Below are 57,671 nucleotides of genomic sequence, written 5' to 3'. Positions count from 1 at the left end.
GCTACGGCCTGGCGTTCGGTCTGGCGGCCACCCTGCAGGGGGCGGTCGCCACCGGGGCCGCGTACTGGTTGCTCGGTCTGCAGACAACCGGGAACGCCGGCCTGGTGGTGCTCATCGCGGTCGTCAACGCCGTGCTCGGCGTGGCGCTCGGCCTGTTCTGCAGCGCCTTCGCCCGCACGGAGTTCCAGGCCGTACAGTTCCTACCGGTGGTCGTGGTGCCGCAGATCCTGCTGTGCGGTTTGTTCGTGCCGCGCGAGCAGATGGTCGGCTGGCTCGAGGTGGTCAGCAACGCGCTGCCCCTGACCTACGCGGTCGAGGCGCTCGCCCAGGTCGGGGTCGCCCCCGACCCGACCACCACGATGTGGCGTGACCTGTCGATCGTCGCCGGCGCGGCGGTCATCGCCCTGGTGCTGGCGGCGGCAACCCTGCGGCGGCGAACCGCCTGAGTCTCAGGTCGAAGGAGCTTCATTGGTCAGGCGCAGCGGGCGGCGTCCCGGCAACCAGGACACCCGTACGTCCATCCTGGAAGCCGCCCGGGCGAGCTTCGCCGAGAAGGGTTTCGACAAGGCGTCGATCCGCTCCATCGCGGCCGACGCCGGAGTCGACCCGGCCCTGGTGCACCACTACTTCGGCACCAAGGAAAAGCTCTTCCTGGCTGTGATGAACGCCCCGATCAACCCGGGCGAGCTCATCCCGCAAGCCCTCGACGGCCCCCGCGACCAGGCCGGGGAACGACTGATCCGGCTCGCCATCAGCGTGTGGGACTCCCCGGCGGGCACGGCGGCGCTGGCTGTTTTTCGCTCGGCCCTGAGCAACGAATGGACAGCGCGGCTACTGCGCGAATTCGTGGTCACCCAGATCCTGCGCCGCGCGGTCGGCGAGATCATCGACGACCAGAAGGAGGCGCCGATGCGGTCGGCACTGGTCGCGACGCAGATCGCGGGCACGATGGTGGCCCGTTATGTGTTGCGGATCGAGCCCTTGGCCAGCGCCGACCCCGACATCATCGCGGCGGCGGTCGGGCCGAACATCCAACGCTTCCTCACCGACCCGATGCCCGAGGTCTTCAAACAGCCGTGACCGACGTTTCAGAGTCTTGCGGCTGGTGATGTGGGTGTTGGGGTCTTGGCTCGGTCCGGGCCCGGCCCGTCGTGGCCCAGGTGGATGCGGCCGCTGACGGGGGCGTAATGGCTGAGCCGGTAGCCGAGCCCTCGCCGTCGTGGCCCAGCAGAGTGCCGCCGCCGACAGGCGCGTAGATGGCCGAGCGGTGCCAAGCCGTCGCCGTCGAGGCCCAGCAGAGTGGGGCCGCTGACGGAGGCGTAGATGGCCGGGCCTGGCAGCCAAGCCCGCCCCGTCGTGGCCCAGCAAAGTGCCGCCGCCGACAGGCGCGTAGATGGCCGAGCGGTGCCAAGCCCGCCCCGTCGTGGCCCGGGTGAATGCGGCCGCTCACGGGGGCGTAGATGGCCGAGTCCGGTAGCCAAGCGCGCCCCGTGGTGGCCCGGCAAAGTGCCGCCACTGACACGCGCGTAGATGGCCGGGCCAAGAGCCAGGCCGGCCTTGTCGTTGCGCCAGGTGATCGTCGCCTGTCGCGATGCGTGGCTGCGGTTTCGTTGCCGAGCTTGCGGTGTCGTTGGTGAATGGGGTGGCATTCGGTGCGGGGTCGAGTAGCTGGCAGGAGTCTGGTTGAGAAGGCTGATGTCCCGGCTGCCCCCGGTGAACTGGCGGAGGCTGCGGCCTTTGTTCCGGTCAGAGTTGAGGACGTCGGTCGTGGCTGCGGCAGTGTCGGCGACTCTTGCTGACTTGGCGACGCCTCGACCGGCTGTGTGACGGTGCTGCTGGGAGAGGGTTCGTGAGATTTCGCCGAGGGCTCGCGCGTCTCGGGCTGCTTGTGAGCCGCAGGGGCGGCCGGAACGGTCGGGGTGGGACTGGTGGCCGGCGTGGCGGAGGCGACTGCGGCGCGGCGGAGTTGGCTCAACTTGGCAGCGTGTCGTTGCTGCAGACCCCAGGCTCGGTGGCGCTCGTGTTCACGGCGGAATTCTTCGCCCGCTGGAGAATAGTTTCGCTTCCGGGTTCGGTCGCGCATTTTTGCCAGCTCTGCCGTGGTGAAGAACTGTAGCTGCCGCATACTTATATTGTCCCGCCACTGACGGCGAAAGGCTCGCCCTACAGGCACAATGGCATGCCAATGTGAGGACATTATTCTTCGGCCGAGCGAAGGGACACAGCACGCTGAGATAGACCGGAATGCCGCTCCGCCAGCAATTCCATCCGTTCGGAGCCCGACCAATGGTGCACGAACCGACTGGTAGCACCACTGTGTGATCCGCAGACAGGCCAGATCGACCAGCTCGCAGCACTTGCCCAGCGATCCCGAAATTGCTTCGAGCAGCAAGCACAATCCCGATGAGACCCGGCCAGACCTCGGCATCAAATCATTGAAAGGTTACATCGCACGCGACCGGCACATTGCCCATCAATCTAGCAATGGATCGAATTTGTAAAGGTGCGCATAGACATCGCAGAAAATCGCGGCAATTCCACTACGCGTCCCAACAGTACGCTGCTCGCACGAAAAGACTGATCCCGACTGGCGCATCGTAGCGAGCGAACCCATTCAATTGCCGGAACAGGCCCAACCTGCCGTGACCACGACGCCGCGGGCCTGGCAACCAGCCCAACCAGCAACCACCCGAACAGGCCCCACACACCGTCACCACGACGACGCGGGCCTGGCGACCAGCCCCACCCCACCCACGACGCCGCCGGCTCGGCGATCACGCCAAGCCGTCACCCACCGAAACGGGCCGCGACGACGAAGGAAGCAACGAGCCCCCTAATCAGTGCAGCGGTGACACAACACCGGGTGCAGCAGATGGGCCAGATCATGACGATCGGTCACCGGGCGCGGGAAAGCCAGCCGCGCCAGTTTGTCGTCCAGGCGGACCATGAAGCCGTACCTGTCCATCCGCACCACCTGGGGCTCGGCGACCGGCTGGAACGTCTTGCCGAGCTGGCGGCGCACGTAAGCGCTCATCTCGGCCTCGTGATGGTCGAGCAGGTCGGCGATCAGGTCGAACTCGATGCGGCAGAGCGGGTCTGGGGTCGCCTCGGCGAACTCGTCGACGTCGACGTCGTGCAGGTTCTCGTTGCGTTCGTAGCGGATCTCGGCGACGTCCATGCGGTGCAGCACCTGGCCGTCGCCGACGTCGAGCAGGTCGCCGGAGGCGTCGATCTCGGCGTAGTCCAGGGTTGCGGCTCGGGCCTCGTCGCCTTCCAGGGCGGTGGCCCAGCCGGAGATCCACACGCGGCCGAGGGCGGGTGAGCCGGCCATGGGCGGCACGTCGGAGATGTCGAGGACCATCGCGGTGTCGTCGGTGCCCTCCTGGGGGCGCAGCGCGGCGGTGAAGGCGCCGTCGCGCGGGGAGAGCAGGAGCACCCGGCCGTTCGCGTCGGTGACGTGCCGTACGGGAAGTGGCCCCGGACGGCAGGCGACGTGCGCGACGCCGGGGAGGTGGCCGGCGGCGAGCGTACGCGCGATCTCGGCGTGGGTGGGCTGCATGGTCAGGACCTCCGGGCACACGTTAGGCTTGCCTTAGTAAGGTGAGGCTAACCGAAACAGCTGCTGTTCGGAACACCGGCCTCAAGCGCAAGTGACTCGGAGACTTCATGAACAACTCCCGACCCAAGGCCAAGCTCTCGCGGGCCCTCGGCATCCCCCTGACGCCGAAGTGCGTGAAGTACTTCGAGAAGCGGCCCTTCCCGCCGGGTGTGCACGGCCGGTCCCGCCGTAAGGCCTCGGACTACCAGGTCCGCCTGCTCGAGAAGCAGCGGCTGCGGCACCAGTACAACATCAGCGAATCCCAGATGCGCAAGGCGTACGACGACGCCCACCGCGCCGAGGGCAAGACCGGCGAGACGATGGTCACCCTGCTCGAGCGGCGTCTCGACGCGACGGTGGTGCGGGCCGGCCTGGCTCGCACCATCTACCAGGCCCGCCAGCTCGTGGTGCACGGCCACTTCACGGTCGACGGCAAGAAGGTGGACCGGCCGGCCTACCGGTTGAAGCCGGGTCAGGTCGTCGAGGTGCGCGAGAGCAGCCGGCAGAAGCCGCCGTTCCAGATCGCCGCGACCGGCGCCCACCTGGACGGCCCGACCGCGCCGTACCTCTCCACCGTGCTCGAGGACCTGCGCACCACGGTCATCCGGATCCCCGAGCGCTCGGAGATCCGGGTGCAGTGTGACGAGCAGCTGGTAGTCGAGTTCTACGCGCGGTAACTCTGGCTCCGCTTCGCTCCGCGCGCGACCGCCCCTTTGAAGCTGATGAGGAGGCAGGCGGTCACCAGCACTTAGCGCGTCTGCTCGAGCCAGGAGGCGTAGAGCTTGGCGTAGATCGAGTCCTCCTGGGTGACCAGTTCGGAGTGCGGGCCGCGTTGGACGACGCGGCCCGCGTCCACCACGATCACCTCGTCGGCGGCCTGGGCGGTCGAGAGCCGGTGCGCGATCGCGACCGTCGTCCGGCCCCGGGTCACCGTGTCCAGGGCGCGCTGCAACCGCACCTCGGTGGCCGGGTCGACCGCACTCGTGGCCTCGTCCAGCACCAGCAGGTCGGGGTCGGCCACGTACGCCCGGACCAGCGCCACCAGCTGCCGCTCACCCACGCTGAGGGCTTCGCCGCGCTCACCCACCGGGGTCTCGAGCCCGTTCGGCAGCCCGGCCAGCCAGTCGTCCAGCCCCAGCTCGGCGAACGCCGTCGTCAGCTGCTCGTCGGTCAGCGACGGCTCGGCGAAGCGGATGTTCTCGGCGATGGTGGCGTCGAACAGGAACCCGTCCTGCGGCACCATCACCACCCGCGAGCGCAGAGCCGCGAACCGTACGTTCCGCAGCGGCGTCCCGGAGAGCAGGACCTCACCCTCCACCGGATCCATCAGCCGGGTGAGCAGCTTGGCGAACGTGGTCTTGCCGCTCCCGGTCTCGCCGACCACCGCCACCTTGGTCCGCGCGCGCAGCGACAGGTCGACGTCGGCCAGCACGATCGGCCCGTCCGGGTAGCGGAACGACACGTCGGCGAAGCGCACCGACAGCGGCCCGGCCGGCAGGTCGACGCCCACCTCGTCCGGGTCCTTGACGTCGGGTTCGAGGTCGAGCACGTCGAGCACCCGGCGCCAGCCGGCCACCGCGTTCTGCGCCTCGTTCAGCATGTCGGTGGCGATCTGCACCGGCTGGATGAACAGCGTCACGAGGAACAGGAACGCGGTCAGCCGGCCCACGCTCAGTCCACCGTCGACGCCGATCAGCACGCCGATCACGACCACCCCGGCCAGCGCCAGCCCGGCCCCCAGCTCGCCGCTGGAGAAGCTGGTCACACTGGTGCGCAGAGCCCGTTTCTGGGCGACCTCGAGCCGCCCGATCGACGTGTCGAGGCGCTTCTCGGTGCGCCCGGCCACGCCGTACGCGCGAATGACCGTGGCCCCGACGACGCTCTCGGCGATCGCGCCCAGCATGATGCCGGTCCGCTCGCGGACCGCGCCGTAGACGGCGGCCAGCCGTTTCTGGAAGAGCCGGATGATCGCCACGGCCGGGCCGAAGGCCAGCAACACCACGATCGTCAGCTGCCAGGAATAGATGAACATCACGATCGTCGAGACCAGCAGCTGACCGCTGGCCAGCAGCAACTGCACGCCGCCGGTCTGCAGGAAGATCGAGATCTGGTCGACGTCGCTGGTCACCCGGGAGACCATGGTGCCGCGCCGCTCGGACTGCTGGTGCAGCATCGACAGGTCGTGGATGTGCCGGAACGTGCGCGAGCGCAGCCCGCCCAGCGCGGTCTCGCTGACCGTGAACAGGCGCCGGGTCATCAGGTAGCCGGCCGCCGTCGAGATCATCAGCGCCACGAAGGTGAACGCCACCACCTTGATCACGAAGCCCAGATCGGGCCCGCCGGCGCCGCGGATGCCGTGGTCGATGCCCTGCTGGACGGCGATCGGCACGGCGACCCGGCCGGACATCTGCACCACCGCCAGCGCGATCGTGCCGCCCAGGCCGGGACGCAGCTCGGGCGAGAGCGCCAGCCCCCGCTTGATCGTGGCCAGCGTGCCCGTCCGGGCCGCCGTCACCGTTGCGGCGCTCATGCCTCGACCCTCTCGGCCTCGGCCTTTTCGGCCTCGGCTCGCTCGTACGCCGTGACGAGCTCGATGTAACCCGCGTGGGCGGCCAGCAGCTCGGTGTGGGTGCCGGTCGCGACGACCTTGCCCTGCTCGAGGTAGACGACCTCGTCGGCCAGGGCGATCGTCGCCCGCCGGTAAGCCACCACCAGGATCGACGCGCCCGCGTCGCCGCCGCGCAGCGAGGCCAGGATGGCCGCCTCCACCCGCGGGTCGACCGCACTGGTGGCGTCGTCGAGCACGAGCACCCGCGGGCGCCCGGCCAGCGCGCGGGCCAGCGTGAGCCGCTGCCGCTGCCCGCCGGAGAGCGAGGTGCCGCGTTCGCCCACCGCCGTGTCGAGCGCGTCCGGCAGCTTGGCCACGAACCCGTCGGCCTCGGCCAGCCGCAGCGCGGCCCAGACAGCCTCGTCGTCGACGCCGTCCCGTTCGAGCGTGATGTTGCCGCGGACGGTGTCGTCGAAGACGAAAGGCAGCTGCGGTACGAGGGCGGAGGCGCTGGTCAGGCCGGCCTCACTGAGTGCGGGCAGCTCCGTGCCGTCGAACGTGATCACTCCGGCGTCCGGGTCGACCAGGCGCACGGCCAGCGACGCGATCGTCGACTTGCCGGAGCCGGTCGCCCCGACCAGGGCCACGGTCTTGCCCGGGGGCACGGTGAAGGACACGTCGTTCAGCACGAGCGGTCCGTCCCCGTACGCGAAATCGACCTTGTCGAAACGCAGCGTGACCGGCTCACTGCCGGCCACTGTGGCCGAGCCGTAGGCGAGGTCGCCGTCGGCCGCCAGCACCGCCTGCACCCTCTCCCAGCCGGCGACACTGCGCGGCAGCTCGCCGAGCACCCAGCCGATCGCCCGCACCGGGAAGGCCAGCACGGTGAACAGGAACGCGACGGTGACCAGCTCGGTCACGCTGATCGCGCCGTTCTGCAACCGCCAGGCGCCGAGCAGCAGCACCGCGAGCGTGCCCACGCTGGGCAGCGCGTCCATGATCGGGTCGAACAGGCCGCGCAGCCGGCCGACCGAGATCAGCGAGTCGCGCAGCTCGTCGACGAAGACCTTGAAGCGGCGCGACTCGTCCTCCTCGCGGCCCATCGTCTTGACCACCAGCGCGCCGTCGAAGCTCTCGTGCGCGACCGCGCTGACCTTGGCCCGCATCTGCTGCGCCTTGATCTGCCGCGGTGACATCCGGCGCGCATAGAACGTGTTCAGGGCGAACAGCGCCGGGAAGAGCACGACGCCGACCATGGCCAGCACCCAGTCGGTGAGGAACAGCGCCACCACCGCGGCCAGGATCATCACGATCGTGCCGACCGCGAACGGCAGCGGTGCGATCGGCACGAAGGCCGCCTCAACGTCGGAGTTGGCGTTGGAGAGCAGGGTGCCGGTGGCGTGCTTCTGGTGCCAGGCCGGCGGCAGCGACAAGTAGCGCCGGGTCACCGCGCGGCGATAACGGGCCTGCAGGCGGAACTGCATGTAGCCGGCGCCCAGGCGGCGGCCGAAGATGGTCGCCACCCGCAGCACGCTGAGCCCGAGGAAGACGGCGGCGATCAGGACGAGGGTGCCGGTGCTGGTCGAGCCGGAGGCGAAGGCGGGCACCACGACCCGGCCGATGACGGCACCGACGACATACGAATTGGCGATGACGAGCAGGCCGAACAGACTGCTGCCGGCCACCCCGATCGTGAACAGGCGCGGCTCGGTGCGAATCGCCCGGCCCAGCACATGCAGTCCCCGTACCAGCACGTCGCGGCTGGACCTGGTGCTCAAAATTCCTACCTGACTGGTAAGTGTTCGCCGGCAGTTGCGGCCTTACATACCCATCCTGCCGAACCGGGCCGCCGTCGTTCACCTTCGTAACATGTGTCTACGATCACGTTGTGACCGCCTATGCCCAGCGCGAACGACGCCTGCTCGCCGACCTGCTGCTTCGCCTCGGCCCGGATGAGCCGACCCTGTGCGAGGGATGGACCACTCGCGATCTCGCGGCACACCTGGTCGTCCGGGACCGGCGGCCCGACGCGGCGGCCGGGGCGATGATCCCCCTGCTGCACGAGCACGGCGAACGCGTCCGATTGCGGACAGCCGCCCGACCATACGCCGAAGTCGTGCACGACGTGCGGACACCGCCGTGGTGGAGCCCGGTGAGCAACCCCCTGCTCGACGAGACGGCCAACACGCTCGAGTTCTTCGTGCACCACGAGGACGCCCGCCGCGGCCAGGGCGGTTGGCAGCCGCGCGAACTCGACCCGGGTCTGGAGGCCGCGCTCTGGCGCACCGTCAAGCTCACCGGCAAGCTCATGCTCCGCCGGTCCGGCCTGGCGGTCGAGGTCAAATCCCCGGGGTACGGGTCCTTCACCGTCGGCCAGGGCCCGGCGAACACCCTCGAGGGGCCGCCCGGCGAGCTGGCGCTGTACCTGACCGGCCGCAAGGAGAACGCCCGGGTGACGGTCGAGGGCGACGGCCTGCGCGAGGCGAAGCTGGGTCTCTGATTGGCCCAAATGATCGCCCGCTGATTGGTCCAAACGGCGAGCCATTACCGGCCTAGCGTGATCGCATGGCTCAGAACTCCGGACTGTCGCTCGCCCAGGGCGCCGCTCTCTGCGTGGGCGCCGTCCTCGGCACCGGCGTCATCTCCATGCCGGCCCTCGCGGCCGAGGTCGCCGGTCCGGCCTCGCTGGTCGCCTGGATCGCCCTCATCGTCCTGTCGGCCCCGCTGGCCTGGACCTTCGCGGCGCTCGGAGCCCGGCACCCGGACGGCGGCGGAGTCTCCACCTATGTCCGGCTGGCCTTCGGCCCGCGGGCCGGGGCGGCCATCGGCTGGTGCTTCTTCTTCGCGGTGCCGCTCGGCGCGCCCGCCGCGACCGCGTTCGCCGGTGGCTACGTGGCCGACGTGCTCGGCGGTGGCCGCACCACCGAGCTGCTGACCTTCCTGGTCATCATCGGCTCGGTCTTCACGATGAACTGGTTCGGGCTGCGGGTCTCGGGCCGGGTCCAGCTGGTGCTGACCGGCGTCCTCGCCCTGCTGCTGGTGATCACCGTGGTGACCGCGCTCCCGCACGCGCGCTGGGACAACCTCACCCCGTTCACGCCGTTCGGCTGGTCCGGGGTCGGCACCGCGGCGGCCGTGCTGGTCTGGGGCTTCGCCGGCTGGGAGGCGGTGTCCTCGCTGGCCGGCTCCTACCGCAACCCCCGCCGGGACGTGCCCCGGGCGACGGCCATCGCGGTCGTGGTCGTCGGCGCCCTCTACCTGGCGGTCGCGGCCACCAGCGTGCTCGTGCTCGGGCCCGCGCTGGCCGGCAGCTCGGCACCGCTGGCCGACCTGCTCGCCTCCGGGGTCGGCGGCCCGGTCCGGGTGTTCACCGCGATCGTGGCGGTCCTGCTCACCGTCGGGGCGGTCAACGCGTACCTCGCTGGGGCCTCCCAGCTCGGGGCGGCCCTGGCCCGGGACGGCGCGCTTCCGGTCCGGCTGGCCGGCACCCCGCGCAAGGCGCTGACCGCGGTCCTGCTCGGCAGCCTGCTCTCGGCCGTCCTGCCGATCGACCTGCACACCGCGTTGCTGCTGGTCACGGGCTGCTTCACGCTGGTCTACGTGCTCGGCACGGCGGCCGCGCTGCGCCTGCTGCCGCGCGGCCGGTCGCGGATCGTGGCCGGGGTGGGCCTCGTCTCGGTGACCGCGCTGCTCCTGCTGACCGGGCTGCCCGCGCTGCTCAGCCTGGTGATCGTCGCGGCCTCGCTCGCCTATCAGACGTGGCGGGCCAGGAGGCCGGCGAACACCGCCATCCCCTCGTCGATCGACGCCGGGTCGGTGGCCCCGAACCCGAACACGAAGCCCTGCCTGGTCGGCGAGCCCGAGTAGCCGGCCAGGTCGTCCACGGCCAGACCGGCCCGGGCGGCCGCGGTCACCACCGCGGTCGAGCCGGCGCCGGTCAGCGCCGTGACGTGGAGGCCGGCCGCCGACGGCACAACTTCCAGACCGGCCATGGTCCGCAACGCCGCCGTGATGCGGGCGTGCCTTTCCCCGTACGCCTTGGTGGCCTTTTTGACGTGCCGGGCGAGCAGACCTTCGTCGAGGAAGCGGGCCAGAGCCGCCTGCACGGCCGGTTGCCCGTAGCCGTCGCCGAGCTGGCGGGCCGCGATCAGGGCCTCCCGCAACCCGGGCGTGGCCAGCACGAACCCGGTGCGCACGGCGGGCAGCATGCTCTTGGAGAAGGTGCCCACATAGAGCACCCGCCCCGCGGTGTCCAGGCTGTGCAGCGGCTCCAGCGGGCGCGCCGAGAACCGGAACTCGCTGTCGTAGTCGTCCTCGACGATCGCCGCGGGCCGGGCGCGGGCCCAGTCGAGCAGCTCCCGGCGGCGGCTCAAGCTCATCGCGCGGCCGAGCGGGAACTGGTGCGACGGAGTGGTGTGGACCAACCGGCAGTTCGCCGGCAGCTCGGCCACGACCAGGCCCTGGTCGTCGACCGGTACCAACGTCACCCGGGCGCCGAGGGCGGCCAGGATCCGGCGGGCCGGCGGATAACCCGGCTCCTCGACGGCGACCACGTCCCCCGGCTTCACCAGCACCCGGGCGATCAGGTCGAACGCGTGCTGGGCGCCGTTGGTGACCACCACGTCGGCCGCGGTGGTCCGCACGCCGCGGGAGACGCCCAGATAACGCGCGATGGCCTCGCGCAGGGCCGGATGCCCGGCCGGTTCCCCGTACGTCCCGGGATTGTTGGCCCGCAGCCGGAGCTCAGCCGTGACCAGGCGCCGCCACGCCTCGAACGGGAACAGGCCGGCGTCGGGGATGCCGGTGCGGAAGTCATAACGAGGCTTGCGCACTGTGCCGCTGGTCTCGAGCGGCTCCCACACCCAGTCCGCGCGGGGCCGCAGCGGATCCGCGTTCACCGTGCGGGCCGACCGAACACTGGGCGTGGCCGCCACGTAAGTCCCGGCCCCGACCCGCGACGACAGATAGCCCTCGGCGGCGAGCCGCTCGTAGGCGGCGGCGACGCTGCCCCGGGCGACGCCGAGATCCGCGGCCAGGGCCCGGGTGGCCGGCAGCCGCTCCCCCGACGGCAGCCGCCCGTCGACGATCGCCGTCCGCAGCGCGCGATAGACCGCGGCGGTCTTCCCGTCCGTCCCGTCCAGCCCGATGATCAGATCCACCAGCTCATTCTCCGCACTGTCCCCTCGCACTATGGCCCAACCGGTATGGCGGCGATCGAGGACCGTCACGCCTACGCTCACCGGTAACTGAAGAGACAACCGTCTATTCAACTCCGGGAGAGGAACAGTATGGCGACTCGACGCACCTTGGCCGCCGGCCTGCTCGCCGCGGTCACCGCGGCCGTCGCGGTGGGCACCCCCGCCGTGGCCGCCCCCACGGGCGACATCCGGCTCGCCGGCACCGCCACCGCGGTTCCCGGCAGCTACATCGTGGTCCTCAAGGCCGGCGCCAAGTCGCCGGCGGCCGGCCTCAGCGGTCAGATCAAGCAGCGCCTCGAGGTCATCAACGGCTACGAGGCGAGCATGACCGAGGCCCAGGCCAAGCGGCTCGCGGCCAGCTCCGGAGTCGCCTACGTCGAGCAGAACCAGACGATCTCGCTGTCGGCCACCCAGAACAACGCGACCTGGGGCCTGGACCGGATCGACCAGCGGGCCCGGCCGCTGAGCACGACCTACACCTATCCGGTCACGGCCTCGAACGTCACCGCCTACATCATCGACACCGGAATCCGCTACACGCACAACGACTTCGGCGGGCGGGCCACCGCCGGTTACGACGCCGTCGGCACCGGGGCGGTCGACTGCAACGGCCACGGCACCCACGTGGCGGGGACCGTCGGCGGCACGACCTACGGCGTCGCGAAGCAGGCCCGGCTGGTCGGCGTCCGCGTGCTGAACTGCTCGGGCAGCGGCACCACGGCCGGCGTCATCGCCGGCGTCAACTGGGTCGGCAACCAGACCGCCCGCCCCGCGGTGGCCAACATGAGCCTCGGCGGCGGCGTCAGCAGCACGCTGGACAACGCGGTGAACACGGCGATCTCCCGCGGCATCACCTTCGCCCTGGCCGCCGGCAACTCCTCGGCCAACGCCTGCAACTCGTCGCCCTCGCGCGTGGCCGCGGCCATCACGGTCGGCGCCACCACCAGCACGGACGCCCGGGCGAGCTACTCCAACTACGGCACCTGCGTCGACATCTTCGCCCCCGGCTCGTCGATCACGTCGGCCTGGTACAACTCCGCCTCCGCGACCAACACGATCAGCGGCACATCGATGGCCAGCCCGCACGTGGCGGGTGCGGCGGCGCTGGTGCTCTCGCGCAACCCCGGCTACTCCCCGGCCCAGGTCCGCGACAACCTGGTCAGCAACGCGACGCCCAATGCGGTCACCAACCCCGGCTCGGGCTCCCCGAACCGGCTGCTCTTCGTCGTCCAGTAGCTCAGCACCGCCGGCGCCCGGTCTCGCCCCGCGAGGCCGGGCGCCCGGCATCTCGATCGTGCTCACGGAGGCGTCACGCCACCGCTCCGCCGCGCCATCCCCAGCCCCCACCCGCCGCGCCATCCCCAGCCCCCACCCGCCGCGCCATCCCCAGCCCCCACCCGCCGCGCCATCCCCAGCCCCCACCCGCCTCGGGGCGTTGTGGGGTGGAACTTACGACCTGTCAAGCGTGACGGGGCCGGTTGTCCACAGGGCATGGACGTGCCGAATTGCCGCCGGCGGCTCAGCAGGGATCGAATGCAGTACATATCCTGCACTGCGTGACCACGAAGCTGCGGAACGTGATCAGATCCGGAGTGGCGCCGTGAGCACGTTGTGGCGCAATCGCGAGTTCACTCTGCTGTGGACGAGCCAGAGCCTGTCCGATCTGGGCGGGGCGATCGCCACGCTGGCCATTCCACTGCTGGTCCTCGACGTGACCGATTCCGCCCTGCAGGCCGGCGCGGTGGGCACCGCGGCCCAGGTGGCCAAGCTGGTCTGCCGCCTCCCGTCGGGAGTCCTGGCCGACCTGCTCAACCGCCGCCGCGCAATGCTCGCCTGCGACGTCATCCGGCTGCTGGCCTTCGTCGCGCTGGCCGTGGCCGTCGCCACCGGCCACGCGGGTCTGACCGAGATCGTCGTCGTGGCCATCGTCGACGCGGCTTGCGGATCACTGTTCAACACCACGGAACACGCGGCCCTGCGCAGCATCGTGCCGGCCACCCAACTGCCGGACGCGGTCGCCCGGAACGAGGCCCGCAGCTACGGCACCTCACTGGCCGGGCCCCCGCTCGGCGGCGTCCTCTTCGGGATCACCGCCGCGCTGCCGTTCATCGGGAACGCGCTGTCCTATCTGGCCTCACTCATCGGCATCGCCCTGATCCGCAAGCCCCTGCAGGCCGAACAGCGGCCACATCACCACGGGCACGGCGCCGCGCTGCTGGAAGGTCTGCGTTTCGTCTTCGGCAACTCGTTCCTGCGGACCGTCCTGATCATCGCGGCCCCCCTCAACCTGGCCCTGTACGGCTCGATGTTCACAATCATCGTCACCCTGCAGGCCAACGGCGTGACCCCCGGCGTGATCGGCCTGACCGAGACCATCGTCGGCGCCGGCGGGCTGGCCGGGGCGCTGGCCGCACCCGCCCTGCAGCGCCGGCTCTCGTTCGCGGTCCTGATCCGGGGTCTGTGCTGGGCGGCCACCCTGTTCCTGGCGGTCAGCGCCTTACTCACCGGCAGCGTGGCCGCCGCCGCCCCGATCGCCCTGGCGATTTTTGTGGGGCCGGCCTGCAATGCTGCCCTCTTCGGCTACCAGGCCGCCATCACCCCCGACCACCTGCAGGGCCGCGTGCTCAGCGTGATCTTCCTGTTCGCCATGTCGGCCGCGACCGCGGCCCCGCTGCTGGCCGGCGTCTTCGTCACCGCCTGGAGCCCATCGGCGAGCATCCTGCTGTTCGCAGCCGCCGTCTCGGCCTCGGCCTCGGCCGCTACCCTGGCCCCGGCGATCCGCGAGATGCGCCCACTGCAGGACGCCGTCCCGACCTGACTGGACACCGAGCGCGGGACAGCCGGGGCCGGACCGAGCGTGAGCAGGGGCCGGGGCCATGCGCCGGCCGGGCCGGAGCAACGCGAAGCCAGGGAAGCAACGCGCGGGCAGGACTGAAAAAGGGCCGGCCGGGTCAGCGGTCGTCGGCCAGGCGGTGGCGATACTCGCGCATGGCCAGGGCGTACGTCTGCTCGTCGAGCCGCCAGTCGACATCCCCGGGCTCGCCGGCCTGCCGGTTGAGCTGGGTCTGCAGCGTCATGACGGCCGAGGAGAGCCCGCTGAACGGGCGACCGCGCCACAGCTGCTCCCCCGCTGGGGCGACCTCGACCAGGTCGTCCTCGACCACGATCAGGCCGGCACCGGCCAGGCGGCGCACCGACTCCTCGAGCTCGGCCCGGCTGGGCACGCTGTGGTGCAGGAAGTCGGCCGCGGCGAGCAGGTCGGCCAGGCTGGCGCCGACCATGGGCAGGGCGGCGTGCTGAGCGCGGTCACGCTCGAGGCGCTCGGCGATGACCGCGGACACGAAGATCCAAGCGTCGTTCCACTGCCAGCCGCCAGCCCCCATGCGGCAATGATGCCGTGCGACCCGGGCGCCGGGAAGCAAATGTGTCGCGTTGATCGCAAACCTGTAACCGATGATCTTGCCTGCTAAACCGAATCAGTGGCGTAAACCACTCAGTCCTTTGTAGACGACCGGAGGCCGTCAGCAGCGGAGGCGGGAGCCAGATCAGATGACGCAGCAACAGATGCGGAAGCAGGCTGAGCCGCGACCGGCACCGTGCACAGCGGCAGGAACAAGTGCACCAGCGGCCCGATGGCCAGAGCGTAGGCGACCGTGCCGACCCCGACCGTGCCCCCGAGCAGGAACCCCACTCCCAGGACCAGCACCTCGATCGACGTGCGGACCAGCCGGATCGACAACCGCGGGAAGCGCCCGACGATCCCGGTCATCAGCCCGTCGCGCGGGCCCGGCCCGAACCGGCTGCCGATGTAGAGGCCCGTCGCCAGACCGTTGAGCAGGATGCCGCCGATCAGATAACCCACCCGGGCCGGCATCGTCCCGCCCTCGGGCAGCACCCGCAGCGCGCCGTCGACCGCGAACCCGACCACGACCAGGTTGGCGATCGTGCCGAAGCCGGGGCGCTGCCGCAGCGGGATCCACAGCAGCAGGATCGGGATGCCGAGCAGGATCACCACCCAGCCGAAACTGACCCCGGTGACCTCGGACAGCCCCTGGTGGAACACGTCCCAGGGGTTGAGGCCGAGCGCCGACTCGACCATGAAGGCCATGCTCACGCCGTAGAGCACCAGCCCGGCGAAGAGCTGGACGGTGCGGCGAACGAGACGACGATCTCTGTTGTCACTGGGGTCCATGAATGCCACTCTGAAGGCCAATTGTGCGAACCTGAAGAGCCAATTCGCCGGAGGTGGCTGTGACGACGACGATACGTGGGGGCCAATTAGCCCGGCTGCTCGGTCAGTGGCATTCGCTTCCGGGTCGTCACCGCAGTCCCGACTACGCGGCTCTCGCCGCCGCGGTGCGGGGCCTGCTCTCCGACGGTCGGTTGCCCTTGGGCGTACGCCTTCCGGCCGAGCGCGAGCTGGCCGAGGCACTCGCTGTCAGCCGTACGACGGTCAGCGCCGCCTATCGCACCCTGCGCGAGACCGGCCACCTCACCAGCCGGCGCGGCGCCGGCAGCTGGACCACCCTGCCCAACGGCCACCGGGTCGCCACCTCGGGTCTGTGGACGCCGGACGACGACCGCAGCGTGATCGACCTCGGGGTGGCCGCCTCGGCCGCCCCGGCCGAGCTGGTCCCGGCCGCGCGCGCCGCCGCCGACGACCTGCCGCGCTACCTGGGCAGCGCCGGCTACCACCCGACCGGGCTGATCGAGCTGCGCGAGGTGGTCGCGGCCGGCTATCGGGAGCGCGGGGTGGCCACCTCGGCCGAGCAGATCCTGATCACCGGCGGCACCCAGCAGGCCCTCGACCTGGTGTTGCGCCTGCTCACGCCGCCCGGTTCACCGGTGCTGGTGGAGGCGCCGACCTATCCCAACGCGCTGGCCGCGCTCTCCGCCCGCCGGGCCCGGATCAGCACCCACGGGCTCGACACGGCCACCGGCTGGGACGGCGAGATGCTGCTCGGAGCACTGCGGCAGACGCGCCCCCGGCTGTCGTACGTGATCCCCGAGTTTCACAACCCGACCGGGCATCTGATGACCACCGACCTGCGGGAACGGCTGGTCGCCACGGCTCACAGCACCGGCACCGACCTGGTCGTCGACGAGTCGTGGGTCGACCTGCGGCTGGACGGCGGCGAGATGCCACCGCCGGTGGCCGTGTTCGACCGGCACTCGCGGGTGGTGTCGATCGGCGGCATGAGCAAGGGTTACTGGGGTGGCCTGCGAATCGGCTGGGTGCGCGCGTCGGCGCCGCTGGTGCAGCGTCTCGCGGCCATCCGGGTGGGCGTCGACATGGCCAGCCCGGTGCTCGAGCAGCTCGTCGCCGTGCGCCTGCTCGCCCAGTCGGCCCAGATCCTCGGCGACCGCCGGGCCGAGCTGCGCCGGCAGCGGGACGTGCTGGCCGCGGCCATCACCGAGCTGCTGCCGGAGTGGAGCTTCGTGCTGCCGCCCGGTGGCGCCACCATCTGGGCCGAGCTCGACGGCCCGATCTCCAGCGCGCTGGCCCGGGCGGCCGAGGACGTCGGCGTACGCCTGGCGCCCGGCCCCCGGTTCGGGCTGGACGGCACGCTCGAGCGTTACCTGCGGCTGCCGTTCGCGCTGCCGGCCGAGGACCTGACCGAGGCCGTACGCCGAATCGCCTCCGTGCGGCACGACCTGGACCGGGCGTCGACCCCGTCCTGGCGCACCCCCTCGGTCATCGCCTGACGCCACACCCGGACTCGGCGCGCACGAAGGCCCGGCGCTCGCGAGGGCTCGGCCCCGCACGAGGGACGGGTCTGGAGCGGGCCGGTCAGATCAGCCAGGTGCCGTCCCGCATCAGCAGCCGGTCCGGGATCTCGTTCTCCTCGCGCCAGGCCTGGACGCGCTCCGGGCGCAGCGCCAGGAAGACGTAGGAATCTCCCGCCGTCCGGGGGTCCCAGTCGTTCTGGGCGGCGTAGGCCGCGCCCTCGGCCGGCGCCTCGGTGACCGGGATCGTCCGCTCCAGCACCGCGTCGATCAGCACCACGTCGCGGGTCGGGCCCAGACCGATCCGGGCCCGGCCCCGCGCCGTGAGGTTGCGCGCGGTCGGCGACGTCTTCGAGGTGGCGAGGAGGATGCGGTCGTCGAGCCAGGCCAGGGTGAGCGGCACCAGATAGGGCTCGCCGTCGCCGGCCGTGGCCACCCACGCGTCCACCACGGCCGAGCCGAGCCGGGCCAGGACGTCCGCCTTGCGTTCCTGCTTCGACCTCGTGTCGTGAGCCATCGCCGCAGAATACGACGACCGGGGCCGGGCCGCGGCCCCGCGACGGCGAAGCGGCCGGGGCGTGAGCCCTGGCCGCTTCGGGTGAGACGGGATGGGACGGGGTCAGATCTGCGCGAGCGAACCCGCGTACATCTTGTCGATGTGCTCGGCGAAGTTGGTTTCGACCGACCGCCGCTTGATCTTCATCGACGGGGTGATCTCGCCGGCCTCGATGCTGAGGTCGCGCGGCAGGATCGCGAACTTCTTGATCGTCTCCCACCGGTTGAGCTTGGCGTTGAGCTGCTGCACGTAGCCCTCGACCATCTGCTCGGTCTCGGGCGCGGCGACGATCTCCTCGTAGCTCTTACCGGCCAGCGGACCGCTCGCCGCCCACGCCTTGATCGCGTCCTCGTCGAGCGAGATCAGCATGGTGACGAAGTTGCGGGCCTGTCCGACCACGACCGCCTGCGACGTGTAGGGGCAGACGGCCTTGAACTGGCCCTCGATCGCGCTCGGGGCGATGTATTTGCCGCCGGACGTCTTGACCAGGTCCTTCTTACGGTCGGTGATGCGCAGGAAGCCGTCGGCGTCGAGCTCGCCGATGTCACCGGTGCGCAGGAAGCCGTCCTCGGTGAACGCCTCCTCGGTCTCTTTCGGCAGGTCGTGGTAGCCCCGCATGACCGGCTTGCCGCGCAGCAGCACCTCGCCGTCCGAGTCGATCTTGCACTCGAGGTCGCCCAGCGGCAGACCGACCGAGCCGATCCGCAGCTTGTCGAGCCGGTTGACGAAGTTGGCCGCGCTGCTCTCGGTCAGGCCGTAGCCCTCCATGATCGGCAGGTTGGCCGCGGCGAAGAACTCGGCGATCTCGCGGCTGAGCGGCGCCGAACCGCTGACCAGCACGCGCAGCCGGCCGCCGAGGCGCTGCTGCAGCTTCGAGAAGACCAGCCGCTCGGCCACGGCGTACTTCAGCTTGAGACCGGCGGGCACGGGCTGGCCGGCCTGCTCGAGCTCGACCTTCTGCCGGCCGATGGCGACGGCCCAGTGGAAGATCTTGGTCTTCGCGCCGCCGCCGGCCAGCGCCGTGGTGACGGTCTTGTTGTAGACCTTCTCGAAGATGCGGGGCGCCGCGCACATCAGCGTCGGCTTGACCACCGACAGCATGTCGACGAGCTTGTCGACCCGGCCGTCCACGTAGGTCGGCACGCCGACGTGGATGATCCCGCAGAGCAACGTCTTGCCGAACGAGTGCGACAGCGGCAGCCACAGATACTGCAGGTCGGACGACTCGAACAGGCCGAGACCCTGCTGGGCCACACCCTCCCAGGTCCACCCGGCGTGCAGCAGCTGCACGCCCTTGGGGCGGCCGGTGGTGCCGGAGGTGTAGATGAGGGTGGCGAGGTTGTCGGGGCCGATCGACTCGACCACTTCCTCGATCAGGGTGGGGCGCTCGCGCAGGACGGCGGCTCCGCGCTTCTCCAGCTCGGCCAGGGTGATCTGCGGCGGGGTGGCGCCCGCGTCGGCCGGGCCGTCGATGAGCACGACGTCGGTCACGGCGGTGTCGGCGCCGGAGATCTTCAGCGCCTGCTTCGCGTCCTCGGCGATCAGCACCTTGGACCCCGAGTTGGCCACGATGAAGCTCGCGTCCTCGGGCTCGGTGGTCGGGTAGACGGTGGTGGTGGCGCCACCGGCGCAGTTGATGCCGAGGTCGGCCAGCACCCACTCGAAGCGCGTGCCGGACAGGATCGCGACGCGGTCCTCCAGGCCCACACCGAGGCCTCGAAGGCCCGCCGCGATCGCCGACGCGCGCTCACCCACCTGCGCCCACGTGAACCAGACCAGGCCCGTGTCGTCGGCATTGGGCACCGCGAACGCCTGGCCGTTGGGGGTGGCGGCCACGCGCTTGAAGAACATGTCGGGGATCGACCGGTAGGGAACCTCGAGAGCCATCGGCGCCGCCTTATGGTCAGTTGTCCGGGGGATTTAACGTTCTGGTTACCGCAGGGTATTGGCACGGCGGCGGGACGGCTAGTGCCACCCCGGGACCGTCGGCTGGCAAGGTTCTGCCCGCCAAGTGTATCGAGCGCCACATCGCGTCGTCTCACGACGTGAAACGTGCCTGGTGGGCAGCGAGGCGACCGGCTTGACGGCAATTGTCACGCTTCCGGACGGGGACGGTAGTTGCCCTCCGGCATGCATTTCTCAGCAGATTCCCAGCGGTCAGCGGACCGGGTTGCCGGCCTCGCGCAGCGACTGCTTGACCTGGCCGATCGACAGGTCGCCGAAGTGGAAGACGCTGGCCGCGAGCACGGCGTCGGCCCCGGCGGTCACCGCGGGCGGGAAGTGCTCGACCACGCCGGCGCCGCCGCTCGCGATCACCGGGATGCCGACGACCGCCCGGACGGCGGCGATCAGGTCGAGGTCGAAGCCCGCCTTGGTGCCGTCGGCGTCCATCGAGTTGAGCAGGATCTCGCCCGCGCCCAGCTCGGCCACCCGCGCGGCCCACTCGATCGCGTCGAGGCCGGCGCTGCGCCGCCCGCCGTGGGTCGTGACCTCCCAGCCACTCGGCTGCTCGGCCGACCGGCGTACGTCCAGCGACAGCACCAGCACCTGGTTGCCGAAGCGCTCGGCGATCTCGCGGATCAGCTCCGGCCGGGCGATCGCGGCCGTGTTGACCCCGACCTTGTCGGCGCCGGCGCGCAGCAGGACGTCGACGTTCTCGACCGAGCGGACGCCGCCGCCGACGGTGAGCGGGATGAAGACCGACTCGGCCGTGCGCCGGACGACGTCGAGCATGGTGCCGCGGTCGTCGGACGAGGCCGTCACGTCCAGGAAGGTCAGCTCGTCGGCCCCCTGCGCGTCATAGGCGGCGGCCAGCTCGACCGGGTCACCGGCGTCGCGCAGGTCGACGAAGTTGACCCCCTTGACCACGCGTCCCGCGTCCACGTCGAGGCAGGGGATCACGCGCACGGCAACCGTCATGCCTCAACCCTAACGAGCGGGCGGCGGCAGCTCTCCGCGTGGTTCGCTCGACCGTTAAGCATCGTCGAGGCCGTCCACCCCACGATGTAGCGTGACTGAATGATCGACCTGGGTCGTCTGCGCGCTCTGCACGCCGTGGCCAGCTATCAGACCGTGCTGGCGGCGGGCGAGGCGCTGCACTGCACGCCGTCCGCGGTGTCGCAGCAGCTTGCCAAGCTCGAGCGCGAGACCGGCGCCACCCTGGTCGAGAAGGACGGGCGGCGGCTGCGGCTCACCGAGGCCGGCCGGGTGCTCGCCCGGCACGCCGAGAGGGTGCTGGCCACGGTCGACGAGGCCGAGGCGGCGCTGGCGGCGCACCGCGACACCGTGGTCGGCCGGCTCACGGTGGCCGCGTTCGCCACCGCCTGCCGCGCCCTGTTGCCGTACGCGTTGCAGCGTCTCGCCTCGGATTACCCGCAGCTCAGCACGGGGCTGGTCGAGTTGCACCCGCACGAGGGGCTGGAGTCACTGCACCGCGGGCACGTCGACCTGGCCGTGGTGGACGACTGGCCCGAGGTGGCGCTGCGCTATCCCGGCGGCGTCACCCACCGGGAGCTGGGCTGGGACGCCGCCGACCTGATCGTGCCGAGCGGGCACCGGTTCGGCGACACCGTCGCGTTGGCCCGGGTGCGCGACGAGCGGTGGATCGCCGCCAAGACCGGCGACATCTGCCACGAATGGCTGCTCCGGGTGTTCCCGGGCGTGCGACCGGACTTCCACGTGGCCGAGTTCGAGACTCAGCTCACGCTGATCGCGGCCGGCCTGGGGGTCGCGGTCATCCCCCGGCTCGCGCGGCCGGCTTCGCTTCCCGAGGGCGTACGCGTGGTCAGCCTCAGCCCACAGCCGCGGCGCCGGGTCGTGGTGGCCTGGCGCGAGGCCTCCGCCGCCCGCCCCGCTGTCGGGGCCGCCGTGGAGGCCTTGCGCGAGTCGTGGCTCAGGGCCGGGCAAGCACGTCCAGCGCCTGCCGCACCGTGAACGCACCGGCGTAGAGCGACTTGCCGGCGATCACGCCTTCGACGCCGACCGGCTCCAGCGCGGCCAGCGCCCGCAGGTCGTCCAGCGTGGACACACCGCCGCTGGCGATGATCGGCTTGTCGGTGGCGGCACACACCTCCCGCAGCAGCTCGACGTTCGGGCCGCGCATCGTGCCGTCCTTGGTGATGTCGGTGACCACATAGCGCGACGCGCCGGCCTTGTCCAGCCGGGCCAGCACCTCGTACAGGTCGCCGCCGTCGCGGGTCCAGCCGCGGGCCGACAGCGTCCGGCCGCGGACGTCGAGGCCGATCGCCACCCGGTCGCCGTACTCGGCCACGACGCGGTCGCACCAGTCCGGGTCCTCGAGCGCGGCGGTGCCGATGTTGACCCGCTCGCAGCCGGTGGCCAGGGCCCGGGTCAGCGACTCGTCGTCCCGGATGCCGCCGGACAGCTCGACCTTGACGTCGAGCCGGCCCACCACGCCGGCCAGCAGCTCGGCGTTGGAACCCCGGCCGAAGGCGGCGTCCAGGTCGACCAGGTGGACCCACTCGGCGCCGTCGTTCTGCCAGGCCAGCGCGGCCTCGAGCGGATCGCCGTAGGCCGTCTCGGAACCGGCGGCGCCCTGCACGAGGCGGACGGCCTGGCCGTCCGCGACGTCGACGGCGGGCAGCAGCTGCAAGGTCATGTCTGTCTCTCCAGGTGATCAACCGGCCGGGCGGCCGGGGGTCGGTCGGACTGTGCGGCCGGGGTCGGGATCGGGCCTGGAACCGTGCCCGGGCGTCAGCCGGCCCGGCGGCCGAGGACGACGACCACGAGGGCTGGTGCGGCCAGCACGACGACCGCGGTGAGCACGATCCGCAGGGACATCTCGGGCACGAACAGCCAGATGGCGGCGACGGCGACCAGCGGCACGAGCAGGATGCCGATCCGTTCACCGCGGCCGCGACGATGCAGCCGCCCGGCGTTGCGGGGGCGCGGCGTCAGACGCTGGACCAGTTGCCGCCGCTGCTGCCGCCGGGCCACCTTACGGGCCCGGGCGGCCTTCTGCTTCTCGTGGACGGCGAGCCGCTCGGCCCGCCGACGGGCACGTTCCTTCGACATCTACAGGCCGGCGACCCAGTTGCGCAGCAGCGCGTAACCCGCGTCGCCCGATTTCTCGGGATGGAACTGGGCGGCGCTCAGCGGGCCGAGCTCGACCGCCGCCGCGAACGGCCGGTCGTGGGCGGCCGTGGTCACCCGCGCGCCGGCCTCGGCCAGGGCCGGGAGGTCGTTGGCCGCGTACGAGTGGACGAAGTAGAACCGCTCGCCGGCCAGCCCGTCGAGCAGCCGTGAGCCCTCCGCCGCCTCCACCGTGTTCCAGCCCATGTGCGGGATGCGCCCGGCGGTGAGCTTGTCGACCACGCCGGGCAGCAGACCCAGGCCCTTGGTCTCGACGCCGTGCTCGACACCGGCGTCGAACAGGATCTGCATGCCCACACAGATGCCGATGACCGGACGGCCCGCGGCCACCCGCTCGGCGATCATCGGACCGGCGTCGATCTCGGCGATCCCGGCCATGCAGGCCGCATAGGCCCCCACACCCGGCACGACCAGGCCGTCGGCCTCGGCCGCGGCGGTCAGGTCGCTGGTCACGGTGACGTTCACCCCGGTACGTGCGACCGCGCGCTCGGCCGAGCGCAGGTTGCCCGACCCGTAATCGAGAACCACGACGTCCGTCATCAGACCGACCACAGGATTCCGCCCGCCGTGGCCAGGGCGGCGAGCACCCCGACCAGGCCGATGCTGAACTTGGTGGCCCCCGACTTGACCAGCTGGATCACGCCGCCGGCCAGGAAGCCGGCCAGGATGAACAGCGCGATGGCCATCAGAGCACGCCCTTGGTCGACGGCAGCTGGCCGGCGTTGCGCGGGTCGATCTCGACGGCCTCGCGCAGCGCCCGGGAGAACGCCTTGAACTGGGTCTCGACGACGTGGTGGGCGTCGGGCTTGCCGCCGTCCCGGGCCGCCCGCAGCACGCTGACGTGCAGGGTGAGCTTGGCCGCGTGGCCGAACGACTCGAAGATGTGCCGGGTCATGCTGGTCGGATAGACCGGGCCGATGTAGGGGGCGAGCTCGGGCTCGTCGTGCACGATGTAGGGCCGGCCGGACAGGTCGACCGCGGCCCGCACCAGCACCTCGTCCATCGGGATGGTGGCCGAGCCGTACCGCCGGATCCCGGCCTTGTCACCCAGCGCACGCGAGAACGCGTCACCGAGCGCGATGGCCGTGTCCTCCATCGTGTGGTGGGCGTCGATCTCGAGGTCACCCTCGGTGCGCACGGTCAAGTCGAAGCCGCCGTGCCGGGCGAGCTGGTTGAGCATGTGGTCGTAGAAGCCGACGCCGGTGCTCAGGTCGCCCTGGCCGGTGCCGTCGAGGTCGATCTCGACGAGCACCTTGGTCTCGTTGGTGACGCGCTCGATGCGCGCGGTGCGGCTCACGACAGGGCCTCCAAGAATGATTCGGTCTCTGCGGGAGTGCCCGCGGTCACGCGCAACCAGCCCGGCAGGCCGACGTCGCGGACCAGGACACCGCGGTCGAGCAGGCGCTGCCAAGCGATTTTCTGATCCCCGCCCACCTCGAACAGCACAAAATTGGCGTCGCTGTCGGCCACCCGCACCCCGCGCGACCGCAGGGTGGTGACGATGTGGTCGCGCTGCTGCTTGATCACCTCGACGGTGGCCAGCAGGGCGTCCCGCTGCGACAGGGCGGCCCGGGCGGCGGCCTGGGTGATCGCCGAGAGGTGATAGGGCAACCGGACGAGCTGCACCGCGTCGACCACGGCCGGATCGGCGGCCAGATAGCCCAGCCGGCCGCCGGCGAAGCCGAACGCCTTGCTCATCGTGCGGGTGACCACCAGGCGCGGGTGCCCGGGCAGCAGGGCGAGCGCACTCGGCGTGCCCGGGCGGGCGAACTCGGCATAAGCCTCGTCGACCACCACCAGCCCCCGCGCGGCCTCGATCACCGCGGTGACCACCTCGGGATCGAGCGCCGTGCCGGTCGGGTTGTTGGGCGAGCACAGGAAGATCAGATCGGGGTCGTGCTCCTCGATCTGGGCCAGCGCGGCGGCCGGGGTGAGCCCGAAACCGGGGTCGCGCAGCGCGCCGATCCAGCGGGTGCCGGTGCCCTGGGCCAGCAACGGGTGCATCGAATAGGACGGGCCGAAGCCCAGCGCCGTGCGGCCCGGCCCGGCGAACGCCTGCAGCAGCTGCTGCTGGATCTCGTTGGACCCGTTGGCCGCCCAGATGCCGGCCCCGGTCAGGCCGTGGCCGAGATAGTCGGCCAGGTCGGCCCGGAGCGCGACGGCGTCCCGGTCGGGATACCGGTTGAGGTCGCGCAGCTCGGCCTGAACCGCCTTGGCGATCGCGTCGACGACCACGTCGGGCAGCGGATACGAGTTCTCATTGGTGTTGAGCCGCACCGCCACGTCGAGCTGCGGAGCCCCATACGGCAGCTGGCCCCGCAGGTCGTCGCGGATGGGCAGATCGTCGATGGTGGTCATGCCCCGAACCTCGCCCGCACCGCGTCGCCGTGAGCCGGCAGGTCCTCCGCGTTGGCCAGCGCGACCACGTGACCCGCGACGTCGCGCAGGGCGGCCTCGTCGTACTCGATGACGTGGACGCCGCGCAGGAACGACTGGACCGACAGCCCGGACGAGTGCCGCGCGCAGCCGCCGGTGGGCAGCACGTGGTTGGAGCCGGCCGCGTAGTCGCCGAGCGACACCGGCGACCAGGCCCCCACGAAGATCGCCCCGGCGTTGCGCACCCGCAGCGCCCACTCGCGGGCGTCGCGGGTCTGGATCTCGAGGTGCTCGGCGGCGTACGCGTCGACGACCCGCAGCCCCTGCTCGAGGTCGTCGACCAGCACGACGCCGGACTGCTCGCCGGCCAGCGCGGTCTGCACCCGGGCGGCGTGCTTGGTGACCGGGACCTGGCGCAGCAGCTCGGCCTCGACCGCGTCGATCAGTGCCTCGGAGTCGGTGACCAGCACGCTCGCGGCCAGCGGGTCGTGCTCGGCCTGGCTGATCAGGTCGGCCGCGACGTGACGCGGGTCGGCCGTGTCGTCGGCCAGGATGGCGATCTCGGTCGGGCCGGCCTCGGCGTCGATGCCGACCGTGCCGCGCAGCATGCGCTTGGCCGCGGTGACCCAGATGTTGCCCGGGCCGGTGATGACGTCGACCGGCTCGCAGCGATCACCCTCGCCGGCCCCGTCGGAGCCGTAGCCGAGCATGGCGATGGCCTGGGCGCCACCGACGGCGTAGACCTCGTCGACCCCGAGCAGCGCGCACGCGGCGAGAACGCGGGAGTCGGGCAGGCCGCCGTTCTCCTTCTGCGGCGGGCTGGCCACGACCAGGGCCTCGACGCCGGCCTCCTGGGCGGGCACGACATTCATGACCACGGTGGACGGATAGACCGCCAGGCCACCGGGGACGTAGAGACCGACGCGGCGCACCGGGATGAAGCGCTCGGTGACCGTGCCGCCGGGCACGACCTTGGTGGTGACGTCGGTGCGGCGCTGGTCGGCGTGCACCTTACGGGCACGCTCGATCACCACCTCGAGGGCGGCGCGCACGTCGGCCTCGAGGTGCTCGACGGCGGCGGCGATGGCGGCGGCGGGCACCCGGAGGCGCTCGAGGGTGACGCCGTCGAACCGCTCGGTGGCCTCGCGGATCGCGGAGAAGCCATGGTCATGAACCGCCTCGACGACCGGTCGGATCCGCTCGACGGCCACGGAGACGTCGAGCTGGGCACGGGGCAGCAGGCCTCGCGGGTCCCGGTGGGAGCCGCGCAGGTCGATCCGGTTCAGCACGCCGCCAAGTCTAAGCGCCACCTCCGACAACTCCGCGACCGCCGCAGGCCGGCTCACCTCATGAGATCCCCCACCCCGGCCTCGCCCGGGTGGCGGGGTGGGACGGGTTGACCATGGTGAGGCGACCGATAGGCTGAACCCGTGAGCACGCGGCTGCCGGTATTCCCCCTGGGTACGGTGCTGTTTCCCGGCCTGGTGCTGCCCCTGCACATCTTCGAGGAGCGCTATCGCACGCTCGTGCGCGAGCTCGTGGCCAGCCCCGAGGACGGGCCGCACGAGTTCGGCGTGGTGACCCTGCGTCGCGGGTCCGAGGCGCCCGCTCCCGACAGCGACGACAGTGACGAGCCGGAGACGCCGCCGATCGAGGTCGACGATCTCTACCCGACGGGCTGCACGGCCGAGCTGCGCCAGGTCACCGAGCTGCCCGACGGGCGCTACGACATCATGACCGTCGGCCGGCGGCGGTTCACGGTCAAGGACGTACGCCAAGGGGACGAGCCCTATCTGACCGCCGACGTCGAGTGGCTGCCCGACGAGTCGGCCGACCAGACGGCCGAGTTGCTGGCGCCGCGGGCCCTGGCCGCCTTCCGGGCCTACCTGGAGCTGCTGCGCCCCGACTCCGAGGTGCTCGACGCCGTCCCCGGCGACGCCACCGTGCTGTCCCACCTGATCGCCGCGACCGCCCAGCTGACCACCGACGAGCGGCAACTGTTGCTCTCGGCGCCCGACACCGCGACCCGCTTGCGCACCGAGCTCAAGCTGCTCAACCGCGAGGCCGGCCTGCTGGCCCGCGTGCGCGCCGTCCCCGTCCCGCTCAGCGACCTGGCCCGCCCGGCCAGCCCCAACTAGCCGCGCCGCCCAGCCCGAACCAGGCGCGCCGCCCAGCCCGAACCAGCCGCGCCGCCCGGCCTGCCCCCACCAGCCGCGCCGCCCGGTCGGCCCCGACCAGCCGCGCCGCCCGGCCAGTCCCGACTAGCCGCGCGGCTCGAGAGGCGGCTGATAGTCGCGGGAAGCGACCGGCGGCTGGTAGTCGCGCGGATCCTCCGGCGGGTAGTTCTCGAGGTCGTTGTTGGGGCCGTAGCCCGGCTTGGCGCCGGGCTGGTCGAGGTCGGGGTCGTTGGACCAGCCGGCCATCAGCGTCAGGGCGATCGCCGCGGCGAAGGCCGGGACCAGCATCGGGCCCAGGGAGTGCACCTCGGGCGGCGCCGCGTAGGTCTGACCCTGCTGCGCCGTCTCGATCCAGCTCCGGTAATCGGCGCGGCCGATCAGCTCGCCGACCCACGGGGCCACCAGCCAGCCCGCCCCGAGCGCGCCCAGCACCACGCTGAGCAGCAGGAACGGGCCGCGGTCGCGACGCAGGATCAACCACGCGCCGATCGCGACGAGCAGGCCGAAGGCCAGGCCGAGCAGCGTGAACCAGCCGTCGGCGGCGATGTATTCCTCGGGCGACGGGTCGTTGACCACGACGCCCGCCTGACCCGCGTCGATCACCGGCACCGTGGGGGCCAGCCAGCGCCAGAGCAGGCCGAGCGGCCCACCCAGGGCGAGGATGACCAGCAGGCAGCCGACCGCGACGACCAGCGTCCGTTTCCACGGCCGCGGCGAGGACCCGCGCAGGTCGAACGGGCGGCCGAAGAGCGTCCGGGTCGGGCCGCTCGGGTGGACCGGCTCGTATCCGCCCGCGGGGGCGCCGTAATCGAGCGCCGGGCGTTCGCCGGGGTGCTGAGGCGGCGCCGGTTCCTGACTCGCGTTCACCCTACGATCCTGCCAGGTGTCGCGCTGTCTCGTCCCCCGTGCCCGGTCACGACGCTCAGACCACCGCGGACGGGCCGAGGATCGTCTTGAGGTCGGCCCGCAGCGCCGGCGTCGGGGCGACCCGCACCGCGCCCAGCCGCAGGACCGTCGTCCGGCTGCCGTTCTGCAGGTGGACGTGCACCTCGGCGTCGCCGGGATGGCTTTTCAGGATCTCTTTCAGCTCGGACACCAGCGGCGGCGTGCACCGGGTGATCGGCATGGTCAGCGTGACCGGCTTGCTGTCGGGGTTGTGGCTGACGTCGGGCAGCGACATGTCCATGGCCATGATGCGCGGGGTGTCGTCACGCCGGTCGACCCGGCCCTTGACCACCACGATCGCGTCCTCGGCGATGAACTGGCCGATCACCTCGTAGGTGTTGGGGAAGAACAGCGCCTCGACGCCGCCGGCCAGGTCCTCGAGCGTGGCCGAGGCCCAGGCCCGGCCCTGCTTGGTGATGCGGCGCTGCACCCCGGTGAGGATGCCGGCCAGCGTGACGACCTGGCCGTCGGGGACCGACCCCTCCTCGTTGAGCGCGGCGATCGTCGTGTCGGCCGAATTCTGCAGCAGCTGCTCGAGACCGGCCAGGGGGTGGTCGCTGACGTAGAGGCCGAGCATCTCGCGCTCGAAGGCCAGCTTGTCGCGCTTGTCCCACTCGGAGTCGCCGATCGTCGGCATGGCGACCGTGGCCGCGCTGCCGCCCTCGGTGTCGCCGAACGCCCCGAACAGGTCGAACTGGCCGGCCGCCTCGTTGCGCTTCACATCGGCGTACGCGTCGATGGCCTCGGCGTGCACGGCGAGCAGGCCCTTGCGGCTGTGCCCCATCGAGTCGAACGCGCCCGCCTTGATCAGCGATTCAATCGTCTTCTTGTTGCAGACGACCGCGTCCACCTTGGACAAGAAGTCGTAGAAGTCCTGGTAGTCGCCCTTTTCGGTGCGGCAGCGGGCGATCGCCTCGACCACGTTGTGGCCGACGTTGCGCACCGCGGCCAGGCCGAACCGGATGTCCTTGCCGACCGGGGTGAACGGCCCGGCCGACTGGTTGACGTCGGGCGGCAGCACCTGGATGCCCATGCGCCGGCACTCGGCCAGATACATCGCCATCTTGTCTTTGTCGTCGCCGACGCTGGTGAGCAGTCCACCCATGTATTCGGCCGGGTAGTGCGCCTTCAGATACGCCGTCCAGTAGGACACCAGGCCGTAGGCGGCGGAGTGCGCCTTGTTGAACGCGTAACCGGCGAACGGGACCAGAACGTCCCACACCGCCTGGATCGCCTCGTCGGAGTAGCCGTGCGCGCGGCAGCCGTCGCGGAACGGGCCGAACTCCTTGTCGAGGATCTCCTTCTTCTTCTTACCCATGGCCCGGCGGAGCAGGTCGGCCTGGCCGAGGCTGTAGCCGGCCAGGATCTGCGCGGCGCGCTGCACCTGCTCCTGATAGACGATCAGGCCGTAGGTCGGCTCGAGGATCTCGCGCAACGGCTCCTCGAGCTCGGGGTGGATCGGGGTGATGTCCTGCAGGTTGTTCTTACGCAGGGCGTAGTTGGTGTGCGACTCGACGCCCATCGGGCCGGGGCGGTAGAGCGCCAGCACGGCCGAGATGTCCTCGAAGTTGTCGGGCTTCATCAGCCGCAACAGCGACCGCATGGGGCCGCCGTCGAGCTGGAACACGCCCAGGGTGTCGCCCCGGGCCAGCAGCTCGTAGGCCGCCGGGTCGTCCAGCGGCAGCGCCAGCAGGTCGAGGTCGAGGTCGTGGTTGAGCTTGATGTTCTTGACCGCGTCGTCGAGGATCGTGAGGTTTCGCAGCCCCAGGAAGTCCATCTTGAGCAGGCCGAGCGTCTCGCACGTCGGGTAGTCGAACTGCGTGATGATGACGCCGTCGGCGGCCCGGCGCATCAGCGGGATGTGGTCGATGATCGGCTCAGCCGACATGATCACGCCGGCCGCGTGGACACCGGTCTGCCGGATCAGGCCCTCGATGCCGCGCGCGGTGTCGATCACCTTTTTGACGTCCGGGTCGGTGTCGTAGAGCGTGCGGACCTCACCGGCCTCGCTGTAGCGCTTGTGGTCCTTGTCGAAGATGCCCGAAAGCGGGATGCCCTTGCCCATCACGTCGGGCGGCAGCGCCTTGGTGATGCGGTCACCGACGGCGAAGGGGTAACCGAGCACGCGGGCCGAATCCTTGATCGCGGCCTTGGCCTTGATCGTGCCGAAGGTGGCGATCTGGGCGACCTTGTCGTCGCCCCAGCGCTCGGTGACGTAGCGGATGACCTCGCCCCGCCGGCGCTCGTCGAAGTCGATGTCGACATCGGGCATCGAGATGCGCTCGGGGTTGAGGAACCGCTCGAAGATCAGGCCGTGCGGCAGCGGGTCGAGGTCGGTGATGCCCATCGCGTAGGCCACCAGCGAGCCCGCGGCCGAGCCGCGGCCCGGGCCCACGGCGATGCCGTTGCGCTTGGACCACTGGATGAAGTCGGCCACCACCAGGAAGTAGGCCGGGAAGCCCATCTGGATGATGACGCCGAGCTCGTACTCCGCCTGCTTGATGTGCGTGTCGGGGATGCCGGCCGGGAAGCGGCTGCGCAGGCCCTCGAACGCGACGTGGCGGAAATACTCCTCCTCGGTGTAACCGTCGGGGATGGGGAACCGGGGCATCAGGTTCTTGAAGGTGAACATGCCCTCGGTGTCGACCCGCTCGGCCACCAGCAGCGTCGTGCGGCAGCCCTCCTGCCAGGCCTCGGACGAGTCGACCGCGCGCATCTGATCGGCCGACTTCACGAAGTAGCCGTTGCCGTCGAAGCGGAACCGGTTGGGGTCGGCCACGTTGCTGCCGGTCTGCACGCAGAGCAGCACGTCGTGGGCCGCGGACTGCTCCTCGTGGACGTAGTGCGAGTCGTTGGTGACCAGCGGCTTGATGCCGAGTTTCTGCCCGATCTCGATCAGGCCGTCACGTACCCGCTTCTCGATCGACAGGCCGTGATCCATGATCTCGAGGAAGTAGTTGTCCTTCCCCAGAGCCTCCTGGTACATCGCGGCGGATTTCAGGGCCTCGTCGAAGTGGCCGAGCCGCAGCCGGGTCTGCACGATGCCGGACGGGCAGCCGGTCGTGCCCATGATGCCCTCGGCGTGCTCGGCGATGATGTCGAAGTCCATCCGCGGGTACTTGCCGAGCTGGCCCTCGATCGACGCCCGCGAGTTGAGACGGAACAGGTTTTTGAGACCGACGGCGTTGCGGGCCCACATCGTCATGTGGGTGTAAGCGCCGTTGCCGGAGACGTCGTCGCCCTTCTGCTCCGGGCGGCCCCACTTGATGCGGCTCTTGGTCAGGCGGGACTCGGGCGCCACGTAGGCCTCGACGCCGATGACCGGGGTGATGCCGGCCGCCTTGGCCTGGGTGTAGAAGTCGTACGCCCCGTGCATGTTGCCGTGGTCGGTGATGGCCGCGGCCGGCATGCCGAGGCGGGACGCCTCGGCCAGCAACTCCTTGACGCGGGCGGCTCCGTCGAGCATCGAATACTCGGTGTGCACGTGGAGATGCACGAACGAGTCAGACACCCCGGGCCCCCTTAAGTTGTTGGACCCAGCGACTCTAGCCGCACCCTCGGACCGGATTCGAGGGCTACGCGCGTGTCATTCGGCGAATGGCTCGATCATCACACTGGCCGCCTTGAGCCACGCCGTCCGCGTCTCCTGCTGGAGCTCCGCGTACTCGATGGAGGAGCCCACCTCGAGCGCCTGGTCGTAGGGCACGACGGCGACCGCGCGGGTGCGGGTGGCGAAGTGCTTGGCGAAGTCGTCGAGCAGCGGCAGCGGCCCCGGCGACGGGCACGAGATCAGCGTGACCGCGTTGGAGACCAGGTCACCCATGCCGCTGTCGTCGAGCACGTCGAGCATCCAGTCGGCGGTGAACGCGGCGTCCTCGCGGGGCACGGTGGTGATCACCAGCTGGTCGGCCTGGCGCATGACGGTCTGCCAGTTGACGCTCTCGACGTTGTTGCCGGTGTCGACGCAGATCACGTCGTGCGTGCGCCGCAGCAGATCCATCACCCGGCGCACCGTGGCCTGGTCGAGCCGGGCCGCGAAGCGCGGGTTCTCCTCGCCCGCGAGCACGTCGTAGGACCCGTCGGAGGCGTGCCGCAGGTAACCGTCGAGCTCCTGCAGCAGGGCGTCGGCGTGCAGGTTCTCGATCTGCATCAGGTCGGCCAGCAGATGCTTGATCGTGCGGGCGTGGCGGGCGCTGCCGGCCCGCAGCCCGAGGGTGCCGCGCAGCTCGTTGTCGTCCCAGGCGAGCACGCCCCGGCCCCGGACGCTGCCGATGGTGGCCGCGGCCAGCACGGTCGCGGTCGTCTTGTGCACGCCGCCCTTGGGGTTGGCGAAGGCCAGCACCCGCGGCTTGCCGAGCTTGCGGCGCATCACCGCGACGGCCCGCTCGAGCTGCTCGTCGGCGCGGCTCTGACGCCACTCGATGCGCGCGGGGGCCGGCGAGGTCGGCTGGGGCGCGACCGGCTGCGGCATCGGCTGGGGCACCGGCTGCGGCATGACCGGCATGACCGGTGCCGCGGCGGAGGCACGCACCTGCGGGTACTCCCGGCCCGGCGGCGGAGCGGCCGGCGGGCGGGCCGAGGGGCTGAAGAAGCTGTGCTGCTCCTCGGCCGGCGGCGCGAGCGAGGGCGGCGCGAGCGAGGGCGGCGCGAGCGGGGCCGGCGGCGACGCGACCGGGGGCGGGGCCATCGGCGGCGCGGCGGCGGCCCGCCGGGGCGGGGCCTCGGCCTGGCGCTGCCGGCGCGGGTCGAGCGGATTGACCGGCCGCTGCGGCATCGGGCGCGGCTCGGGCTGTGGCGGCTGCGCCTCCGGTCGCTGCTCGTAGCGGCCCGCGCCGTACTGCCCGCGGGTCTCCAGCGGGTTGATCGGGCGGCGGGTCGGCAACGGCTGACCATATTGCTGCGACTGGCCGGGCGGCGCCGGTGGCGCCTCACGCTCCGGCTCGGGCTGCTCCTCGGCCTGCCGGGAACCGTGCCGGGCGCGGTCGAGCAGCGCCCGCCATCGCGGGGCTGGTTCCGCAGGCCGGCCCCAGCCGGTCTCGGTCCCGTCCACGGCACGTCCTCCCTGCACTGCTTCGTCTGCCGGTGATCATGCCCCGGACTCCTCGCCCCTGACAGGCTACGGAGCGAACCCCGATCGGGCCACTGCCCGTTTGCTGGAGCCGGGCCCGCCGCCGCCGGCGTCGCCGGCGGACGAGAAAACTAACGCCCGGACACGGCTCAAGGTGCTGCCGAGCGGCTCGTCACATCATGAGCAGGAGTCACGTCCGAAGCAGAGGGTACGGCAGGACGCTCCTGCGGCGCCGGGATGGACGGCGGCGTCGTGCGGACGGCGCCGGTCGATGAGGCAGATGTCACAGACGCCTCGGGCGACGACATTATCGGCGCCGGAGGGCGGGAGGCAATGCCCCCGGACCCGGTTGGCACAGCGGGCGAGCGGGACGGTTCGGCGGGAACTGTGCCGTTCTGCTCGGGCAGCGGCGGCCGGAACTCCGTACGGTCGAGCTGCCGCACCTCCGGAGCCGGATCCACCGCCCGGACCCCCGGCCGGTCGGCCACGCCGCGCAGGGCGGCCGGCGCGGCCCGGACCACGGCCGCGAAGGCACAGGAACACCCCGAGCGGTACGCCGAGGCCTCCGCCGACGCCGTGCGGGCAGCCGACAGGTACGCCCGCCGGGCGCGCACCTGATTCTCGTCGTCCCCGGTGAGGCGGCGGGCCAGCTGCTCGTATTCGGCGTGCTCGCGATCGCGCTCCAGGGCCGTGTCGAGCATGCCCGAGAGCACGTCGGCCGGCAGCCGGTAGACCGGGATGCGGACCACCGGGGTGTGCCCCTCGGCCAGCGACACCCGGGTGTACACCTGGGCCACCGCCGTGTCCGCCAGCAGGTCGGGCAGCACGCCGGCAGCCACGTAGTCCTCCAGGCTGACCAGGGCCCAGGTCTCGCCGGCCGCGGGCGCCGACGGGTCGGTCAGGGCACCCAGCTCGTCGCGGGTCGCGTCGAGATAGCCGGGCACCGTCTGGCCCTGCACCACGCCGACCCGCACGACATCACCCGGATCCCCGGCCGGCACCGTCTCGGGCCTGCTCAGCCAGAGGGTGCCGAGCAGCAGCACACCGGCCGAGGCGACGGCGACCGCCGCCACCAAGCGCGTCGCGGGGGCGCCGCGCAAGGCGTGCCCCCGTACTCGATGATCCGCCGGCCCCACCGTGACCGCTGTCCGAGGATCAGCTCGCGTCCTGCAGCACGCTCAGCGCGTACTTCAGGTCGTCGGGGTAGTCGCTGACGAAGCGGACCTCGTCGAGCGTGCGGGGATGCAGGAAGGACAGCTCACGGGCGTGCAGCCATTGACGGTTGAGCTTGAGTCGCGCGGCCAGCGTCGGGTCGGACCCGTACTGCGTGTCGCCCACGCACGGGTGCCGCAGCGCCGAGAAGTGCACCCGGATCTGGTGGGTGCGGCCGGTCTCGAGCTTCACGTCGACCAGGCTGGCCGAGCGGAACGCCTCGACCGTGTCGTAGTGGGTGACGCTCGGCTTGCCCGAGTTCATCACGGCGAACTTGTAGTCGGCGGTCGGGTGCCGGTCGATCGGCGCGTCGATGGTGCCGCGCAGCGGGTCGAGGTGGCCCTGCACGACGGCGTGGTAGCGCTTGTCGACCTCGCGCTCCTTGAAGGCCCGCTTGAGTGCGCTGTAGGCGACCTCGCTCTTGGCCACCACCATGATGCCGGTGGTGCCGACGTCGAGCCGGTGCACCACGCCCTGGCGCTCGGCGGCGCCGCTGGTGGCGACGTTCTGCCCCATCGCGGCCAGGCCGCCGATGACCGTCGGGCCGGTCCAGCCCGGGCTGGGGTGCGCGGCCACGCCGACCGGCTTGTCGATCACCACGATGTCGTCGTCGCTGTAGATCACTTGCAGGCCGTGCACCGGCTCGGCCACCACGACGGGCGCGCTCGCCGGCGTGGGCAGCGTGACCTCGAGCCAGGCGCCCGCGCTGACCTTGTCGGACTTGGGGCGCGGGAAGCCGTCGACCAGCGCGCCACCCGACTCGACCAGCGTCGCCGCGGCCGTGCGGGACAGCCCGAACAGCCGCGACACGGCCTGGTCGAGGCGCATGCCGTCGAGCCCGTCGGGCACCGGCAGGGAACGCTGCGAGCTCACTTCTGATCCTTCTTCTTCCGTACGGAGATCCGGCTGCCGTCCCGCTGCCGGCCGGTGAGCTCGAGCAGCACCGCGAGCACGACGCCCACACTGAGGCAGCTGTCCGCGATGTTGAAGACGGCGAAATACTCGGCGTACGGCCCGAAGAGGCTGATCATGTCGACCACGTGACCGTGGAACGGGCCGGGGGCCCGGAACAGCCGGTCTCCCAGGTTGCCCAGGGCGCCGCCGAGCACCAGGCCCAGCGCCAGCGCCCACGGCAGCGAGCGCAGCTTGGTCGCCATGTAGCCGATCCAGCCGATCACGACCAGGGTGATCACCGGGAAGACCCAGGTGTGGTCCTCACCGAAGCTGAAGGCCGCCCCGCTGTTGCGCAGCAGCGACAGATAGATCAGGCCACCGAGGACGCGGACCGGATTGCCCTCGTCCAGGTTTTCGGTGGAGAGCCACTTGACCCACTGGTCGAGGGCCACGGCGACCACGGCGGTGGCACCCAGCACGGCCACGGCACGGCCGCTGAACCGGGGTTTGGGCCCCGGCTCCGGCTCGTCCACCGCGGTCGCGCCCGGTGCCTCGTCGGCGTTCAGCGTCGTTCCTCCAGCTGCTTGCAGTGCACACAGAGAGTCGCGGACGGGAACGCCGCCAGTCGCTCGACCGGGATGGCGTTACCGCACCGCTCGCACCAACCGTAGTTGCCCTCGCTGAGCCGGTCGATGGCGCGCTCCACCTGTGTGATCCGCTCCAGCAGATTGTTGGCCAGAGTGATCTCCTGCTCACGCTCGAGCGTCTTGGTGCCGGTGTCGGCCTGGTCGTCGCCGGCCGAGTCGGCCAGGCGGTCCCGCTGCAGCTCGGTCAGCTCGGTGATCGACACGTCGTACTCGGTCTGCAGCTCGTCGCGCCGCTCGACCAGAGCGACCCGGATCGTCTCGGTCTCGGCGGCGCTGCGGGTCCGCTTGCCGGTGCTCTTGTCGGCGCTCGCCGCGGTCGACCTGGTGCCGGTTGCCTTCGCCATCGTCGCTCCCTCAGCCGCGCCCACGCGGCGATCCCGTTCTGTCTTCCGCCGATGGTTCCCCCGGCGGCCGGCTCACGCCTCGATCGCCGGGCGCCCGGCGGCGGAAACGTCGTCCCCCGGCCGGGCAACGCCGTAGATCTTCCCCCACCTGCCACAACGGCGCGGCCGAACGAGCAGCCGCGCACTCCGGTGGGTGGCAAGGATACGGAACGTATACCGCACCGACAACAGCCCGTACCGGATCATGCCCCCGAATCCCGGCAAATCTCCCCGAATATCCCGTCGGATACCCGTCGCTACCGAGCGGCGGGTTCCTCGCCGCCCTCCTCGCCGAACCAGCGGGCCAGCCGCCCCCGGCGGCTGACCGCGCGCAGGCGTCGCTCGGCCCGGTCGCGGGCCGCGGCGGTGGCCACGATCAGCAGGGCGTCGCCGGTGCGCAGGCGGGTGTCGGGGCCGGGTACGAATCCCGCGCCGTCCCGCACGACCAGCGTGACCGAGGCGCCGGTGGGCAGCCGCAACTCGTCGATGTGCACGCCGGCCAGCCGTGACCCCTCGGCCACGTCCATCTGCAGCAGGTCGGCGTTCATGCGCTCCAGCGGGGCGGTCTCGACATGCACCTCGGCCGCCTCCCCCGGTGCCGTCACCCCCAGCAGCCGGGCGGCCGGTCCGAGCGTGCTGGCCTGGAGCAACGTGAAGATGATGACCAGCACGAACACCGCGTCGAACAGACCCTCGGCCCCGGGCGTCCCGGCCGACAGCGGGATCGTCGCCAGCACGATCGGCACGGCGCCCCGCAGACCGGCCCAGGACAGGAACGCGCTTCCCCGCCAGCCCACCCGGTTGCCGGGCCGGCGCGGACCGCGGACGGGCCGGGCCAGCACGGCCGAGATCACCACCGACAGCGGACGGGCCAGCAGCACCAGCGCAACCCCGGCCACCAGCGCGGGCACCAGCGCCTCGTCCAGGCGGGTGGGCGAGGCCAGCAGGCCGAGCAGCACGAACAACCCGATCTGGGCGACCCAGGCCAGACCGTCGGCGAACCCGAGGATGGCCCGCCGGTGTGGGATGCGGCCGTTGCCGAGCACCACACCGGCCACATAGACGGCGAGGAACCCGGACGCGTGGGCCACCGCCCCCGCGGCGTACGCCAGGACGGTGAGACCCACCGCGGCGATCGGATAGAGGCCGGCCGACGGCAGAGCGGCGTTGCGCAGCAGCCAGCGACCGGCCGCCCCGACCGCGAAGCCGATCGCCGCGCCGGCCGCCAGCTCGTAGACGACGATGGCCAGCTCGTACCACCACGGGTGCATCTCGGCCAGATCCGCGCTGAGCAGCACGACCAGCAACACCACGGGCGCGTCGTTCATACCCGACTCGGCCTCGAGCGTGGCCACCAGCCGCGGCGGCAACCGCAGCCGCCGCAGCGTGGCGAAGACCGCGGCCGCGTCGGTCGACGACAGGACCGCGCCATAGAGCAGGGCCAACTGCCAGGGCAGGTCCAGGAGCAGATGTACGGCGAGACCGACCACCGCGATGCTGACCGCGACCCCGAGCGTGGCCAGCGAGCTCGCCAGGCCCAGGATCGGCCGCAGCGTGCTCCACCGCGCGGTCAGCCCGCCCTCGGCGATGATCACGATGAGCGCGCAGAAGCCGAGCGTGCGGGTCAGCTCCGCGTCGTCGAAGCGGATGCCCAGCCCGGCCTCGCCGATGAGGATCCCGATGGCCAGATAGACCAGCAGGCTGGGCAGTCCGACCTTGGTCGACACGCGCACCGCGGCCACCGCCACCAGCAGGACCGCGGAACCGATGAGCAGCGCGTAGTCCAGCCCGCCGGTCACGCCGGTGGTCTCATGCCGGACCGTCGCGCAACGCGGTCAGCCGCGCGGCGACCCCGGACCCGGGCGCGGCGACGGTGAACACCTTGTCGCGGCTCGTCGCGCCGAGCCGCAGCTCCACATCGCCCGCCCGCACGCCGAGCGCGCCGGCGAGCGCCCGGCGCACCGCCTCGGTCGCCTTGCCGTCGACGGCGGGCGCGCCCACGGCGACGATCAGCGCCGGGCCGTGCGGTCCCTCGTACCGTCCGCCGACCCGATCCCGCCCGGCGCCCGGTCGCACTCGCACGGGCACGGACAGGACACTCTCGTCAGGCGGAGGCACGCGGCGCTTGACCATGCCTCATTGTGCCGATCGATGCCCGGCGCCGGCAGGGCCCGGTGCCCAACAGCGCGCGTCGGCCCGCCGAACGATGCCCGGCCGCGGTGTCCGGCGACAGCCTGCGGCGGTGTCCGGCCGCGGTGTCCGGCGACAGCCTGCGGCGGTGTCCGGCCGCGGTGTCCGGCGACAGCCTGCGGCGGTGTCCGGCCGCGGTGTCCGGCGACAGCCTGCGGCGGTGTCCGGCCGCGACCTGCCGATCGGATCCGGCGCCCGGGAACTCAGCGCGACCTGCCGATCGGATCCGGCGCCCGGGAACTCAGCGGCGGCCCGCGGAACGATGCCGGGGCGGCCCGATGGTCAGCGGCGGGCCGCGGCGCCCACGAGGTGGTCGACCGGGCGGCACAGGCCGCAGGGGCTGAAGCCGAGCTCGACGGCCTCCCGCACCGGGATCGGCTCGGTCAGGCGGCCGGCCAGGCTCGGGCACTCGGCCAGGTGATAGCGCGGGCGGCCGTCGACGACCAGCACCTCGGCGTCCAGATGAGCCAGCCGGACCGCGTCGGCCGGCTGCACCGCCTGCGGCAGCGGCTCGTCGTCGGGGTCGTCGGCGGCGGGCTCGTCGAAATCCTCGTCGGCGGCCGACGGGGCAGCGGGGGTCTCGCGGTCCCAGGAGTCGTCCGGCGTGTCGCTGCGGGCCGCGTTGATGGTGGCCGAGGCGCGATCGCGATCCGGATCGTCGGCTCCAGGCCGCTCATCTGCGGACAAATCGCCGGCGGAGGCGCCGGCCTGATCGGCCAGGTCGGAGACGGGCCCGGACTGCGCCGAGGCAAAACCGGGATCGGTCGGGAGCGTGGCGGTCGCGAAGTCCGAGCCGGCCGACGGCGCGGCGGTCGCGAAGTCCGAGCCGGCCGAGGGCGCGGCGGTCGCGAAGTCCGAGCCGGCCGACGGCGTGCTGGTCGCGAAGTCCGAGCCGGCCGACGGCGTGGCGGTCGCGAAGTCCGAACCGGCCGAGGACGTGGCGGTCGCGAAATCGGGGCCGGCCGAGGGCTTGGCCGCGGCGACGTCGGCCGGGTCGAACTGGACCGTCTCCCGGAGATCGTCGTCGAAATCGTCCGCGGCGCGGCGGCGGGAGACCTCGTCGGCGGCGGCCGCGAATTCGGGCTCGGCCACGAAGACCGCGTTGTCGTCGGGATGCGGCGGCGGCGCGACGGGTGACCCACGACGCGCGGCGGCGGCCTGGCGAGCACCGACGACCAGGAACACGGCGGCCAGCAGACTGGCCACGATGGAGCTGATGAGCAGGCCGCTCGACCCGCCGGTGAGGCCCAGCACGAGCAGCGTCACCGCGACGAGGATGAGCAGCAGACTAGCAACGATCATGGCTCATCCTCGTCGAGGTACCGGAGGGGCTGTGGTCCGGGGGGATCCGGACTCAGCGGCCGGATTCGATGGCGTTGCGGCCGCCGTAGGAACCGGCGAGACCGGCCGCGGCGAGACCGCCGCTGCCACCGACGGCGCGCCCGGAGTCGGCCCGTGACATCTCGGCCTCGAGCCCCTGGCCCCGGCCGTCGAGATCACGCAGCTGGCTCTCGAGGTAAGCCTTCAAGCGGGTGCGGTACTCCCGCTCGAACTGCTTGAGTTCCTCGATGTGCTTCTGCAGCGCGGAGCGCTTGGCGTCGAGACCGCCCATGGCCTCCTGGTGACGCTGACGCGCGTCCCGCTCGAGGGCGTCGGCCTTGGCGCGAGCCTCGCGGGTGACCTCCTCCGCCTTGGAACGGGCGTCGGAGAGAAGCTTGTCGGCCTCGCGGCGGGCGTCGGCGACGTGGTCGTCGGCCGTGCGCTGGGCCATCATGAGCACCCGCAGGGCCTGCTGCTCGCCGTCGGCACCGGACCCAGCGGCGCCACCGCCGACCGGGCCCTGGGCACGAACCTGCTCGAGCTCGGCCTGCATCTGACGCGCGGCCTGCTCGGCCTGCGCCTTGTCACGCTGCACACGGTCAAGCTGAGCCTTGACCTCGTTGAGCTCGGCCGCGAGGCGCGGGTCGGCGCTCGGGCCGGCTGGTGCGCCACCCCGACCGCCGCGCTCCACCTGGGCGCGCAGCTCGTTGTTCTCCTCGATCAGACGGGCGAGCTCGCGCTCTACCTCATCAAGGAAAGCGTCGACCTCCTCCTCGTCATACCCCCGCTTGCCGATCGGGGGCTTCTTGAAGGCGACGTTATGAACGTCGGCCGGGGTCAGCGGCATCGAAACTCCTCGGGTCAGTCGCGGCCGCGGTTGGGGCTGCTGTTTAGCTGAAGTTCAGGATCAGTCTTTGAAGCACGAACCTCATGAGCACGAACAGGATAACCAGCAGCACGATGGAAGCCAGGTCCAAACTCACGTTACCAATGCGCAGCGGGGGGATCACACGCCTCAACGCCTTGAGGGGCGGATCAGTGACGCTCCACACCGTTTCGAGTCCCGCCGACGCCCCACGACCGGGTTGCCACCGACGCCCGTACTGGAGTACCGCACCCAGCACGAACCTGGCAAGTAGGACCAGGAAGAAGATGTAAACGACTAAATACAATATTTGGAACACGATCGAGAGCACTCGTGCGGATCCCCCATCTGGGTGGCGGGCGCGCGGGCCCCCGCCTCAGGCCTGACCGAAGAACCCACCCTCAGCGATCTTGGCTTTGTCCTCTGCGGTGACCTGGACATTCGCCGGTGAGAGCAGGAAAACCCGGTTGGTCACGCGCTCGATCGTACCGCGAAGACCGAAAGCCAGCCCGGCGGCGAAGTCGACCAGCCGGCGAGCGTCCCCTTCATCCATCTCAGTGAGATTGATGATGACCGGAACACCGTCGCGGAAGTGCTCCCCGATCGTGCGGGCCTCACGATAGGTCGTCGGGTGCAGCGTCGTGATCTGGTAGCGCTGCTCCTCCTCGACCGGTCGCGGGCGGGGCTCGGGCTGGTGCACGGCCTGCGGCGCGAGGGCCAGATTCTCCCGCGTGGAGTAGCTCAGAGCGGACGAGTTGTCACTCGCTGTGGACGGCCGGGTGATCGATCGGACACTGGCCCGCTCCGAACGCTCGGAACGTTCCACCCGATCGTGGTCGTCCACGTCGGCGTGCGATGACAGACGGTCCGATCCGCGACTGCGCTCCGTGCGCGCGCGGGGCACCGGACGCTCGTCCTCGAGCTCTTCCTCGTCGGCGAACTCGTCGTCGGAGTACCGGCTTCCCGAGTACCGGTTCCGAGGACGGTAGGGGCCCTCTTCGTATCCGTTGTCGTATCCGCGGTCGTCGTCCTCCTCGACGAGGCCCAGCCAGACGCCCGCCTTCCGAAGAGCGCTCATGCCTTCACCCCATCACGCCACCGCGCAAAGCTCCGACGAGCATTGCCCCGACCAGCCATGTGCCCCCACCTTCGTCCGCTGCGCGGAACGCACCCCCTCGGCGTACCGCATTCCCCCCTTGCACGGTCCCAAGGTCCGATGCGGACCCTCGTCCCGTGACGTGCCGCGCCGTAGACTCGAGCTCCGTCGCGGATGATCTTGAACCATGCCCGCATACGGTTGTCGCGTAAACAACACCCATGTAGTTTGCTGCCCGCCGCAAGGCTACCGCAGCGGGTTTCGCATTCCGAGCAAAGAAGTGCCGATCCGGACGTGTGTCGCGCCGTGCCGGATGGCGGCTTCGAGATCCCCGCTCATGCCCGCCGACACGGTCGTGGCGCCCGGATGAGCCTCGACCAATCGCTGCGACAAGCCGTTGAGCAGCTCGAACGCGCGATCGGGAGCCCAGTCGACCGGCGCCACGGCCATCACCCCGCCGAGCCGCAGGGTGTCGGCGGCCGCCACCGAGTCGGAAACCCGCCAGAGATCATCGCCGGTCACGCCGCCGCGTGCCGGGTCCCCGTCGATGCTCACCTGGATCAGGATCTCGAGGGGATCGGGCCGCTCGGCGGCGGCCCGGGCGAGCGCCTCGGCCAGCCGCACCGAGTCGACCGACTCGACCACATCCGCGTACCCGGCCACCGACCGCGCCTTGTTGCGCTGCAACTGACCGATGAAGTGCCACCGCGGACGCGCCCCGGCCGCGCCGGCCTCGGCCGCCTTGGGCGCCGCCTCCTGATCACGGTTCTCGCCGACGTCGGTGACGCCGAGCCCGGCGAGCAGCACGACGTCGCTCGCCGGGTACGTCTTGGTCACCGCGACGAGGGTGACCTCGCCCGCGGGCCGGCCGGCCGCGGCACAGGCGCGCTCGATCCGGCCGTGCACCTCACGCAGGGCGGCGGCCAGATCCGACCGCCGTCCCGCGTCGGTCACAACTGCCTCAGGAACCGTTCTTCAGGAAGTCGGGCACGTCGACGTCGTCGAAGAGCACCCGGCGCGGCGTCGGCGTGGTGGCCGGCGGCGGCGTGGCGGCGGCCGGGGCCGGGGCCGTGGTCGCCGGCGCCTGCGGGGTGGCCCGCTCGGCCGGCTGCTGGATCACCTTGCGGGCCGGCTCGGACGGCTTGTACGAGGGCGTGCCCCCGTCGAAGCCCGCCGCGATCACGGTGACCCGCACCTCGTCACCCAGCGCGTCGTCGATGACCGCGCCGAAGATGATGTTCGCATCCGGGTGGGCCGCGTCGGTGACCAGCTGAGCCGCGTCGTTGATCTCGAAGAGACCCAGGTCGGAGCCGCCGGCGATGGAGAGCAGGACGCCGCGGGCGCCGTCCATGCTCTGCTCGAGCAGCGGGCTCGAGATCGCCTTCTCGGCCGCCTCGACCGCGCGGTTGTCGCCCCGGGCGCTGCCGATGCCCATGAGGGCGCTGCCGGCGCCACTCATCACGCTCTTGACGTCGGCGAAGTCGAGGTTGATCAGACCGGGCGTGGTGATCAGGTCGGTGATGCCCTGCACGCCGGAGAGCAGCACCTGGTCGGCCTGACGGAACGCGTCCATCATGCTGATCCCGCGGTCGCCCAGCGCGAGCAGCCGGTCGTTCGGGATCACGATGAGCGTGTCGCACTGGTTGCGCAGCTCGTCGATGCCCGACTCGGCCTGCACCTGGCGACGCTTGCCCTCGAACGAGAACGGCCGGGTGACCACGCCGATGGTGAGCGCGCCGAGCTTACGGGCGATGTTGGCGACCACGGGCGCGCCACCGGTGCCGGTGCCGCCGCCCTCGCCGCACGTCACGAAGACCATGTCGGCGCCCTTGAGCACCTCTTCGATCTCGTCGCGGTGGTCCTCGGCGGCGTTCTTGCCGACCTCGGGCTGTGCGCCGGCGCCGAGGCCCCGGGTCAGCTCACGGCCGACATCGAGCTTGACGTCGGCGTCGCTCATCAGCAGCGCCTGCGCATCGGTGTTGATCGCGATGAACTCGACGCCCTTGAGCCCGACCTCGATCATGCGGTTCACGGCGTTCACGCCGCCGCCACCGATACCGACGACCTTGATGACCGCCAGGTAGTTGTGGGGAGGTGTCATGGGCTCAGCCTTCCCTTCCAGGGTTGTGGATGTCTTGTGGGCCCCGTGCGGTCCGGCCAGACCGCACCTTCGACACCCGCTGCCGGACAAGGGAGGGCGAGGAAACCCTCACCCTCTACTAGAGGCTTAGGGTTATGTCAACCACTCAGCCTCTCGTGGCAACGTAAGCGGAGTTCGGACCGCAACCAAAGACCCGGCACGGCGTGTCGGCGCCCGCTTGGGTGGCGAAAATCCGACTGAGCCGTAACCTCGGCCAACTTGGAGCGTTTCGGCCCCAATGTCCGCTTAGTGACAATGTTAGCGGATTGTGACGACCGAAGGGGCGCTGACGTCGATCTCCTTGCCGGCCTTCTTCAGCAGCGCGGTCGCGACCTGACTCTTGGTGTCGCTCTGGGTGTCGTCGCCCCACACCACGGTGCGGTCCTTGCGCAGCTCGAGGCGGATCTGCGCGGGCGTGGCGACCGACACCGCCAGCACCTGCTCGCGCAGATCCTCACTCAGCGCCGCCAGCACGGTCAGCGCCGACTTGGTGTTCACATCGGACGGCCCGGGCCAGTCCACCCGCACCAGAGGCAGGCCCTGCGGTGCCTCCTTGACCACGCGGTAGGGGACTCCGGCGCGATCGATCACCGAGAACTGCCCGTTCTGCGGCACGGCGGCCACCGGCGTGCGCTCGACGATCTCGACGACCAGGGTGGACGGCCAGCTGCGGCGCACCACCACCCGGTCGACCGGGGGCAGCTCACGCACCCGCGAGCGCACCGCGCCGAGGTCGACCCGGGCCAGCGGCTCACTGGCCGGCACCGCGACGGCCTGCTCGACCTGCACCGGCGTGAGCATCTGGACGCCGACCACCTCGACCTGGCGCACCCCCAGCACCGAGGTGCCGTAGACCAGCCAGGTCAGTCCGCCCAGCACGACCAGCACGCCGGCGGCAATCGCCCAGGGCAGTGCGGCACGCATCTTGCGCTGGCGGGCGCGGGCCATGAAGCGCCGCGCGGACGACGGCACCGCATCGGTGTCGGCCCGCACCAGCCTCCAGTTGCGCCCCCCGCTCATGTCCGGCCTAACGACGATCCGCGTCGTCGAGCGCGGCCAGCAGCTCGTCGCCCATCAGCGAGATCGGCGGCGCGCCCATGGTGACCACGACATCGCCCGGCCGGCTGCGCCGCACGACCTCGCCCGGCACGTCCTCCCAGTCGGGGACGAAGATCTTGCGGTCGGCGGGCAGGTCGACGGCGGCGGTCAGCGCCACCCCGCCCTCACCCGGCTGGCGCACCTCGCCCGGCCCGAAGACCTCCATGCAGATGACCTGGTCGGCCAGGCTCAGCCCGCGGGCCAGCTCGGCCTGCAGGTCACGGGTGCGATAGACGCGGTAGGGCTGGAAGACCACCAGGAGCCGCCCGTCGCCGGCCACCTCGCGCAGCGTCCGCAGCGCGGCCTCGACCGAGGTCGGGTGGTACGCGTACTCGTCGTAGACCCGCACGCCGGCCGCGATGCCCTTGCGCTCGAAGCGGCGCCGCACCCCGGGGAACGCCGCCATCGCCTCGACGATCTTGTCGAGCGGCAGGCCCAGGCGCAGCGCGGTCAGCACGGCGGCGGCGCTGTTGAGCCCCATGTGCTTGCCCGGCAGAGCCAGGTGCATCTCGCCCAGCGGCTTGCCGTCGAGCTCGGCCTCGTAGCGGACACCGCTGACGGTCGACACGACGTCGCTGATCCGCAGGGTCGCGGTGGGCGATTCGCCGTACGTGTAGACGGTCTTGCCCTGGGCGCGCAGCGCCTCGATCAGCCCCTGGGTGCCGGGGTCGTCGGCGCAGGTGACCACGAAGCCCTCGGGGTCGGTCAGCTCGGCGAACTGCTGGAAGCCGGCCTTGAGCCCGTCGAGGTCGCCCCAGTTGTTGAGGTGGTCCCCCTCGATGTTGGTGACGATCGCGACGTGCGGCCGGTAGATCAGGAACGACTTGTCGCTCTCGTCGGCCTCGGCCACGAAATGCGGGCCCGTGCCGTGGTGGCCGTTGGAGCCGGCCTCGCTGATCTCGCCGCCGATCACGAACGACGGGTCCTGCCCGGCGTGCTGCAGGATCACCGTCATGATCGAGGTCGTGGTGGTCTTGCCGTGCGTGCCGGCCACCGCGATCGCCTGGCGGCCGGTCATCGCCGCGGCCAGCGCCTCGGAGCGGTGCAGGACGCGCAGCCCGCGCCGGCGCGCCTCGGCCAGCTCGAGGTGGTCGAAGGGGATGGCGGTGGAATAGACCACCGTGTCGACGCCGTCGAGGTTCTCGGCGACGTGGGACATGTGCACCGTGCCGCCCAGCGCGCGCAGCCCGGCCAGCGCCGGCCACTCGCGCAGCTCACTGCCCGAGACCGGGACGCCCCGGGTGAGCAGCAGACGGGCCAGTCCGGCCATGCCGACCCCGCCGATGCCGATCAGGTGCACGTTGCCCAGGTCCTCGGCGGTCAGGTCGCCGGCCGGCCGCAGCTCCGCCGTGTTCACTCGTCCACTCCCTTGATCAGCACGCTCATCGGGCCTCGGCCACCGCTTCGAGAACGAACTCGAGCAGTGCTTCGTCACCGTCGCGACGACCGTACCGGGCGGCCGCCTGACCCATCACGCCGAGGCGCTGCCTGTCCCGCGCGAGCGGGATGATGTTCTGCTCGATCCACTCGCGAGTGAGCTCGTCGTTGTCGACCAGGATGCCGCCGCCCGCGTCGACCACCGGCTGCGCGTTGCGCCGCTGCTCCTGGTTGCTGAACGGGTAGGGCACATAGATCGCGGGCACGCCGAGCGCGGTGGTCTCGGCCACGGTGATCGCGCCGCCGCGGCAGAGCATGAGGTCGGCCGCGGCATAACCGAGCTGCATGTCCGACAGATAGGGCAGCACGACGTACGGCACCGGGAGGTCGGTCGGCACCTCGAACGGGTCGTTGCGGCCACCCTGGACGTGCAGCACCTGGATGCCGGCGTGGGTCAGGCGCTTGGCCGCCGCGGCCACGGCCAGGTTGACCGTCCGGGCGCCGGACGAGCCACCCGACACGAAGAGCACCGGCAGGTCGGGGCGCAGGCCGAAGTGGTGAAGCGCCTGCGGCCGCAGCGCGGCCCGGTCGAGCCGGGTGAGCGACGTGCGCAGCGGGACGCCGACCACCCGGGCGTCCTTGAGCGACTCGGCCAGCTGCGGCTGCTGCGGGAAGCCGACGGCGACGTTCTTGGTGAACTTCATGCCCATCCGGTTGGCGACACCCGGCGGCACGTTGACCTCGTGGATGACGATGGGCGTCTCGCGCCGCCACGCCGCCAGATAGGCCGGCACCGACACGTAGCCACCGAAGCCGACCACCACGTCGGCCTGGACCTCGTCGAGGATCTTGCCGGCCGCGTGCGACGACTTCCACATCCGGTCGGGCGTGCGGATCAGGTTCAGGTTGATCGACCGCGGCAGCTGGAAGGCGGGGATCACCCGCAGGTCGTAGCCGGTCGGCGGGATCAGCTCGTTCTCCATGCCCTGGGGGCTGCCCAGCGCGGTGATCCGCACCTCGGGAAAGCGCCTTTTCACCGCGTCGGCGAAGGCCAGCAGCGGATAGATGTGACCGCCGGTGCCTCCCCCGGCGAGCACGACCGACCGCAGCATCCCCATCACCGTCTCCCCTCAGCCCCCGCACCAGTTCTGCTCCGAGCCGGAGCCGGACCCGGCCGCCGCGACGGGGGAAGCGGCGGCAGCGGGGCCCAGACTAGCCGTACCCACCGAGCGGGCGGACGCGCGTTCAGGGCGAGTGACGCCTGCGGTTCGGCCCGGGCGAACGAGGCCAGCATGCCGACCGCCGCCATGGTCACCACGAGCGCGCTGCCACCTGCGGAGATGAACGGCAGCGGGAGGCCGGTGATGGGCAGCATGCCGGTCACGCCACCGATGTTGATCACGGCCTGGGCGACCAGCCAGGTGGTGATCGCGGCGGCGGCCAGCCGGCGGAAGGGGTCCTGCGAGCGGCGGGCGATCCGGAAGCCGGTGTAGGCCAGCACCGAGAACAGCGCCAGGATCAACGCGCAGCCGACCACGCCCAGCTCCTCGGCGACCACGGCGTAGATGAAGTCGTTGTCGGCCTGGGGCAGCCAGTTCCACTTGAGGGCGCCCTTGCCCAGCCCGACCCCGAACCAGCCACCCTCGAAGATCGCCGAGCGGGCCTGGATCAGCTGATAGCAGGGCCCGTCCAGGTCGCACGACTCGATCGGCTGCAGGAAGTTGGTGAGCCGGGCGAGCCGGTAGTTCTCCTCGCCGGCCTGGCCCGAGCCGGCACCGCCGGACGCGGCCGCGATCAGCAGGCTGATGCCGGCCAGGCCGAGCACGCCGAGCGCGGCGAAGACCCGCAGCCGGACGCCGGCCGCCCACAACAGGCCGACGATGAGCGCCAGCAGCACCAGCATGCTGCCCAGGTCGTTATAGCCGACCAGCACGAACAGCAGGCCGACGACGGGGAACAGCGGGCGGGAGAGCTCACGCCAGTGGCCCAGCGCGGGACCCTTGCGGGCGATCACGGCGGCGCCCCACAGCACCATGCCCAGCTTGGCGAACTCGGCCGGCTGGAGACCGATCGGGCCGAAGTAGAGCCAGAGCAGCTCGGCGTGGACCGGGCCGATCCGCGGCTTGCTGAGCAGGCCGACCGAGTTGAGCGCGCCCAGCAGGTCGAGGATGCAGAGCATCGCGATGGCCGCACCGAGCACGAACTTGCCGAGATCGCGCAGTGTGCGCGCCGGCAGCCGCTGGCACACCCAGAAGGCGACCAAGCCGAGCAGCGCGAACACGGCCTGGTTGGCGATCGCGCTGAAGGCGTTCCCGTTCTCGGCGTACGCCTTCACGCTGGTCGCCGAGAAGACCATGGTGAGGCCGATCAGCAGCAGCAGGCCGGAGCTGGCGAGCAGCAGATAATACGAGGAGAGCGGCCGCGCCAGCATTCCGTGCACCGCCGGCAGCAGCTGCCGGCTCAGTGACGGGCGTGGTGCTGTCTGCTGAGCCCGGTCTTCCACCATTCACTCATCTTCGTCCCGTCGACACGCCAGGCCACGGCACAAACCTGGCGTGTCGCGAGAGAGATCTATCCCATGACCGCCAGGAAGTCTGAATAGAACAGTCCCAGACCGATGGCCACGCAGATGCCGGCCACGATCCAGAACCGTACGACGATGTTGACTTCGCTCCAGCCGGCCAGTTCGAAGTGGTGCTGCAGCGGGGACATGCGGAACACCCGCTTGCCGGTGGTCTTGAACGAGATGATCTGGATGACCACGGACATCGTGATGATGACGAACAGGCCGCCGATGATGACCGACAGCAGCGTGGTGCGGGTGGCCACGGCCAGGCCGCCGATCAGGCCGCCGAGCCCGAGCGCGCCGGTGTCACCCATGAAGATCCGGGCCGGCGACGTGTTCCACCACAGGAAACCCACACAGGCGGCCGCCGCGGCGGCGGCGATCATCGCGATCTCCAGCGGATCTCGCACCTGGTAGCAGTAGTCGTTGGCGCGGGCGTAGTCCGAGTCACCACACCAGTGCCGGTACTGCCAGAAGCCGATCAGCGCGTACGCCCCCAGCACCAGGATGGACGCGCCGGTGGCCAGGCCGTCGAGGCCGTCGGTCAGGTTCACGCCGTTCGACATCGCCATGATGACGAAGACGAAGACCAGCACCGAGCCGACCTTGCCGACGTCGAGCCAGCTGATGTCGCGGATGAACGAGATGCGCTCGCTGGCCACCGTCTCGCCGTTGGTGCTCTTCACGTAGAGCGCCACGATCGCGAACGCGCCGCCGACGATCAGCTGGCCGAGCAGCTTGCCCTTGGCGCTCAGGCCGTCGGAGTTGCGGCGGCGCACCTTGAGGAAGTCGTCGAGGAAGCCGACCACGCCGCAGAAGACGAACAGGCCGAGCAGGACGAGCGCCGTCATGGTCGGCGACTCCTGCGCGATCTGCCGCTCGGGCAGCGTGGTCAGGGCGACGTGCCCGGCCGCGTACGCGACGACCGTCGCGATGATGAAGGCCACCCCGCCCATCGTGGGCGTGCCCTTCTTGCCCTGGTGACTGGCCGGCCCGACCGTACGGATCGGCTGGCCGGCCTTGAGCGCCGTGAACACGCGGATGGCGATCGGCGTGCCGAACAGCGAGATGATGAACGCGACCGCGGCCGCGACGATGACTGCCCTCACGGGCGAACCTCCTCGGGGCGCAGTGAGTCCACCACGTCCCACGTGCGGTACCGGGAACCCTTGACCAGCACCACGTCGCCGCCGTGCAGGTCGCCGGCGAGGATCTGGACGGCCGAGGCCTGATCGGGCACGACCTCGGCCCGGCCCTTCCAGCCCTCGACCGTGCGCGCGCCGTCCGCGATGGGGGCGGCCTCGGTGCTGACCACGATCAACCGGTCCACGCCGAGCTCGGCCGCGAGCCGGCCGACCTCCTCGTGACCGGATCGCTCGTGCTCGCCCAGCTCGGCCATGTAGCCGAGCACGGCGGTGGTGCGGCGCCCGCCCGCCATCGAGGACAGCGCGCGCAGCGCGGCCGCCATCGAGGACGGGTTGGCGTTGTACGTGTCGTCGATGACCACGGCGCCGTCGGGCCGGGTGAAGACGTCCATCCGCCGGACCGAGACGATGCCCAGCTCGCCCAGGGCGACGGCCACGTCCTCGAACGGCATCCCGGCCGACAATGCCACCCCGGCCGCGGCCAGGGTGTTGGCCACCTGGTGGCGCCCGGCGACGGCCAGCCGGACCGGCGCCGACCGGCCCTCGAAGTGCAGCGTGTAGGACGCGCGCCCGGCCGGGTCGATGCTGACGCCGGTCGCCCGGACCCCGGCCGCGGCGGACTCACCGGTCAGCAGCACCGTGGCCGGCGTGCGCGACGCCATCGCGGCGACCAGCGGGTCGTCGGCGTTCAGAACCGCCACGCCGGAGCCGGGGAGCGCCTCGACCAGCTCGCCCTTGGCCTGGGCGGTGCCCTCGACCGAGCCGAACTCGCCGAGGTGGGCCGCGCCGATGTTCAGCACCGCGCCGATCGACGGGCGGGCGATGCCGGTGAGATAGCGGATGTGACCGATCCCCCGGGCGCCCATCTCGAGCACCAGGAAACGGGTCTCCTCGGACGACCGCAGGACCGTGTAGGGGAAACCGAGCTCGTTGTTGAGCGAGCCGGCCGGCGCCACGGTCGGGCCGAGCCGCGCGAGCAACTGCCCGATGTAGTCCTTGGTCGTGGTCTTGCCGTTCGATCCGGTCAGCCCGACCACGGTGAGCCCGTCGAGCCGCGCGACGACGGACTGGGCCAGCGCGGCCAGGGCGGCCAGCGGTTCCTCGACGACGACGCCCGGCTGCCCGGTGTCACGCGTGCTCAGCACGGCCGCGGCGCCCGCGGCGGCGGCCCGGTCCGCGTACTCGTGGCCGTCGACCTTCTCGCCCTCGAACGCGACGAACAGGCCACCCGGGCCGATCCTGCGGGAGTCGTACTCCACTCCCCCGGTGACCGCGAGCTCCGGTTCCGCGTTGACCACGCGGCCGCCGGTGATCTCCGCGATCTCCCCCAGCGTCAGACGGATCACGGAGCGCCCCCGGCCGCGACGGTCAACGCCTCGGCGAGCTCGATCCGGTCGTCGAACGGCAACATCTGCCCGTTCACCTCCTGGCCCCGCTCATGTCCCTTGCCCAGCAACGCGATCACGTCCCCGGCGCCGGCCAGCCGGACCGCCTCATCGATCGCGGCCCGTCGCCCGGGGACTTCGATGATCTTCGCAGGAGCGCCGGACTGCTCCGCACCGGCCCGCACCGCGGCCCGCACCTCGGCCGGGTCCTCGGTCCGCGGATTGTCGTCCGTGACGATCACCAGGTCGGCTCCGCGGGCGGCGGCCGCGCCCATCAGCGGGCGCTTGTCCTTGTCGCGGTCGCCGCCCGCGCCGAGCAGGGCGATCAGCCGGCCGCCGCGGCTGGTGGCCAGCTCGCGCAGCGCGGCCAGGGCGGCCACGATCGCGTCGGTCTTGTGCGCGTAGTCGACCACGCCGAGCACCTCGCCCGGTGCGGTCACCCGCTCGAGCCGGCCCGGCACGCCCGGGCAGGCGGCGATGCCGTCGGCTGCCACCTGCGCCCCGACCCCGGCCGCGACCAGGGCGGCCAGGGCGAGCAGGGCGTTGGCCACGTTGTGCCGGCCGGGCAGGGCCACGCCCGCCTCGACCTCGACACCGGGGCCGTGCGCGACGAACCGCTGGCCGAACTCGGCCGGGCGGACGTCGGAGGCCCACCAGGTCGCGGCCGGGTCACCGGTCGCCGAATAGCTGATGGTGGACGGCTTGAACAGCGGTCGCAGCGCCGGGTCGTCGAGGTTGAGCACCTCGAACCGGCAGCGCCCGTCGAACAGCTTGGCCTTGGCCGCGAAGTAGTCGTCGGCGTCCGTGTGGAAGTCGAGGTGGTCGAGGCCGAAGTTGGTGTAGCCGCCGACCGTGAAGCCGATGCCGTTGACCCGGCCGATGGACAGGGCGTGGCTGGACACCTCCATCACCACCGCGCCGACCCCGCGCTCGAGGCCGGCGGCGAGGATGGCGTGCACGTCGGTGGCCTCGGGGGTGGTGCGCACGCTGTCGACGACCAGATCGCCGATGCGGGTCTCGACCGTGCCGATCAGCCCGGTGACCACGCCGGCCGCCCGCAGGCCCGACTCGACCAGATAGGCCGTCGAGGTCTTGCCGGCCGTGCCGGTGATACCGATCATGGTCAGCCGGCCGGACGGGTCGCCGTAGACGGCCGCCGCGGCCGTCCCCAGCACCGCTCGCGGGTCCTCGGCGACCAGGACGGGCAGCCCGGCCGCGACCGCGGCGGCATGGCCGGTCGCGTCGGTCAGCACCGCGGCCGCACCGGCCGCGGCCACGTCGCTGATGAACTCGGCGCCGTGCCGGTTGGCCCCGGGCAGAGCGGCGTAGAGATCGCCGGGGCGGACCGCCCGGCTGTCGTGTGTCACGCCGCTGACCTCGGCATCGACGCCGGTCAGCGTGGCCGGCAACAGAGCGGCCAGCCGGGCCAGCCGATAGGGAGCGACGGAGTCGGGACGGGGAATGCCGGGCACGGCGTCAGACCCTACCCCGTGCCCGGCGCCGCACGGAAAACGCCACGTACCTCACGGGTGGATCTTGAACTTGGGCGCCGGCGTGCTGGACGGCGGCACCCGGTAGTGCAGCAGCGCGTACGACATCATCTCGGCGAACGCCGGGGCCGCCACGTCGCCACCGGTGCCCTTGGGCACGTCGGCCGACACCGCGATCACGTACCGCGGGTTCTCGGCCGGGGCCATGCCGATGAACGAGCCGTAGTTGGCGCTCGTGTACTGCCCGTCGATGAGCCGCTTGCCGGTGCCGGTCTTGCCGGCCACCCGATAGCCGGGAACCGCCGCCTGCCGGCCGGTGGCCCCCTTGTTGTCGACCACCGCCTCCATCCAGGTGCGCAGCTGCGCCGCCGGACCGGGATCGAGCACGCGGTGCCGCTCCGGCTCGGCCGCCTCGGTGACCTTGCCGCCCCGGCCCGAGATCATCGACTTGATCAGGTGGGGCTGGATGTACTCGCCGTCGTTGGCGATCGCCGCGTAGCCGGCCGCCATCTGCACCAGCGTGGCGTCCACACTCATGCCGATCGGCACCGAGCCCGACGCCGATCCGCTCCACTCGTCCGGCGTGAGCAGCTTGCCGTCCGCCTCGCCGGGCATGCCTTCATTGGTGGCCTTGCCCAGCCCGAACTTCTGCTGGTAGTCGTAGACCCGCTGCTTGCCGAGCATGTCGGCGATCAGGATGGTGCCCACGTTGGACGAGTACGCCAACAGCCCGGGCATCGTCATCTTGGTGCCCTTGGGCTGCATGTGCCCGTCCTGGAAGCGGTAACCGCCGCGCTCCAGGGCCGGTCCGATGGTCAGCGTCGAGTCGGGCTTGATCAGCCCCTCCTGCAGCGCCGCGCCGAAGATGAAGGCCTTGTGGATCGAGCCGGGGTCGGCCACGATGCTGCTCGGCACGTCCTCGCGCTCGGTCGGCGAGAAGTCGCCCGGCTTGGCCGCGTTGTAGGCCGGGTAGCTCGCCTGGGCCAGCACCTCGCCGGTCTTCACGTCGAGCACGACGGCGCCGGCGATCGTGGCCTTCACTTCCTTCATCTGCTCGGCCAGGATGCGCTGCACCTCATACTGCAGCTCGCTGTCCACGGTGAGCCGCAGCGAGGTGCCCGGCTGGGGCTCGGTGAGCTTCTCGTACCCGCTGGGGATCGGCTTGTTGAGGTCGCCCTTGCCGATCTCGAAGACCCGCTCGCCGTCGGCGCCCCGCAGCAGCGAGTCGTAGCGGGCCTCGAGTCCTTCCAGGCCGGAGTTGTCGGCACCGGTGAAGCCGATCAGGTTGGCCGCGAGGTCGGCGTTCGGCACGTCGCGCCGCTCGTCCTCCTTGACCACGATGCCGGGCAGCTCCATCGCCAGGATCCGGTCACCGGTCGAGATGTCCACACCCTGGGCGAGGAACTCGAACCGCGACTCGCCGCCACCGGGCCGCTTGTGCGGCGTCATCAGCGGGACCAGCTTGGACTGCGGCACACCGATGACCGGTGACAGGATCGACGCGGTGTGCACCGGATCCTTGACCAGCTCGGGGTCCGCACCGACGAAGCGGGCCTCCACACTGTGGGCCAGCACGGTGCCGTCCCGGTCGAGGATGCTGCCGCGCGGGGCCGGCAACCGCACCTCGGCCAGCCGGCTCTCGCGCAGTTCCATCAGCCGGTCGGCGTCGGCCTGCGACGAGGCCACCTGCAGGATCACCAGCCGGACGCCGATCATGGCGAACAGCGACAGCGCGAGGACGGCCCCGATCCGCAGGCGCCGGGTGCTGTTGGCCAGCCTCGGCGGCTCGGCCGCGACCGCGCGCACGGCCCGGTCGACCCGGGGTCCGGTCACGGTCCGTCGTGGTCCGGCTTTCCCGGCCGTACGCGGGGAGGCCGTGACCCGGCCCGGCCGGGCCGACTTGGTCGCGGTCGTCCGGACGCGCCCCCGGTCGGCGACGATGCGCCCGCCACGGCGGGCGGGCCGGGCCGTCTCGAAGTCGTCCTCGTCGTCGAAGTCGGGCTCGGGCCGGCGGCTGCGCGGGGGCTGCCTCTTCTCGGTCCTCTCCGGCTTCTCCGTCCTTCTGGCCGGCTCAGCCCTCCGGGCCGGGTCAGCCCTCCGGGCCGGCTCAGTCCTCCCAGCCGGCTCAGTCTTCCTGGCCGGCTCGGCCTTCCTGGCCGGCTCGGCCGGGGTGTCACGATCGACGGTCCGGCGGCCGCGCGGCGGCTGACCGCCGTCGAGCACCTGCAGCGCGGGGCGGAACGGGTCGGCGGTGCGGCCGGCCCGCGGCGAACGGGTGCGCTGGTCGCGCTCGGCCACGGTGCGCCCGCGCGGAGTGTAGGCCCGCGCGTCGCCGATGCCGCCGAACCCGCGGCCGCGGCTCTGCTTGTCCGCCGTCGTGTCGTCCTCGGCCGGGAGGTCACGAGACGTGCCGCGCCGGGGCTGAGCGCCCCGGCGCGGTGGAGTGTCGTCGGATCGAGGCGGCATCAGGCTTTACCGCCCAGCGCCGTCGGCGGGCGTCACGTTCTCCGCCCCCTTGTCGATGAGCGGAGTGTCGCCGATCGCCTCCTGCGCGGTCGGTGAACGCTTACCCGTGGCCGGCACCCCGAAGTTGATGATCTTTCCGTCCGGGAGCCGGATCTGCGCGACGTTGTTCGCCTTGACCAGGCCGAGGCGGCGGGCCGCGGCGTCCAGGTTGCCGATGCTCGAGGCCTCGACGACCTGGTTGTCCAGATCCTGCCGCTGGTTCTCCAGGGCGGTGTTCTGCTTCTTGAGGTCGTCGATGCGGAACGAGTTCTCGTTGGTCTTCGTGTTGATCAGCAGGATGCCCAGCACCCCGACGATCACCACGCCGATCACCGTGGCCACGAACGGCGCCCGCGGTCCACCGTGGATCGGCGGCGGCGGAGCGACCCGCAGCCGCGGACCGGCCGCCGGACCGGTCACCCGCAGCGGCTCGGCCGTGACCTCGATCTGCAGTGCGGTGGCCCCGTCGACCGGCGCCTCGACCTTCCGGCCGCCCCCGATCCGGCCCCGCCCCGCGAGCACACCCGCCTTGGCATCCCGCGCCTTGGCCCGCACACCCCCAGCGTCCCGCGCCGTGACCCGCACACCGTCGGTGTCCCGCGCCTTGGCCCGCACACCGTCGGTGTCCCGCGCCTTGGCCCGCACGCCTCCGGTGTCCCGGGTCTTCGCCCGTACGCCGTCGGTGTCCCGCGCCTTGACACGCCCGCTCTCGGTGTCGCGCGCCTTCGCCCGTACGCCTTCGGTGTCGCGTGCCTTGGCTCGCACGCCTGCTGTGTCCCGGGTGCCGGCGCGCGGGCTTTCCTGGTCGCGCGCCCGGCCCCGTACGCCCTCGGTGCGCGAACGCGCCGCACGCGCCTCGCTCCGGTCCGGGCCGGCGTCGCGGGCGGTCCGACGGCCGTCCTCCCCGCTCCGCATCCCTGACCGGCGCGTGTCGGAACGGCGCGGCCCGCCGTCCTCCTCGCCACCGGCGAAGCGCCGCGCCCCCCGGCCGGCACTTCCCGGAGCGTCCGCGTCGCGGCTCGTGCCCGTCGTGTCACGGCGCCCGGTAACCGGACGCTGTGGCTCCGCGGTCCGGCCCCCCGACCGCGGCGCCTGGGTGCGCTCGCTCATGCTTTTCCCTCCCCCTCTTCCCGTTCCCCCGGGCGTAACCGCCCTTGTCCCCCGTGCGTTGTAGACAGTCGGGGCCGTTCGCGGGCGGCCCCGGGTGTTGCGTCGTGCGGATCAAGGCTCTCGACCGCGCGCAGCTTCACCGAGGCCGCTCGCGGGTTGTCCGCGACCTCCTGCTCGCTGGGCGGTTCCGACCCCCTGGTCAGCAATCGCAGGGTCGGACCGGTACCGGGCAGCTCGACCGGCAGGTCGATCGGCCCGGTGCTGCGCGTCCTCGCGGTGAGGGCGCGCTTGACGATCCGGTCCTCCAACGATTGGTAGCTCATCACCACAAGGCGCCCTTTCGGCGCCAACGCGTCCAAAGCTGCCGGCAGGGCAGCCTCGAGTGCGGCGAGTTCGCCATTTACCTCAATACGTAACGCTTGAAACGTTCTTTTGGCGGGATTTCCACCCGTTCGTCGCGCGGCGGCCGGAATGGACTCCTTGACCAGGTCGGCCAGCCGCGACGTCGAGGTGATCCGCGCCTTCTGCCGCTCGCGCACGATCGACGACACGACCCGGGGCGCGAACTTCTCCTCGCCGTACACCCGCAGGATGCGCACCAGCGCGCCCGGCTCGTACTCGTTCACGACCTGCTCGGCGGTGATGCCCGACGTCTGGTCCATCCGCATGTCGAGCGGGGCGTCCTGGGCGTACGCGAAACCGCGGTCCGCCTCGTCGAGCTGCAACGAGGACACGCCGAGGTCGAACAACCCGCTGTGGAATGTGGACAGATCCAGCTCGTCGAGCACCCGCGGCAGCTCGTCGTAGACCGCGTGCACCAGGTGCGTGCGGCCGGCGAACTTGGCCAGGCGCTGCCGCGAGTGGGCCAGAGCCTCAGTGTCGCGGTCGAGTCCGACCAGGACGACCTCGGGGAACCGCTCGAGGACAGCCTCGGCGTGACCGC

General features: G+C 71.5%; 50 protein-coding genes and 1 pseudogene (2 of these 51 cut by a window edge). 10 read left to right on the top strand and 41 right to left on the bottom strand.

The window, feature by feature from the left end; translation table 11 throughout:
- Window positions 1–446: the 3' portion of an ABC transporter permease gene (locus tag NAG42_RS13150; protein ID WP_250030515.1), read on the top strand. The gene continues 292 nt to the left of window position 1, outside the view; the window shows 446 of its 738 coding nt (coding positions 293–738); its start codon lies off the left edge, out of view; the stop codon is at window positions 444–446.
- A gap of 22 nt (window positions 447–468) precedes the next feature.
- Window positions 469–1,080: a TetR/AcrR family transcriptional regulator gene (locus tag NAG42_RS13145; protein ID WP_250030514.1), complete on the top strand. Its 612-nt coding sequence runs from the start codon at window positions 469–471 to the stop codon at window positions 1,078–1,080.
- Window positions 1,081–2,833: 1,753 nt separating this feature from the next.
- Here the strand turns inward: NAG42_RS13145 and NAG42_RS13140 are convergent.
- Window positions 2,834–3,559: a DUF2470 domain-containing protein gene (locus NAG42_RS13140; protein WP_250030513.1), complete on the bottom strand. Its 726-nt coding sequence runs from the start codon at window positions 3,557–3,559 to the stop codon at window positions 2,834–2,836.
- A gap of 107 nt (window positions 3,560–3,666) precedes the next feature.
- Here NAG42_RS13140 and rpsD point away from each other — a divergent pair, with 107 nt between their 5' ends.
- Window positions 3,667–4,275, top strand: a complete 609-nt coding sequence (gene rpsD, locus NAG42_RS13135; RefSeq protein ID WP_250030512.1) for a 30S ribosomal protein S4 — start codon at window positions 3,667–3,669, stop codon at window positions 4,273–4,275.
- 71 nt (window positions 4,276–4,346) lie between these two features.
- Here the strand turns inward: rpsD and NAG42_RS13130 are convergent, their stop codons facing one another.
- Both NAG42_RS13130 and NAG42_RS13125 read right to left on the bottom strand, forming a co-directional pair.
- Window positions 4,347–6,128 carry an ABC transporter ATP-binding protein gene (locus tag NAG42_RS13130; protein ID WP_250030511.1) on the bottom strand — a complete coding sequence of 594 codons (1,782 nt, stop codon included), beginning with the start codon at window positions 6,126–6,128 and terminating at the stop codon, window positions 4,347–4,349.
- On the bottom strand, window positions 6,125–7,924 hold the full coding sequence (locus NAG42_RS13125) for an ABC transporter ATP-binding protein (protein ID WP_250030510.1): 1,800 nt from the start codon (window positions 7,922–7,924) through the stop codon (window positions 6,125–6,127). Before NAG42_RS13125 ends, NAG42_RS13130 begins: the two co-directional genes overlap by 4 nt.
- A 110-nt stretch (window positions 7,925–8,034) precedes the next feature.
- On the opposite strand from NAG42_RS13125, the gene NAG42_RS13120 reads away from it, so the two are divergent.
- Window positions 8,035–8,646, top strand: coding sequence for a TIGR03085 family metal-binding protein (locus NAG42_RS13120; protein ID WP_250030509.1), 612 nt, complete (start codon window positions 8,035–8,037; stop codon window positions 8,644–8,646).
- 65 nt (window positions 8,647–8,711) lie between these two features.
- Window positions 8,712–10,013, top strand: a complete 1,302-nt coding sequence (locus NAG42_RS13115) for an amino acid permease (protein ID WP_250030508.1) — start codon at window positions 8,712–8,714, stop codon at window positions 10,011–10,013.
- Here the strand turns inward: NAG42_RS13115 and pdxR are convergent.
- Window positions 9,899–11,305, bottom strand: coding sequence for a MocR-like pyridoxine biosynthesis transcription factor PdxR (gene pdxR / locus NAG42_RS13110; RefSeq protein WP_250030507.1), 1,407 nt, complete (start codon window positions 11,303–11,305; stop codon window positions 9,899–9,901). The two genes, NAG42_RS13115 and pdxR, sit on opposite strands and share 115 nt — an antisense overlap.
- 129 nt (window positions 11,306–11,434) lie before the next feature.
- Between pdxR and NAG42_RS13100 the strand changes: the two genes are divergently transcribed.
- Window positions 11,435–12,580: a S8 family peptidase gene (locus tag NAG42_RS13100; protein ID WP_284045269.1), complete on the top strand. Its 1,146-nt coding sequence runs from the start codon at window positions 11,435–11,437 to the stop codon at window positions 12,578–12,580.
- Between the two features lie 364 nt (window positions 12,581–12,944).
- Entirely contained in the window at window positions 12,945–14,162 is a 1,218-nt protein-coding gene (locus NAG42_RS13095) for an MFS transporter (RefSeq protein ID WP_250030506.1), read from the top strand.
- 133 nt (window positions 14,163–14,295) lie between these two features.
- Here the strand turns inward: NAG42_RS13095 and NAG42_RS13090 are convergent, their stop codons facing one another.
- Window positions 14,296–14,727 (bottom strand): hypothetical protein, encoded by a 432-nt coding sequence (locus NAG42_RS13090; protein WP_250030505.1) that lies wholly within the window; start codon window positions 14,725–14,727, stop codon window positions 14,296–14,298.
- Window positions 14,728–14,837: 110 nt separating this feature from the next.
- Window positions 14,838–15,536 (bottom strand): membrane protein YczE, encoded by a 699-nt coding sequence (gene yczE, locus NAG42_RS13085; RefSeq protein WP_250030504.1) that lies wholly within the window; start codon window positions 15,534–15,536, stop codon window positions 14,838–14,840.
- A gap of 59 nt (window positions 15,537–15,595) precedes the next feature.
- Here yczE and yczR point away from each other — a divergent pair, with 59 nt between their 5' ends.
- Window positions 15,596–17,050, top strand: coding sequence for a MocR-like transcription factor YczR (gene yczR, locus NAG42_RS13080; RefSeq protein WP_250030503.1), 1,455 nt, complete (start codon window positions 15,596–15,598; stop codon window positions 17,048–17,050).
- 85 nt (window positions 17,051–17,135) lie between these two features.
- Here the strand turns inward: yczR and NAG42_RS13075 are convergent, their stop codons facing one another.
- From NAG42_RS13075 to hisF, 3 genes are all read right to left on the bottom strand, one after another.
- Window positions 17,136–17,588, bottom strand: a complete 453-nt coding sequence (locus tag NAG42_RS13075) for a pyridoxamine 5'-phosphate oxidase family protein (RefSeq protein ID WP_250030502.1) — start codon at window positions 17,586–17,588, stop codon at window positions 17,136–17,138.
- 102 nt (window positions 17,589–17,690) lie between these two features.
- Window positions 17,691–19,514, bottom strand: a complete 1,824-nt coding sequence (locus NAG42_RS13070; RefSeq protein WP_250030501.1) for an AMP-dependent synthetase/ligase — start codon at window positions 19,512–19,514, stop codon at window positions 17,691–17,693.
- Window positions 19,515–19,784: 270 nt separating this feature from the next.
- Complete coding sequence (gene hisF, locus NAG42_RS13065) at window positions 19,785–20,546, bottom strand: imidazole glycerol phosphate synthase subunit HisF (RefSeq protein WP_250030500.1); 762 nt, start codon at window positions 20,544–20,546, stop codon at window positions 19,785–19,787.
- 99 nt (window positions 20,547–20,645) lie between these two features.
- On the opposite strand from hisF, the gene NAG42_RS13060 reads away from it, so the two are divergent.
- The gene (locus NAG42_RS13060; RefSeq protein WP_250030499.1) at window positions 20,646–21,560 is read left to right on the top strand and encodes a LysR family transcriptional regulator; all 915 of its coding nucleotides are present in this window, start codon (window positions 20,646–20,648) and stop codon (window positions 21,558–21,560) included.
- Here NAG42_RS13060 and priA read toward each other — a convergent pair.
- From priA to hisD, 7 genes are all read right to left on the bottom strand, one after another.
- Window positions 21,520–22,245, bottom strand: a complete 726-nt coding sequence (gene priA, locus NAG42_RS13055) for a bifunctional 1-(5-phosphoribosyl)-5-((5-phosphoribosylamino)methylideneamino)imidazole-4-carboxamide isomerase/phosphoribosylanthranilate isomerase PriA (RefSeq protein WP_250030498.1) — start codon at window positions 22,243–22,245, stop codon at window positions 21,520–21,522. The genes NAG42_RS13060 and priA overlap by 41 nt on opposite strands.
- Window positions 22,246–22,340: 95 nt before the next feature.
- Window positions 22,341–22,661 (bottom strand): hypothetical protein, encoded by a 321-nt coding sequence (locus NAG42_RS13050; RefSeq protein WP_250030497.1) that lies wholly within the window; start codon window positions 22,659–22,661, stop codon window positions 22,341–22,343.
- Complete coding sequence (gene hisH, locus NAG42_RS13045) at window positions 22,662–23,279, bottom strand: imidazole glycerol phosphate synthase subunit HisH (protein WP_250030496.1); 618 nt, start codon at window positions 23,277–23,279, stop codon at window positions 22,662–22,664.
- Window positions 23,279–23,425: a CG2302 family histidine operon protein gene (locus NAG42_RS13040; RefSeq protein ID WP_250030495.1), complete on the bottom strand. Its 147-nt coding sequence runs from the start codon at window positions 23,423–23,425 to the stop codon at window positions 23,279–23,281. Before NAG42_RS13040 ends, hisH begins: the two co-directional genes overlap by 1 nt.
- Entirely contained in the window at window positions 23,425–24,036 is a 612-nt protein-coding gene (gene hisB, locus NAG42_RS13035; RefSeq protein WP_250030494.1) for an imidazoleglycerol-phosphate dehydratase HisB, read from the bottom strand. The genes NAG42_RS13040 and hisB overlap by 1 nt, the downstream gene beginning before the upstream one ends.
- Window positions 24,033–25,097 carry a histidinol-phosphate transaminase gene (locus tag NAG42_RS13030; protein ID WP_250030493.1) on the bottom strand — a complete coding sequence of 355 codons (1,065 nt, stop codon included), beginning with the start codon at window positions 25,095–25,097 and terminating at the stop codon, window positions 24,033–24,035. Before NAG42_RS13030 ends, hisB begins: the two co-directional genes overlap by 4 nt.
- Window positions 25,094–26,404, bottom strand: coding sequence for a histidinol dehydrogenase (hisD, locus tag NAG42_RS13025; RefSeq protein WP_250030492.1), 1,311 nt, complete (start codon window positions 26,402–26,404; stop codon window positions 25,094–25,096). Before hisD ends, NAG42_RS13030 begins: the two co-directional genes overlap by 4 nt.
- Before the next feature lie 141 nt (window positions 26,405–26,545).
- Here hisD and NAG42_RS13020 point away from each other — a divergent pair, with 141 nt between their 5' ends.
- Complete coding sequence (locus tag NAG42_RS13020; RefSeq protein WP_250030491.1) at window positions 26,546–27,253, top strand: LON peptidase substrate-binding domain-containing protein; 708 nt, start codon at window positions 26,546–26,548, stop codon at window positions 27,251–27,253.
- A gap of 123 nt (window positions 27,254–27,376) precedes the next feature.
- Here the strand turns inward: NAG42_RS13020 and NAG42_RS13015 are convergent, their stop codons facing one another.
- The 25 genes and pseudogenes from NAG42_RS13015 to rsmH form a co-directional block, all read right to left on the bottom strand.
- On the bottom strand, window positions 27,377–28,159 hold the full coding sequence (locus NAG42_RS13015) for a DUF2567 domain-containing protein (protein ID WP_250030490.1): 783 nt from the start codon (window positions 28,157–28,159) through the stop codon (window positions 27,377–27,379).
- Window positions 28,160–28,214: 55 nt separating this feature from the next.
- A complete protein-coding gene (gene dnaE / locus NAG42_RS13010; RefSeq protein WP_250030489.1) occupies window positions 28,215–31,748 on the bottom strand; it encodes a DNA polymerase III subunit alpha in 3,534 nt (1,177 codons plus the stop codon).
- 75 nt (window positions 31,749–31,823) lie between these two features.
- Window positions 31,824–33,287: a MinD/ParA family ATP-binding protein gene (locus NAG42_RS13005; protein WP_250030488.1), complete on the bottom strand. Its 1,464-nt coding sequence runs from the start codon at window positions 33,285–33,287 to the stop codon at window positions 31,824–31,826.
- A 167-nt stretch (window positions 33,288–33,454) separates the two neighbouring features.
- Window positions 33,455–34,405, bottom strand: a complete 951-nt coding sequence (locus NAG42_RS13000) for a hypothetical protein (protein WP_250030487.1) — start codon at window positions 34,403–34,405, stop codon at window positions 33,455–33,457.
- Window positions 34,406–34,460: 55 nt separating this feature from the next.
- Window positions 34,461–35,345: an RluA family pseudouridine synthase gene (locus NAG42_RS12995; RefSeq protein WP_250030877.1), complete on the bottom strand. Its 885-nt coding sequence runs from the start codon at window positions 35,343–35,345 to the stop codon at window positions 34,461–34,463.
- Window positions 35,346–35,386: 41 nt separating this feature from the next.
- Entirely contained in the window at window positions 35,387–35,944 is a 558-nt protein-coding gene (lspA, locus tag NAG42_RS12990) for a signal peptidase II (RefSeq protein WP_250030486.1), read from the bottom strand.
- A gap of 29 nt (window positions 35,945–35,973) precedes the next feature.
- Window positions 35,974–36,402, bottom strand: coding sequence for a TraR/DksA family transcriptional regulator (locus tag NAG42_RS12985; protein WP_250030485.1), 429 nt, complete (start codon window positions 36,400–36,402; stop codon window positions 35,974–35,976).
- A gap of 296 nt (window positions 36,403–36,698) precedes the next feature.
- A complete protein-coding gene (locus tag NAG42_RS12980; RefSeq protein WP_250030484.1) occupies window positions 36,699–38,240 on the bottom strand; it encodes a potassium/proton antiporter in 1,542 nt (513 codons plus the stop codon).
- Window positions 38,241–38,250: 10 nt separating this feature from the next.
- A complete protein-coding gene (locus tag NAG42_RS12975; RefSeq protein ID WP_250030483.1) occupies window positions 38,251–38,574 on the bottom strand; it encodes a DUF167 domain-containing protein in 324 nt (107 codons plus the stop codon).
- 1,179 nt (window positions 38,575–39,753) lie between these two features.
- A pseudogene (locus NAG42_RS45495) lies at window positions 39,754–39,933 on the bottom strand (hypothetical protein); the annotation flags it as partial.
- A 52-nt stretch (window positions 39,934–39,985) separates the two neighbouring features.
- Entirely contained in the window at window positions 39,986–40,798 is an 813-nt protein-coding gene (locus tag NAG42_RS12965; RefSeq protein WP_249997845.1) for a DivIVA domain-containing protein, read from the bottom strand.
- A 43-nt stretch (window positions 40,799–40,841) separates the two neighbouring features.
- Window positions 40,842–41,147, bottom strand: coding sequence for a YggT family protein (locus NAG42_RS12960; RefSeq protein ID WP_221376109.1), 306 nt, complete (start codon window positions 41,145–41,147; stop codon window positions 40,842–40,844).
- Between the two features lie 45 nt (window positions 41,148–41,192).
- Window positions 41,193–41,894, bottom strand: coding sequence for a cell division protein SepF (locus NAG42_RS12955; RefSeq protein WP_250030482.1), 702 nt, complete (start codon window positions 41,892–41,894; stop codon window positions 41,193–41,195).
- Between the two features lie 264 nt (window positions 41,895–42,158).
- Entirely contained in the window at window positions 42,159–42,866 is a 708-nt protein-coding gene (locus tag NAG42_RS12950; RefSeq protein WP_250030481.1) for a YggS family pyridoxal phosphate-dependent enzyme, read from the bottom strand.
- A gap of 7 nt (window positions 42,867–42,873) precedes the next feature.
- Window positions 42,874–44,013 carry a cell division protein FtsZ gene (gene ftsZ, locus NAG42_RS12945; RefSeq protein WP_250030480.1) on the bottom strand — a complete coding sequence of 380 codons (1,140 nt, stop codon included), beginning with the start codon at window positions 44,011–44,013 and terminating at the stop codon, window positions 42,874–42,876.
- Window positions 44,014–44,310: 297 nt separating this feature from the next.
- A complete protein-coding gene (locus tag NAG42_RS12940) occupies window positions 44,311–45,072 on the bottom strand; it encodes a cell division protein FtsQ/DivIB (RefSeq protein ID WP_250030479.1) in 762 nt (253 codons plus the stop codon).
- 7 nt (window positions 45,073–45,079) lie between these two features.
- The gene (gene murC / locus NAG42_RS12935; RefSeq protein ID WP_250030478.1) at window positions 45,080–46,507 is read right to left on the bottom strand and encodes a UDP-N-acetylmuramate--L-alanine ligase; all 1,428 of its coding nucleotides are present in this window, start codon (window positions 46,505–46,507) and stop codon (window positions 45,080–45,082) included.
- A gap of 25 nt (window positions 46,508–46,532) precedes the next feature.
- The gene (gene murG, locus NAG42_RS12930) at window positions 46,533–47,645 is read right to left on the bottom strand and encodes an undecaprenyldiphospho-muramoylpentapeptide beta-N-acetylglucosaminyltransferase (protein ID WP_250030477.1); all 1,113 of its coding nucleotides are present in this window, start codon (window positions 47,643–47,645) and stop codon (window positions 46,533–46,535) included.
- On the bottom strand, window positions 47,645–49,033 hold the full coding sequence (locus NAG42_RS12925; protein WP_250030476.1) for an FtsW/RodA/SpoVE family cell cycle protein: 1,389 nt from the start codon (window positions 49,031–49,033) through the stop codon (window positions 47,645–47,647). The genes murG and NAG42_RS12925 overlap by 1 nt, the downstream gene beginning before the upstream one ends.
- Before the next feature lie 65 nt (window positions 49,034–49,098).
- Window positions 49,099–50,202, bottom strand: coding sequence for a phospho-N-acetylmuramoyl-pentapeptide-transferase (mraY, locus tag NAG42_RS12920; protein ID WP_250030475.1), 1,104 nt, complete (start codon window positions 50,200–50,202; stop codon window positions 49,099–49,101).
- Complete coding sequence (locus NAG42_RS12915) at window positions 50,199–51,584, bottom strand: UDP-N-acetylmuramoyl-tripeptide--D-alanyl-D-alanine ligase (RefSeq protein WP_250030474.1); 1,386 nt, start codon at window positions 51,582–51,584, stop codon at window positions 50,199–50,201. Before NAG42_RS12915 ends, mraY begins: the two co-directional genes overlap by 4 nt.
- Window positions 51,581–53,095 (bottom strand): UDP-N-acetylmuramoyl-L-alanyl-D-glutamate--2,6-diaminopimelate ligase, encoded by a 1,515-nt coding sequence (locus NAG42_RS12910; protein ID WP_438872401.1) that lies wholly within the window; start codon window positions 53,093–53,095, stop codon window positions 51,581–51,583. The genes NAG42_RS12915 and NAG42_RS12910 overlap by 4 nt, the downstream gene beginning before the upstream one ends.
- A 51-nt stretch (window positions 53,096–53,146) precedes the next feature.
- Window positions 53,147–55,579, bottom strand: coding sequence for a penicillin-binding transpeptidase domain-containing protein (locus tag NAG42_RS12905; protein ID WP_250030473.1), 2,433 nt, complete (start codon window positions 55,577–55,579; stop codon window positions 53,147–53,149).
- A gap of 6 nt (window positions 55,580–55,585) precedes the next feature.
- Entirely contained in the window at window positions 55,586–56,383 is a 798-nt protein-coding gene (ftsL, locus tag NAG42_RS12900) for a cell division protein FtsL (RefSeq protein WP_250030472.1), read from the bottom strand.
- Between the two features lie 341 nt (window positions 56,384–56,724).
- A protein-coding gene (gene rsmH, locus NAG42_RS12895) for a 16S rRNA (cytosine(1402)-N(4))-methyltransferase RsmH (RefSeq protein ID WP_250030471.1) crosses the window boundary here: on the bottom strand, window positions 56,725–57,671 show its 3' portion. Its footprint extends 127 nt past the window's final position; only the last 947 of its 1,074 coding nucleotides appear in the window; its start codon lies off the right edge, out of view; its stop codon occupies window positions 56,725–56,727.

It is taken from the genome of Paractinoplanes maris (assembly GCF_023544465.1).
Lineage (GTDB): Bacteria > Actinomycetota > Actinomycetes > Mycobacteriales > Micromonosporaceae > Actinoplanes > Actinoplanes maris.
This window is presented reverse-complemented; position numbering and strand designations above follow the sequence as displayed.

Bases quoted from the DNA above. Each gene is read 5' to 3' on its own strand.
- yczE (WP_250030504.1), bottom strand. From the start codon at position 15,536: ATGGACCCCAGTGACAACAGAGATCGTCGTCTCGTTCGCCGCACCGTC.
- NAG42_RS12905 (WP_250030473.1), bottom strand. From the start codon at position 55,579: ATGCCGCCTCGATCCGACGACACTCCACCGCGCCGGGGCGCTCAGCCC.
- NAG42_RS13070 (WP_250030501.1), bottom strand. From the start codon at position 19,514: ATGGCTCTCGAGGTTCCCTACCGGTCGATCCCCGACATGTTCTTCAAG.
- NAG42_RS12940 (WP_250030479.1), bottom strand. From the start codon at position 45,072: ATGAGCGGGGGGCGCAACTGGAGGCTGGTGCGGGCCGACACCGATGCG.
- NAG42_RS13050 (WP_250030497.1), bottom strand. From the start codon at position 22,661: ATGTCGAAGGAACGTGCCCGTCGGCGGGCCGAGCGGCTCGCCGTCCAC.
- NAG42_RS12975 (WP_250030483.1), bottom strand. From the start codon at position 38,574: ATGGTCAAGCGCCGCGTGCCTCCGCCTGACGAGAGTGTCCTGTCCGTG.
- priA (WP_250030498.1), bottom strand. From the start codon at position 22,245: ATGACCTTGCAGCTGCTGCCCGCCGTCGACGTCGCGGACGGCCAGGCC.
- NAG42_RS12965 (WP_249997845.1), bottom strand. From the start codon at position 40,798: ATGCCGCTGACCCCGGCCGACGTTCATAACGTCGCCTTCAAGAAGCCC.
- NAG42_RS13030 (WP_250030493.1), bottom strand. From the start codon at position 25,097: ATGACCACCATCGACGATCTGCCCATCCGCGACGACCTGCGGGGCCAG.
- ftsZ (WP_250030480.1), bottom strand. From the start codon at position 44,013: ATGACACCTCCCCACAACTACCTGGCGGTCATCAAGGTCGTCGGTATC.
- NAG42_RS13140 (WP_250030513.1), bottom strand. From the start codon at position 3,559: ATGCAGCCCACCCACGCCGAGATCGCGCGTACGCTCGCCGCCGGCCAC.
- NAG42_RS13090 (WP_250030505.1), bottom strand. From the start codon at position 14,727: ATGGGGGCTGGCGGCTGGCAGTGGAACGACGCTTGGATCTTCGTGTCC.
- rpsD (WP_250030512.1), top strand. From the start codon at position 3,667: ATGAACAACTCCCGACCCAAGGCCAAGCTCTCGCGGGCCCTCGGCATC.
- murG (WP_250030477.1), bottom strand. From the start codon at position 47,645: ATGGGGATGCTGCGGTCGGTCGTGCTCGCCGGGGGAGGCACCGGCGGT.
- NAG42_RS13100 (WP_284045269.1), top strand. From the start codon at position 11,435: ATGGCGACTCGACGCACCTTGGCCGCCGGCCTGCTCGCCGCGGTCACC.
- NAG42_RS13130 (WP_250030511.1), bottom strand. From the start codon at position 6,128: ATGAGCGCCGCAACGGTGACGGCGGCCCGGACGGGCACGCTGGCCACG.
- hisF (WP_250030500.1), bottom strand. From the start codon at position 20,546: ATGACGGTTGCCGTGCGCGTGATCCCCTGCCTCGACGTGGACGCGGGA.
- NAG42_RS12995 (WP_250030877.1), bottom strand. From the start codon at position 35,345: ATGCGCCTCGACCAGGCCGTGTCGCGGCTGTTCGGGCTGTCCCGCACG.
- NAG42_RS12985 (WP_250030485.1), bottom strand. From the start codon at position 36,402: ATGGCGAAGGCAACCGGCACCAGGTCGACCGCGGCGAGCGCCGACAAG.
- hisH (WP_250030496.1), bottom strand. From the start codon at position 23,279: ATGACGGACGTCGTGGTTCTCGATTACGGGTCGGGCAACCTGCGCTCG.
- NAG42_RS13115 (WP_250030508.1), top strand. From the start codon at position 8,712: ATGGCTCAGAACTCCGGACTGTCGCTCGCCCAGGGCGCCGCTCTCTGC.
- NAG42_RS13060 (WP_250030499.1), top strand. From the start codon at position 20,646: ATGATCGACCTGGGTCGTCTGCGCGCTCTGCACGCCGTGGCCAGCTAT.
- NAG42_RS12955 (WP_250030482.1), bottom strand. From the start codon at position 41,894: ATGAGCGCTCTTCGGAAGGCGGGCGTCTGGCTGGGCCTCGTCGAGGAG.
- NAG42_RS13040 (WP_250030495.1), bottom strand. From the start codon at position 23,425: ATGGCCATCGCGCTGTTCATCCTGGCCGGCTTCCTGGCCGGCGGCGTG.
- NAG42_RS12925 (WP_250030476.1), bottom strand. From the start codon at position 49,033: ATGGTGGAAGACCGGGCTCAGCAGACAGCACCACGCCCGTCACTGAGC.
- NAG42_RS13075 (WP_250030502.1), bottom strand. From the start codon at position 17,588: ATGGCTCACGACACGAGGTCGAAGCAGGAACGCAAGGCGGACGTCCTG.